This window comes from Staphylococcus durrellii, from assembly GCF_015594545.1.
Lineage (GTDB): Bacteria > Bacillota > Bacilli > Staphylococcales > Staphylococcaceae > Staphylococcus > Staphylococcus durrellii.
Genome location: NZ_JADIIO010000001.1, coordinates 519,043 through 576,713, shown reverse-complemented (window position 1 = coordinate 576,713; position 57,671 = coordinate 519,043). Strand labels below are relative to the sequence as shown.

Sequence of the window (57,671 nt, the reverse complement as noted above, 5' to 3'; positions counted from 1 at the left end):
TCCAGATTTCAAAAATGTATATTTAACTGGTAATGATATAATTCATGATGACATTAATAAAAGTGTAGAAAAAGGATTACAAGCTACTGAAATTATCACAGTTATCTTGATTTTAGTAATATTATTCGGAGTCTTCCGTTCTATTGTAACTCCTTTTGTACCATTAATATTTGTAGGTTTATCTTATGTATTTGCCCAAGGTGTACTTGCCTTGTTAGTAAAATATTTTGATTTTCCAGTTTCAATATACATTCAATCATTCTTAGTTGCCCTACTATTTGGTATAGGTACAGATTACTGTATATTACTACTTACTAGATACAAGGAAGAATTGGGCAAAGAACAATCTAACTTTGATGCTGTATTAAATACTTTTAAAAATGGCGGACGCACAATATTAATTTGTGCTATTACTGTTTTAGTTGGATTTGGTGCATTATTCTTCGTTAAATTTAGTTTATTTAAATCTGCAGTTGGTATTGCAGTCGGCGTCTTATGTTTAATGATTGTATTATTCACTTTATTACCAACACTTCTAGCACTTATTGGAGACAAAGTATTTTGGCCAAGTAAAAATGCAGCTGGTCATTCAGATAGTAAATTATGGGGCAAATTAGCTAATTTCACTACTAAACGTCCATTCTTAGCATTAATCATCGTATTCGTTATTATGGTACCTCTTATCTTTTTCTCACCTAATAACATCACTTACGATAATACTAATGAAATAAGCGATAAATATGATTCAATTAAAGCTATAAATGTTATTAAAGATGATTTCAGTGTCGGTGAAGCATTCCCAGTTCAAATAGCTATTAAATCTGATAGCAAATTAACCGATAGTAAAGGTGTTAACGACCTTGAAGCGCTATCTCAATCTATTAATAAAATTAAAGGCGTTGATTCAGTTAATACCATTACACGTCCGACGGGTACACCTATTAAACAATTAGGTTCCACTTACCAATTAAACGAAATGCAAAAACAACTTGGTAAAGCTAATAGTGGTTTGAGCGATGTAAATAATGGGTTGAACGATATGAACTCACAAGTTGCTCCATTAAAAGATAGCAAACAAGTTCAAGGTTTAATGCAACAAGGTAGCCAAGACCCACAAGGTTCAAATCAAAAAGTTACACAACAAGCCGGACAGTTATCTCAAGGACTTGAAAAATCTCAAAACGGTGTATCTCAAGTACAGGATGGTCAATCAAAAATTCAACAACGCATGAAAGACATGTCTAATGATGATGGTGTTAAAAAATCAGGTATGTACATTACCAATGACATGCTAAAAAATGGCGAGCTAAAAAAATCAGTTGATCAATACAGTGAAGAGAATGGGAAAATTGTATTATTAAACATCGATTTGAAAGACGATCCATTCTCTAATAAAGCGATGAATACTGTTGATACGATACACAAAACAGTAGACAACCAAGTAAAAGGTACATCATTTAAAGATAGTACTATTGAATATGGTGGCATGTCTTCTCAAAACAATGACTTACAAGACACTATAGATCACGATATGAATAAAGCAATCATATTAATTTCAATATTCTTGTTCATAGTATTGTTAATATTCCAACGCTCAATCATTATGCCTATATATATGATAGCTTCTATATTAATTACGTACTACGCTTCAATAGGTATTAGTAATTTAATCTTTGGCAATCTATTAAACATGGGCGGTTTATTGCTCGTCGTACCATTCTTTAGTTTCGTAGTGCTAATGGCTCTCGGTGTCGATTATGCAATATTTTTAGTTAACCGTTTTAGTGAAGAAGCTGGTTTAGGAATAGACGAAGCATTGCAAATTGCCATGCGTAAAATGGGTAAAGTGATAATGACTGCATGTATCATTCTTATAGGTACAGTGGCCGCATTATATGCATCCGGTGCAATGACTTTAATAGAAATTGCAACAGTCGTTATACTTGGTTTAATCATTTATAATGTATTGATGTTACCACTATTTGTCCCTGCAGTTGCTAAATCATTTGGTAAAGGTAACTGGTGGCCATTCAAATATAAAGGTAACAAATAATATTTTAATTAACGCTTAGTAAAAACAATAGATACAAATAAGCACCCGTTTATTCATGTATAATGAATAAACGGGTGCTTTTCAATGAAAAATAAACTCAACGATTTGTGAGTTAAACTCATCTTTTTATTTATATTATATTACGTTCACTATTATAATTATTAGCTATTAATATTAAAGTTTTTCAATCTGTCATCTATTATTTCTAATACATAACGTGCTTGTTCGATTTGCTCTTCTGATAGATCGTAAAGCATATCACTTACAATATCACTAATAATAGATTTACATTCATTGCTAAATTGCTTGCCTTTTTCTGTCAACTTAATATACTTTAATCTTTGATCCAAATGAGCTTCTGTCTTGTCCCACTCAACTAATCCAGATTGTATTAGTTTTTTTATTCTACGACTCACTGCTGCTTTATTAACGTCTTGTCGTTCTGTAATTTCAGTCAATGTTAAAGCTTTGTCTTTTTCCAACATCATAATAACATTTTCTTGTTCTTTTGAAATATTATATTCTTCCCTTAAATCTTTGAGTAATTTAGCTAACAAAGTATTAATATCATCTAAAAAACCGCCCATGAACTCTATATGACTTCTTATATTTTTAACCATAAACCTCGCACCCCAAACTAGCTTTGTCCTTTTATACTGGCCTACCTTCACCTAATTACGTTAATTATATAATATCAATAAATATGGTTGTAATAAAGCATAACAATAATAATGGTTAAGATATAAAATTTATTTATTATTTATAATACACTGTAAATAATTTTAAATATAAACAAATAAGGACTTCTAGTTGCTTATTTCTAAGGAATACTCTACATTTATTATAAATTAACCAATCGAGGTGCAAGATGTATTTACCAATGATTATACTTCCTGTTGTTATTGTTTTAGTTTTTATTAGTTTGACTTTGGGTCAGCGATTATTTTTATCTTTAAATGCATACATTACTGTCGTCATTTTGGGATTTGCGAATATTGCTTATCATATTTGGACTAATACTTTACCTTTAGACTTAATCTTAGTCATCATTATAGGCGGCATCTTATTACACATTAAACACCGCCATCTTTTAAAAATTAGTAGCAGTAAAATATTTCTAAGTCGAATATATATTGTAGTTATTAAACTTTGTACATTTATAATAGCTTGTACTTACATAAGCTTTATACCATTGTTTTTTAACTTTATATTTTTATGGCTAGCTGCCATAGGTTTTAGCGCACTTTTTGCTCTTACTTGTTTTAATATATGGTCGTCAGGTTACTCAAACACATCCGTGGAGCAACAGTGTGATGTCATTTTAATTTTAGGCGCAGGCATCTTTACAGAGGAAGTAACACCAATGTTGAAAGCTCGTCTAGATTGTGCACTCCAGTTGTATCAATCAAATCCGTCCGCTAATATCATCGTAAGTGGTGGTCAAGGTCCTGATGAACCTATTTCTGAAGCATTGGCAATGCAACGTTACTTGATTGCGCATCATGTACCTCAACAAAATATTATCATGGAAGATCGTTCTACGAGTACTTATGAAAATATTAAATATACAAAGTCATTACTCTTTAATCGTATTTCCAGAAATGCCAAAATGATTTGTGTAACAAGTCAATTTCACATATTACGTGCTCTTAAATTTGGACAAAAATTTAAATTAAAATACAAAGGTATAGGCAGTCATACACCATATCATTTCTTTGAAGTCGCATTGATTAGAGACTTCCTAGCTTTAATGTATCAATATAAAATGCTATTAACGATATATTTCGCTATCCTATTTATGATGAGTCTCATTACCATGTGGCTACTATAAAATAAGGGTGTCCTACATATAAATATCTCTGATTCACAAAGAAACGTCAATTGCTATCGACATTATATAGCACTTGATGTTTTCTTTGTTTTGCAGGATTTATAACTTGTTATATTACTCTTTTCTTATGCTCCATGACATTAAAACAAATCCTTGCTCACGTTTGTATTGATTCATCGCACCGACCTTCGAGTAAAATTTAAAACACTCTTTATATGACTATATATGGTGGATAGGCTCATGCCATGCTCATTGTAAGGAATTCAATCAAATAATTTTAATATTAGTAACGAAACTCCTAACAAATTAGAACGAGCTAAAGAATATACGGTAAGACCACCCGCTAGGAAAGTAAGCTATACAATACGTAGTTTTGAGTATAAAAGTAGCCTTTAAGTAATTTCAAATTAGAAATTACTTAAAGGCTATTTATTTAGTCTTTCAGACTCTGTAATATGCTATTAAATTTCAACTTGCGCTTTATTACTATCTACAATCTTGCCATTATCTAATTCTATAATTCTATCGGCATATTGGAACAAACGTTGGTCATGTGTAATCATAATACCAATCATGTTGTTATCTTGAATTTGTTGTTTAATCATATGGACTACATCAGTTGCTCTGCTTGCATCCAAACTCGCTGTTGGTTCATCAGCTAAAATTATTTTAGGGTCATTCATAAATGCTCTCATTATAGCTACACGTTGTTTTTCCCCTCCTGATAACATATGTGGGTATACATTTAAACGATGTGCTAAACCTATATTTTCCAATAGTCTTTGCGCTTTAGAGTTAGCATCTTTTTTAGACATTTTAGCTTCTCTGCCTAATGTTGTTAATTGATCCTGAACGGTTAAATAAGGAACTAAGTGTGCTGATTGAAAGATAAATCCTATTTCATTCAGACGTAAATCTGCAGGTTTATTACTTGCTGAGAATAAGGGTGCATCATTATAAATAATATCACCGTTATTAGGTGTTAATAGACCACCTAAAATAGTTAGTAACGTTGTTTTTCCTGAACCTGATGCACCGTTTAAAATAACAAACTCTCCATCGTTCACATTAAAATTAATACCTTTTAAAACTTCTGTTTCAGCTTGTCCTTTACCGAATGATTTTGTAATTTCTTTTACTGTTAAAGTCATTATTCTGCACCTCCAATGGCTTCTATAGGATCTACTTTAAATAATTTAACGAATGATAAGATTGCTCCAATAATCGCAACTAGAATAAATATTACTACTACGATTGCCAAGTTCATCGCTGTTATATGGAATGGCATTGATACTGGCATAATCATTGATAATCCGCTAATGATTCCGATAGCAATAATAACTCCTACCATCGTACTTAACACGATTTGCGTTACTAAAGCTAATAATAAATGTTTTGTCTTAATACCGATGGCTTTGAGTATGCCAATTTCTGATATTTTTTGAATTGTCATAACATAGAAAAAGGCACTTAATACTATGGCAGTTATAATATATAGACTCACTATCATCATGTTTAATGGTGCTTGTTCAGCTTGATAACTTGGAAGTTCATCAGTGATGTTTTTCTCACTATATGCTTTAACACCATCTATATCTTTAATTTGTTGTTGTTGATCTTTTGATAATTTATTGACTGGGAATACTACCGAACTTTGTTTGTTTAAGTTGTCGAAACCTTTATTGTCCATCATTACGACTGAACTGTGAGCATGCATCGTATCATTAAGAATACCTGATACAGTCAATTTTTCGCCGGATTTTGTTTTGACTTTATCTCCTACTGATAAGCCATCCGCAGTTAATTTATTGTTAATAGCGACTTCATTGCTGTTTTTAGGATAATGACCTTTTTCTAATTTTGGCTGTTTATCTTTTACGCTATTAATCATCATAACGTCTTCTTCATCTTTATTAATATTTAGCGTCTGAGGTGCTATTTTCATTGGTTGTTGTTTTGTAATATCTTTAATTTGTTGTTGTTGCTTTGTAGATAATACAGATTTTTCAATTTGCGGTTGTTTATTATCTTGCATTACATATTTTTGTGCATGCATATTGTTTAACATTGAAACATTTTCTCTTGCTAGTCCTTGCGCCAAACCACTTATAAATAACACCATTATACTTAATAATAAAATGATGAGCATAATTAAAATAAAACGGAATTTATAAAATTTCATCTCTTGTAGTGCTAGTTTCATAGTATATTCACTCCTCTGTTAACTTTATATTTATATAGTACGACTGTTATATGAACTGAATATGAACAAAATTCAAATTTGCTAAAAAAATTTAAAACGACTATATTTGAATTAAACTGACAGTCATAATTAACAATATAAATAGATAGGAGTTGCGAATCTTGACAACTTGTTTAATCGTAGATGACGATGCCAAAATATTAGATTTTGTGTCTTCATATTTAGAACGTGAAGGTATTCAAACAATCACACAATCAAGTGCTGAAAGAGCTTTAACTTATTTAGAAACTCATTCAGTTGATATTGGTATTGTTGATATAATGATGGAAGGCATGAATGGATTTGAACTTTGTAAGGTGTTAAAAGAAGACTATGAAATGCCAGTAATAATGTTAACAGCACGCGATGCACTTAGTGATAAAGAACGTGCTTATCTAACTGGAACCGATGATTATGTCACTAAACCATTTGAAATAAAAGAACTGATGTTTAGAATTAAGGCAGTATTACGACGCTATAACATCAATACAAATAATGAAATTACGCTTAATAATTTAACTATTAATCAAGCTTATTTAGAAATACAAGCCAATGGAAAGACCATGAATTTACCCAATAAAGAGTTTCAATTATTATTTTTGTTAGCTTCTAATTTTAAGCAAGTATTTAACCGAGATGATTTAATCGAAAAAATTTGGGGATTTGATTATGAAGGCGATGAGAGAACAGTCGATGTACATATCAAAAGATTACGTAAAAGATTAGAAAAATTAAATGCTGACGTAACGATAAAAACTGTTCGTGGATTAGGATATAAGGTGGATGATTATGTTTAAATCTTTATATATTAGAATTGCAGTATATACAATCATCGTGATGATATTTAGTGCAATAGTTAGTTTTTTAATTACTAACGTATATTATCACGTATATTTAAAAGAAAATAACGACGCTAAAATTATGCGCACATTGAAAGAAGCAAAGGCTTTTGAAACGAGTGATGGCCCTAATCATATTAACGATTACTTTAAACACTTAGGTGATATGAACTACCAAATTATGACAGTTAATAAACAAGGTCATAAACAGTTTTATGGCGAACCTTTTCGTAAGGACAATATTTCTCAAAGTGCTATTCATCAAGTGTTACATAACAATAGTTATCATGGCATCAAAAACCAACCTTATAAATTATTTGTAACAGGTTTTTTTGAAAATGTAACGTCCAATACTGTTGGAGTTAAATTCACTACAAACAAACAAGAATTCGCAGTTTTTATGCGCCCAGATATTGGAAAAACATTTAGTGAATTCAGAATCTTTTTAGCTGTATTAATTACGTTATTATTAATAATTTCAATCGTCTTAGTTATCCTGTCTACTTACGCTATTATTAAGCCAGTACAGCAATTAAAACGATCTACAGAACTTATGATGAGAGGCAATTTCTCAACACCGATTAAAATCACTCGTAAAGATGAATTAGGAACGCTTCAATATAGATTCGACACTATGCGTCAATCATTAAAAGAGTTAGATTCTATGCGTCAACATTTTGTACAAAACGTTTCTCATGAAATCAAGACGCCCCTAACGCATATTCATCAACTATTGGATAAGCTTACCTTTACTACAAGTAAACAGGAACAAGCTTATTACGTAGATGAAATTTATGATATTACTACACAATTAAGTGAACTTACTAAAGAACTATTGTTGTTATCTGAACTCGATAACGGATCACATTTATCTTTTAATGACAACATTAAATTAAACGCACTTATTACTGATATCGTACGTCATGAACGTTTTGCTGCCGAACAAAAAGATATTACTATTATGTCCGATTTAGCTTCTATTCGTTATATAGGTAATGAGCGATTGTTACATCAAGCTATTCAAAACTTGATCACCAATGGGATAAAGTATTCTGATGAATTTGGTACAATTGATATTTCATTATTTGAAAGTGAAAATGTTATTACTTTTATGATTAAAAATGAAGGCGCAGCTATAGACGAACAAACACAAGCACATATATTTGAAAGATTTTATAAAGTGAGCAATCATGATAATAGTAATGGACTCGGTTTAGCCATAGCTAAAACTATCATTGAGCTACACAAAGGTAATATTGCAATAAATAGCGAACAAAATCATACGATATTTACTGTTACATTACCCTTTACAAATTAAAAAGTAAGCCCATAATTCACACAAAAGTTGATTAACGCCTATGCGATATAAAAGCGTTAATCAACTTTTTATTGTTCACTTTCCTAGGCCCGCAAAATCATTTAGACCTATGTCCATGTGCGTCTTGTTAACATTACTCTTTAGTGCTCATTGATATATCACTAACCCCATGCATCTTAAGTTATCTATTGAACCTGACTAATATTAATTACTTTGGCTAGCAAACGATTTTAAAACATGCTATGACTACAAATTCATCTCTAACAATATATAGTTACATTTATTATTAATTATAAGAAAAGATGGTAATTTCTATCTTATTTCAATAGAAATTACCATCTTTGTATTAGTCAGAACTATTTATGTTACCAACTTTTATTAATCTACTTTTAAATTCTTTTTGATTTCTTCGTTTAATTTTTTATATAGCGCTTCGTTATCAGATAATCTATGACCGTAAGACGGGATCATTTCTTTAATTTTAGCTTCCCATTGGCTAAATTCATCTGTATAGCATTTTTTTAATAAATCGAGCATAATATCAACAGCAGTAGATGCGCCTGGTGAAGCACCTAATAACGCTGATAATGTACCATCTTGAGACGTAACAAGTTCAGTACCAAATTGTAAGTTACCTTTACCATCTTTAGTATCTTTAATAACTTGAACACGTTGTCCAGCTACGACTACATCCCAATCCTCACTTTTAGCACTAGGCATAAACTGTCTTAAATCTTCCATTCGTTCTTCATTAGATAGCATCAACTGTGATATTAAATATTTAGTTAAATTCATTTCTTTAATACCTGCAGATAACATCGTTACAATATTATTAGGTTTGACTGATTTAATTAAATCCATATTAGAACCTGTTTTTAAGAACTTAGGGGAGAAGCCTGCAAATGGTCCAAATAGTAATGTACGTTTCCCATCTATATAACGTGTATCTAGATGTGGTACTGACATTGGTGGCGCGCCCACAGCAGCTTTACCATAAACTTTGGCGTTATGTTTTTTAGTAATTTCTTCCTTCGTACACGCTAAGAATAAACCACTTACCGGGAATCCCCCGATATGCTTAGATTCTTTGATCCCAGTCTTTTGCAACAATGGTAAACTAGCGCCTCCTGCACCAATAAATACAAAGCTACTTTCAACGATTACTGTTTGATTTGTATTTAAGTTTGTAACTTTAACTTCCCATTTCCCGTCTTTACGTTGTTTAATATCTTGTACTTCATTTTTATAATTGAGTTCAACGTTTTTCTCTGCTAAATTATCAAATAGTTGACGTGTTAAACTACTAAAGTTGACGTCTGTACCTGTTTTATCATAAGTGATTGCCATAGGAATTTTAGAAGTACGCCCTTCCGTCATCAATGGCGCCCAAGACTTGATTTTTTCTTTGTCATCAGTAATTTCCATATTACTAAATAAGATATTTTCATTTAGGTATTGAACACGTTTGCGTAAAAATTCAACATTCTTCACGCCTTGTACAAAGCTCATATGTGGAACAGGTCTAATAAATGCTTTGGGATCCTTTAATTTACCTTGTTTAACTAAATAACTCCAAAATTGCTTAGAAATTTGGAATTGCTCATTAATCTTAACGGCTTTTTTAATATCTATACCGCCATATTTATCTTCATTAGTATAGTTTAGCTCACATAACGCTGAATGCCCTGTACCAGCATTATTCCATGCATTTGAACTTTCTTGCGCTGGTGAATCTAACCTTTCAAACATTTTAATTTCTTTGTTAGGTGCTAATTCTTTTAATATAGTACCTAATGTTGCACTCATAATTCCGCCACCAATTAAGATGACATCTGTTTTGCTATGTTGTGTAGTCATAACAAATACAGTCCCCCTTTTATAAATGTATATAGAAAAGTTTCATTCATAAATCGAATTCGAACTCGTCGTCTGATAATGAAATCAATAAAGCGCTTTCTATAAGTCTTAAATAAAAAATCATTATTTTTAGTTATTGTATCTTTGTCATTCATCTGCCTTCTAAACAATAACAATTTACATATATCAACTTCTTTAATTATATACATAAATCAGCAATGAAAAAAGCCCCAAAAACTAATCAATAATTTTTCAAAGATTAGTTTAAGCTTTTCATTATATTAATTATCCTATATTACTAATGTAAATGCTTATTTTACAATAATTGAAAGTTACAACGTCTTCTCATATAATTAATGATATTACCAAGTACTGATTAGAATATAATGCTTACAATAATAGTTTAAGTTCACGCTTATCTTTTTAGCATTATTATTTGGGGGATAATTTTATGAAATCGATCACTTTTTTCACACACAATATATACGCTATGGGCGGTACTGTAAAATCAATATCACAATTAGCTAATGTGCTAGCTCAAAAGGGACATGATGTAAAAATTATTTCTGTTTTTAAAGCTAGTAATAAACCTTATTTTGACCTTCATCCTAGTATTGAACTCGAAGCACTTACCAATTATCAGTTGCATCCTTCAAATGTTATAGATATATTTTATAATCGTTTAAGAAAACTTACACCATTTAATAAACCATGTATCTTATCCCAGCATGAACCTGGACTATACCAATTTTCTTCTTACATAGAAACTAAGATGATTCGTAGAATTCGATCAATTAATACTGACGTATTAATTGGCACACGTGCTAGCTTTAACATAATGATTGCACAATACGGGCCATCAAATATTGAAAAAATCGGTATGGAACATATGAATTTTGATGCTCACCCTACTGCATATCAAGATCAAATTATAAAAGCTTACGGTCAATTAGATAAAATTACTACGCTAACATCTAATGATAAAAAACGTTATGAATCAGTTATTACAACACCTACTTATGTCGTTCCTAATGTCTTAAACGAAGCACGACAATCGTTAAATAAGCGTAATTTAATCATTGCTGCAGGTCGTTTAGAATATGAAAAAGGATTCGATTTACTTATCGAAAGCATTAATCTCATTAAAAATATAATGCGTGAAGAGCAATATAAAGTTGAAATTTATGGTGATGGTCAAGAAAGAGGACATCTACAACAACAAATAAATCAATTTAATATAAGTGATATCGTTTCATTAAATTCTATTACAAAATCGTTGGCATCTAAATTAGCAGAAAGTAAATACACAGTGATGCCATCTAGGAACGAAGGCTTTGGCATGGTTATATTAGAAGCTATGAACCAAGGCAGTGTAGTAGTGAGTTTTGATGGTATTGTTGGCCCTACCTCTATTATTAATGATGCAGAAAATGGTTTTTTAGTTACTCATGGAGATATAAGAAAATTATCCAATAAACTAGCACATTTATTATCTACTAAGAATAGTAATTCAGCCATAATAGAAAATGGCTTTAATACTGTTAAAGCATACGAACCTTATGCCGTTTATACACAATTTATATCCATGTTAAATGATTAGTACATTAACTATTATTAACGTAAAACATAATTGAAAATTTTTAGAAAGATTGGTAGAGATAATTTATGATTAAACAATTAACTTTAGAAAGTTGGCAAGATTTATCACGTCAACTAAAACAAGCACTACAGGATAATTATTCTCATTTTGTACTGTTAACTGAAGATATTTCAGTATATTCAGATATGTTAGATGCTGTTGAATTACAACCATGTACTATCGTTACAGATTATACAGTTGACCAGTACTATAGAAACGATTGTTCTTATTTTGGAAAAGTATCTATTACCTTTAACGATTGGATAGATAATATCAACCATTATCCTAATGTGATTTATGATATTGAAACTACGTTGGAAATACTTAACAACCATGAAATTAATAATATTTTTGATTTAGCAGTAATGTTATTATTACAAGATGATATAGCTGTAGACCCACATGTTGTTTATAACTTCAAACAGCATATCACTACTTCTAACGTTTTATGGTCAACTATTAAAAATTGTTCACTGTTGAATACGACGAAGTTTAATCTAAATAAATTAGCTTATATTCACGGTCACAAAGCACCTTTTAAACATCATGAAATATTAGCACCCGCTTCATTGCGTTTCGTTGACAAAATATTGTTAAAAACAAAATTCAAACTCCCACAGTGGATTTTCAAAAGTGTACAACGCCACTTTGTAAAAAAACACGAACAAATTAGTTATATTTATGAAAAAAATCCAAATAAAATAAAAGACCATATCGTATTTTTAGGATTCGATTATGGCTTTAGAGGTAATTCTCGTTATTTATTCAATCACTTTGCTAAACATTTTAATAAGATACCTATTTATTTTATTACGAATGATATCAAAGGCCCTAATTTTATTAGGCCTGATGATCCTAAGGCTAAATCACTTATAGAAGAAGCGAGAGTTGTTATTTTAGAAAGCAACATACCAGACACACTTCATCCAAATGGTACAATTATTCAACTTTGGCATGGAACGCCTATAAAAAAATTATTTTTAGACAGTCACGAACCCCATCAAAACCTTAATATATATAATTATCGTGCACGTAAATATAATAAATGGTTGCATCAAGATTATTTAATTTGTGATTGTGAAGATATTGTTGATTATTTCAAAACTGCTTATCCATTACAAAATACGAGTATCATAAGCTGTGGTTATCCACGTGTTAAATATTTGTTAACAAAACAATTCGACGCACCCTATATTCAATTTATAAAACATGAAATGAAATTAGATTCAGAAAAACCGACTTTACTTTACGCGCCTACATGGAAATCAACAGCTGATGAAGAATCATTATTTCCAATTAGTGATGGTTTATTAAATAAATATAATGTTGTATATAAAGGGCATGTTGAAAGTAACCCAAACTATTTACCAGAAAATGCAATAATTGCACCACCTAATTTAGAAACACAAGATTTAATACTTATTGCAGATGTCATTTTAACTGATTATTCCTCATTAATTTTTGATGCACTTACTTTAAATAAAACTGTATGCCAATATACTCCTAATCATGAACAATATCTTGAAGAGCGTGGCGTATACGAAGATGTAATGCACTCATTAGCGACTGTTAGATATAGTGATTCTAAAGCATTATTAAACGACTTAGTTAGCTTCCAGATGACTTCTCTAACAAACAATGTATTTGTAAATGAAAATAATCACGCCTTTGAAACAATTTCAAATATTATTAACAAGCATATGACCTATCATAAATAATAAAAGACTGGTAATGGCCTAATCTTAGGCTTTACCAGTCTTTTATTATTTAATGCTGCTTATTATTGGCGATATGCTGGATCAACTATACGGACAGTTCCTTGTTGATCTACCGTTGCTATAGTATAAGATCCTGGTTGAGCATTGTTTTGGAAACTAAAGATATAACTATAATTACCATTGCTACCTTCTACCGCAAAATCATTATAAGGATTGCTTTGATCGTTAATACCATTAACTTCATTAGTAGCTTGATCTAACGAAGTTTGGAAATTAGGTAAATTGCGTAAAGCTTGCTGTGAATTATCATTAGATGATGCAATGTTTTGGGCTACAGGCACTGCATTTTGTCCCTGATAAGGGACTACATATTCACCATTGGCATCATGGTTATCTGATCTATTCTGCGAACCAGCATTGCCATCATTACTGCCACGCATATTCTCGTTGCTATTAGAATTATCATCACCATTGCTGTTCGAAGTCAGAGCATTACTATTACTACTTGACTCATTAGCAGATTGATCTTTATCTTTAGCTGATGCATTGTCAGCGCTATTACTGTCTTTTGATTTGCTGCCATTATCCTTGTCAGAGTTAGAGTTGCCATCATTACTTTTCTTATTGTCTTTGTTTGAATCTTTAGCTTTGTCTGTACGAGATGATTTATCTTTTTTAGAATCATCCTTACTACCACTACCATCGTCACCGTTAGAACATGCTGCAAGTGCCAAAGATAACGTTAAAATACCTGCTAAAAGCTTTTTCATAGAGCACAACCTCCTCATAATTATGCCTACTCGTGCGCCAAACATAATATGTGTTATCTCTCTTTACGTTTTGGCTAAGTGGTAAGCTTAGCTATTTTATACACTGAATGATTTTATATAAACCTAAATTCTAAAAATTTTAATAATTTTTAAATGAAGTTAAAAATGAAGTTAAAATTGTAAAAATAATTCAATATATTTACTAAATAATCATCTTCTATTTAAAGGTATAAAACATTGATTCAAAGACTATTAACTTATTATGTTCTTCTCCATAACTAAATCTAAATCAACTGTATCTCCAGTAACGAAACGATGTTCACCCGTCACTTGAAAACCATGTTTTTTATAAAAATTTAATGCTTGTTCATTATACTTCCATACTCCCAACCATATATGCGATTTATTCAGAGCTTTTGCACGCCATATAGCATAGTTAATTACATTGGCACCTTTGCCGCCACCTTGAGCTTCTTTTAAAAAGTAAATACGTTGTAGTTCTAAATATTGTTCACCCATTGGTTCAGTTTGCGCTGAATCAATATTTAATTTAAAATACCCAACTACATTATCGTCCACTATATAAAAATAAGTTTCTGAATTTTTTTCTTTTAGCTCTTGCGCCAATTTATCTATTGTAAAAGCCGAGTCAAAATACGTTTGAAAATCTTCATCCGAGTAACTATCACTAAAAGTGTCCAGAAATGTTTTAATCCCGATGCTTTTTAATAATTGTAATTCTGATGGCTCCACTTTTCTAATTTTATATGACATGTTCCTCACCTATTTCTATTAATAAATTTATAAATATAACAACATCTTATATATTTATAAATGTCATTTCAATGATTATTAAAATCATTTTTAATTTTCTTATTAATTTAAAATCTATCATTGTGAAACTTAGCTGTATATTTTATAATTAAACGGTTGTATAAATGATATTAATGTTCTTTAATATAAGCTTGTACATTTACTGTAAAAAAATAAAATTAGCCTTATTGTGAAGAGTATGTTTTCATGATATTGTAACGTTAGTTTTTTACTGTTCATAAATTTTATATTCATAAAGGAGTGCCATAGAGCAATGACTGAAACATTTAAAGCTTTTGTGGTCGATGAACAAGACGGCAAAGTAGACTCTCAATTTAAAAATTTAACTATAGAAAATTTACCTGAAGGTGAAGTATTAATAAAAGTTAAATATTCAGGCATTAATTACAAAGATGCTTTAGCTACTATAGATAACAATAAAATAGTCCGAGACTATCCTATGGTACCAGGCATTGATTTAGCTGGTGTTGTTGCTTCTTCAGACAGTCACGCTTTTGAAGAAGGTGATGAAGTTATAGTTACTGGTTTCGATCTAGGTATTTCTCATTATGGTGGTTTTAGTGAATATGCACGTGTAAAAGAAGATTGGATTGTTAGATTACCTAAAAATCTAACTTTAGAAGAAGCTATGATATACGGTACAGCAGGCTATACTGCTGGACTGGCAATCGAAACTTTAGAACATAACGGGCTATCTATTGAAGATGGAAAAGTACTTGTACGAGGCGCTTCAGGAGGCGTTGGTACATTAGCTGTAATGATGTTAAATTCAATAGGTTTTAAAGTTGTAGCGAGTTCAGGCAAAGCAGACGCTAAAGACAAATTGATTTCATTAGGTGCTAAGGAAGTTATTGATCGTATTAATGATAACGATAATAAAGCTTTAGGCCCTCGTACTTGGTCTGCGGCTATTGACCCTGTTGGCGGTGAAGGTTTAGCTTACGTACTTAAAAATATTGATTATAATGGTAGTGTAGCTACAATAGGTATGACTGGTGGCAACAAATTTACAAGCTCGGTATTTCCATTCATATTAAGAGGTATTAATATCTTTGGTATAGATTCAGTTTATACTAAAATGAAACGCCGTCAGTTAATATGGAGAAGACTTGCAACAGACTTAAAACCAAAACAATTACATGACATCAAACAAGTTATTAATTTTAAAGATTTAGAACACCACATACAGAATGTACTTAATCATACTAATCAAGGTAGAATCGTTATAGACTTTAATAACTAATTGATGAAGATGTTTCATCTTATAAACCATACTTACCTAAGACCAACTATAAAATGGCAATTTCTATGACAACAAAATAGAAATTGCCATTTTTTGATTTACATAAAAATTTGTAAAACAGTATACCTCATTATTTTCTTATATATTAATTTCATATAAATATAGCTTGATAATCAATTAACGATGTTACATGATACTTTTTAATTTATATTGGTCATGTAGAAGTATTTGAACAATGCAAAATACAATTATGTAATAACAATACTTTATATATATTTGTTAAGGTTTAAAACTATATAAAATTGTTATACTTTCATATTTACATCTATATTATGAAAGCGTATACTTTACTATGGTTGAAACATTTGAGAGGGGTTAAAATATGGGAATTAAAATAAACAAAAAATTGATTTTCTTTCTAGGCGCTCTAGGTGGTTTATTGTACGGATATGATATGGGAGTTATATCCGGCGCACTACTATTTATTAAAAATGATATTCCGCTCAATAGCTTTACTGAAGGTTTAGTCGTAGCTTCTATGTTAGTTGGGGCGATATTTGGTTCGGGTGCAAGTGGGCCAATGTCAGATAAATTAGGGCGTAGACGTGTCGTGTTTATCATTGCCATTATATATATTATTGGCGCTCTAATATTAGCATTAGCACCATCAATGCCAATATTAGTAATTGGACGCTTAGTGATAGGTTTAGCAGTTGGGGGTTCTACCGCTATCGTGCCTGTATACTTATCTGAAATGGCGCCGACAGAACAAAGGGGCTCACTAAGTTCTTTAAACCAATTAATGATCACTATTGGTATTTTATCTTCATACTTAATTAACTATGCATTTACACCAATCGATGGTTGGAGATGGATGTTAGGTTTAGCAGTCATTCCATCACTAATATTATTAATAGGTGTAGCATTTATGCCTGAAAGCCCGAGATGGTTATTAGAACATAAGAGTGAGCAGGCTGCTAGAGAAGTTATGAAAATGACATTTAAAGAACATGAAATCAATAAAGAAATTGCTGACATGAAAGAGATTAATCGAATTTCTGAAAGCACTTGGAATGTATTAAAGTCTCCATGGTTACGTCCAACATTAATTATTGGTTCATTTTTCGCCCTATTCCAACAAATAATTGGTATTAATGCCATTATTTATTACGCACCATCGATTTTTAGTAAAGCAGGATTAGGGGATGCAACTTCAATCTTAGGCACAGTTGGTATCGGTACTGTCAATGTACTTATTACTATAGTAGCTATATTCATTATCGATAAAATTGATCGTAAGAAACTTTTAGTTATTGGTAATATTGGTATGGTGGCTTCACTGTTGATTATGGCAATTTTAATTTGGATGATTGGTATTCAATCTTCTGCCTGGATTATTATTTTATGTTTAACATTATTCATTATTTTCTTTGGTTTTACTTGGGGACCAGTATTATGGGTTATGTTACCAGAACTATTCCCAATGCGCGCACGTGGCGCAGCAACTGGTTTTGCAGCATTGATATTGTCAATCGGAAGCTTGTTAGTCGCACAGTTATTCCCAATATTGACAGATATCTTACCAGTTGAACAAGTCTTCTTAATCTTCGCAGTTATCGGTATTGTCTCGCTAATATTTGTTATTAAATATTTACCTGAAACAAGAGGTCGTAGTTTAGAAGAAATAGAAGCAGATTTACGTTCTAGAACAAATGCAACTGAAGCTAACATAAAATAATTAAAAAAGTACGTTACAAGTGTTCGTAATTTGTAACGTACTTTTTTTTTGTCTTATATAAATTATTGTTTAGCAAATATAAGCAGTACCGCAGATGCTATTGGCAAAATAATCATAACTACTTTCAAAAATGCTTCGTTCACATATGCAGTGAATTTTGCTCCTAAATATGAACCAATAATCGTACCACATACGACTTTAATAAATAATCCTATATCTAAGTGACCAAGTATATAATATCCAAAACCACCTACAAAAGCTATAGGCAAAATAACTAACATTGTCGTACCAACTGCTTTTTTGGCTGTTAAACCAAATATAGTTAATAATCCAATTTGTATAAATGGGGCGGCTCCGATACCTAAAAAACCTGATAAAAATCCCGTTATAACACCTACGAATGCACCTTTTATTATTAGATTAGTACTTTCATCATTCTGTTTACTTGCGGATTTAGTTGCGGACTGACGCTTTACCATAAAAAGTCTACGCCATAATAAAAACGCCGAAAATACCATCATGGTCGCAGTACAGTATTTGAGTATATCTTCATCAATGAAACCTGCAATTTGAGCACCTATAAATGAGCCAATTGCACCGAAGATTCCCGTTATTGCACCTATTTTTAATACCACATTATGTGCTTTAAAATGACTTAACGTACCTGATAAAGACGTAAAAATCATCGAAGCTAATGAAGTTCCTAGTGCCGTATGTACCGAGATCCCAAACACTGCAGTTAACACGGCAATGATGGTTCCTGCACCTCCAGCTCCAGTAAAACCTATAAGTATTCCTATTAAGAACATTGTTACAAACAACAACATTTAATTCATCCCTCTACTAACAATTATGAATACGCAGAATTTTTTATCACATATATTCTACTAATTTTAGTTGTCCTTTTCCCTAGTCGAAAATTAATTTTTTATTTTTACTTTTTTTAATGCCACAGTTAATTACTTATGTTATAAAAATACATAGTATTATAATATTTTATCACGCGCAGTAACATCGAATGATTGTTTTATGCATCCAATGTCTTGCTCATCAAAAGGTCCCGATGACCTTTTTTTAGTCCTTAGTATAAAATATACATCCCTCCTGAATTTGGTTCAGTAGGTTGAAACCCAAATTGTTGATATAACTTATCTGCAGGATAATCAGCAATTAAACTAACATAACAAGAACTTTCAGCAACAGAATCTATGTATTTCTTTACATGTATCATAATCATTTTACCATATCCTAACCCTTGATACCGTGGATCAACTGCTATATCTATCACTTGAAAAGCTGTGCCACCATCACCAATAACTCTACCCATACCAATTGCACGATGATCATCATAAATTACCACATCAAAACATGCATTGCCTAATCCTTTCGCAGCTGCAGTCGGTGTTTTTTCACTCATCCCAGCAACTTTTCTTAAGTTACAATAGTCTTCAACTGAAGGTGCTTCATGTCTTACCTTAATCATTGTATTATCACTCCTAAAAAATAAGACAAATCCTCTGTGACTATACCATGGCACACATACTAATTTGTCTTACAATTTTAATATTTAGCTTTATATTATAAATATTTTTTCATTACCATTTTATTTGATTCTTTAAACACATCATTATGACTTGATACGTAACCTTCTGACGGTGCATCCGGTTCTATATAACTTTTAGCTAAATTAGCAGCATTACCAGCATCACTAAATGCACTAGCGATAAGATGCACTTTAGCATCATGGTGGACAATATCTCCACATGCGAATAATCCATCAATACTTGTCGTTGTATTACCAAAGCCTTTAATTTGGTACTCATTAAACATATCTACCTTAGCTGAAGATTGTTCTAACAGTGGACTTTCTCTATCAAAACCATGACTCACAATTACTTCATCAAAGTTTTGTTGATATGTTTCTCCGGTTTCAATATTTTGCAGAATTACTTGAGCAATACATTCGCCTTTGTCATCACCTATTAATTGATTGATACGACTGTTTGGTAATTTCTTAACATTTAATTCATCTAAAATTGTTTTCAGTGCTTCATAGCCTGAAATGTCTGCTTTTCTATATACTAAAGTAACACTTTTAGCATAGCCACTTAAATCTCGCGCCCAATCTAAAGCCGAGTTACCTGCACCAGATATAAGCACGTCTTTATCTTTAAATTTTTTCAGTGATTGCACTACATAATGCAAATTAGTTAATTTATAACGTTCTGCGTCTTTTATATCTAATTGTTTAGGATTAATAATGCCACCGCCTATAGCAATAATCACTGCTTTAGAACTATATATATTGCCCTTTTGTGTTTCAATTTCAAAATGGCGCTCACTAATTTTTCTAATATCTATTACTGTTTCCCCAAGATATACATCAGGATTAAAATGGAGCCCTTGAGCAACTGTATCCTCTATAACCTGATAACATGGTTTAGGCGCTAAACCGCCGATATCCCAAATGATCTTTTCTGGATATACGTGCATTTTACCACCTAGCTCATCTTGTGCATCGACTATACTGACGTCCATACCTCGTAACCCAGCATAAAAACTGGCAAATAACCCGGCAGGTCCACCACCTATAATTGTAACGTCCTTCATAATAATCCTCCCAATCTACTAACTCTATTTATAGTTCATTATCCTATAAATGATAATCATTATCAATATAAACGTTTACATATTTTCATTGCCTTATGCTATTCGTATGGAAAACTCATGATTTTATCATCTTAATTGTCCTTTCTAAATTAAAAAGCCCGACAAGATGTCAGACTTTCTCTTATAACATATAATAGTTAATCTCTTGGATCTTTTATTATTGCGCTCCTTAATAAAAAGAATAATAAAACAAATCCTGCTGTTAATACTGTGTGTCCAATACCAGCATAACCGGCAAATGAATCCGGAACGGTTTTACCAATAACTTGATAAGTACCTTTCGTAAACATCATGCCTACCGTAAGTATCACGCCAATATTATAGATGATAAAGAACCAATTAAATATATAATAACTAGATAATTTAAATATTTTTTCGAATGGTAATAAAATCAAATGCATAAACATACCTAACATTAACGTATGAGTATGTAACACTTTTAATTGTGTATCACCGGTAAAATGATGTGCCACTGTTAACTCTCTGTAATAAAACCCACTTATTAAACCGACTATCGTATAGATTAAAAATGCATACAAAATTCTACGCATCGCTGCCCCTCCTAGTTTGATTAACCACCAAACGGTTTATCTCATTCATAACTTAAGATATCACTTTTTGTTATGATTGACGAGATTTTTTGAAAATAGCAATTAATGATAAAAGTATAGCGACAATTGAAACGATCCATAAAGCTACATTGCTATTTGAAGTGTCATTTTTTTCATCACTTTGATCACTACTTATAGATTTACTTACAGTTGTGACTGGTGCAGGTGTTTCTGATTTTTCATTGCCTGTCCATTTTACAACATCACCGTTTTTATAAGTTTGGTAGGCGTCCCATTTAAATTTACCTTCCTTATTAGGATTTGCTACTTGAATAGGAAAATCTATAAATTCATTCGGTTTTATACCACCATGAGTTGCTTCCCATGTTATTTTAGTAATATTACCTTTTTTGTCTTTAGTAAATTGATGATTAAATCCGTTTACAGGTTCCACTCCTACTACATTTAAACCTTTTGGTACTTTTAGTTCAACCTTTGTAGTATTTTGTTCTTTTTCAACTGGAACCCTTACATCATATTTGTCATATGAACCAGGTTTGCTTGAATTAGGATTTAATGTCACGTGTGCATCAGCAACTTTAGACATACTTAAAACAACAATAAAAGCAACGAGACTAACTACAATTTTTTTCATATTATTCTCCTTTAAGTCGGTATATTAATTTGACTCATAATAACGCCTACAACAATGAGTACTATACCTATAATTATTTCTATCAATAATGCTGATTTATTTGTATATTGTTGGCTTAAAGCGCGTGCCGTTTGATAACCTCCAAGGCACATCATTAATATGACACCTATGATTTTGACAATGACTAATACCGACCATGTTTGTAAATGATTAACTATATTTAATATGCTTGATTCATCAATAACCATTAACACACCCGATACAACTATCATTAGCACAGCTAAACTATTAATTTTCAGTAAAAAGTTTTTAATGTATAGCATTTGTTCACCTTTATTATTCGTTGCTACACAGAATAAATAAACAAGTGCACCTAACCAAATAGCCATACCTAATAGATGAATTGTACGAATAATAATTGACCATAATGGTATTTGTTGTGCAAAAGCATGCCCTGACATACTTAACACGATCAAAATAACAAGTGCTATAGTGACGTACCAGCTCTCTAACATGTTTTTCAAACTAAATAATATAAGCAAGACAATTATGGCCAATAATGATAACAGTAATGGTACTTGAAGTAATGCTTCAGTATTTAAGGCAAGAATTTGACTACTTACATCGGAAGTCAGTGACATTAGGTAAACTAAACAAGTCATAAAAGTTACTCCGATAATCATCCAAATTGCCGAACGATATTTAGGAATCACATTAAATTCTGCTAATCCTTTGCGATTAGCCATTTTATTTACTAAAAATAAACCTATTAAAATTATGATGGATCCTTCAGCTAAAAATCGTAAAAAGCCAAACCAAAACGATGCTGTTTCAAAAAACGGTGGTGTTGTATCTACATTATTAGCTGTTTTCTTCCCTATAGAAAATTCAAACTGACTTCCTACCTCATGACCGTCTGCTGACATGGCATGCCATTTTACTTTATGAGTCCCTTTTTTTAATTTACTAATATCAAACTCTAAATTTTGGTTATGGCCCGACGAGTTGGGTTTTACTTTGTCGATTTTATTACCACTATCATCATAAATTATAATACTAGAGTATTTAGCATTCACAGGTTCATTAAACTGTAATGATATATGTTTAGGCTGAGATTTAACAACGCTATTTTCTTGAGGCGTAACTTTTTCAAGTGTTGCATGAGCAGATGCGCTTTGTGTCGAAAACACTATTACACACAATAGTGCTACAAAAATTACCACATATAACTTCGTATAAAAGTTATTATATAAAGACACTTTTGAGCCCCCATTCCCTTGTTGATTACATACAATTTAATAATATATAAGAACACTTTGATGGACAATACTTTTTAAAATTTGTCATGTTTTGGACATAAAAATTTTTTTGCAATTTTAAGCTTGATATAATTAAAAAAGAGACAAAATCCATATTTGGTTTTGTCTCTTTTTAAACAGTTTAATTTTTAGTACATACTGATACTTTTTCATTACCATTGGTTGTTACTATTCGGCTTCAGAAGATTCAATATCTACGATTTTATCAACTTTACGTTGAGATCCGCCTTCCCATGCCACATTCAAATAAGCTTCTACATTTTTCTTAGCTACTTCTACGCCGATAATTTGCGCACCCATAGTTAAAATCTGTGCATTGTTACTTAATTGTGCACGTTCTGCAGAATATACATCATGTGCCATAGCTGCTCTAATACCTTTAACTTTATTTGCAGCAATTGCAACGCCAATACCAGTGCCACAAATTAATATGCCACGTTCATTATTTCCTTGTTGAATACTTTTACCCACTTCTGCAGCAACATCAGGGTAATCTGTTTCTGCGCAATGGTGACAACCAAAGTCTTCAACTTCATGGCCCATATCTTCGACTTGTTTTTTTACGGCTTCTTTTAAATCATATCCATTGTGATCTGCACCTATAGCAATTTTCATTATCTACTTCCTCCTTATATTTATTACTTATTTATTATTCAGTAAAAGACTTAAATGTTTCTAACATTAAATATGCTGACATCGCTCCTGGGTCAACGTGCCCTTGAGAACGATAACCTAAACGTTTAGAACGTCCTTTATTTGAAACAATATCTTTTGTACTTTCCATTCCTTTTTTCGCATGTTCTAAAGCATTATCAAATGCCTCAGAGAAAGACAGACCTTTCGAGCGCTGTTCATCTAATGAACTGTAAAATGGTTCTAACGTATCTATCATTGTTTTGTCACCGATTTCTGCTTTACCTCTGTCTTTAATGCCTTTGCTAAATGAAATCCAAAAATCGAATAAATCATCATCATCTAGTTCAGTTTTGTTTTTTACAGCTACTGCAGCTTTAAGATAACCTGATGCATACAATGGCCCTACAGATGAACCAACCGCATCCAAGAAACTTTTACCAACTGCAACGCTAATTTTGGCAATATCATCTTGGTCTTGCAGTTCTTGTTCTACAGTTTCTTTAACTGCTTGGTAACCAATGTTCATCGTTACACCATGGTCACCGTCACCAATTTTTCTATCTAATTCACATAAATAATCTTTTTTTGTCGCGAACAATTCCGTTAAAGCTAAAATATAATCTTTATAAGCATTACTAGTTAATGTCATCATTCCACCTACACTTCTTTAAAATTAGGACAATCTACAGGATGCGCTAAGCAGGATTTCAATGTATCATCCAATTTCATCAATGTTACTGAGAAACCACCCATTTCCATTGATGTAATAAAATTACCTACGTAGGATTTGTAAGTAATAATATTTTTATCTTCTAATATTTCATTTACTTCTTTGTTAATAATATAAAGTTCCATTTGTGACGTAGCACCTAGGCCATTTACTAATACTGCTACTTCGTCACCACTTTCATATAGTCCTTCCTTCAGAATGTTTTTCATGATAACGTTAACTGTCTCTTTAGCCGTGCGAATAGTCGTTTTTTCAATTCCTGGTTCCCCGTGATGACCAAGCCCAATTTCCATTTCATTGTCTTCTAAATCGAAGCTTGGTTTACCAGTTTGAGGTAAATAACAAGGACTTAGTCCAATACCCATAGAACGAGTATTATCGTTAGCTAATTGTGCAATACGTTTTACTTCTGACAAATCATGACCAAAGTCTGCCGCTGCACCCGCAGCTTTAAATACTAATAATTCACCTGCGATACCACGTCTATCACTAATGTCTTTAGAAGATGCAACGTCATCATTGCCTATGACAACTTCTGTTTGGATATCGTCTTCTACTTCAGTCATTTCACTAGCCATTTCAAAATTCATTAAGTCACCAGCATAATTACCATAAATATACAATACGCCGCTACCTTGATCTATTTCTCTTGTAACTGCTTGAATTGGAATAGGTGAAGGTGAGGCAAAGATATTGCCTACCGCAACACCATCAGCCATACCTTTACCAACATAACCTAAAAATCCAGGCTCATGACCAGAACCGCCACCAATTAACACACTTACTTTTCTCTTTTCGTGTCTCTTAGTACCAATTAGTGCTCGTTGATGTAGCGATGAACGTCTAATATATTCTGGATAGGCTGCTAGATAACCTGTCATTAATTCATCAATTACGCTGTCTGGATTATTCATCATTTTCTTCATTTATTGCTCTCTCCTTTATTGAAGCTATATTCTATTATGATGTTTATGGTTCAAGTACTATTTTTAGTGACTTGTCCCCTTTTTTCATTAACTCGAATCCTTCTTCAAATTTTTCGAGAGGTAATTTATGTGTTACGACACCTTCTGTAGGGAAATCACCGTTTTGAATACCATTAATTACAAGAGGATAACAATAAGGTCCTAAATGACTGCCCATTAAATCTAATTCTTTACGGTCAGATATAATACTCCAATCGACTGTTACTGGATCTCCAAATACTGAGAATTCAACAAATCTACCTAATTTACGAATCGCACTTAAACCTTGCTCTACTGATTTAGGATGACCTGTCGCTTCAATATATGTGTCACATCCATAACCTTCCGTCATATCTTTAATCTCTTTAACAACATCAACTTTAGCTGGGTTCATTACAATATCTGCACCGAATTCTTTAGCTAATTCCAAACGATCGTCTTTCATGTCTAAGACGACTAAAGTTTCAGCACCAGCTTTTTTAGCTGCACCTACCATTCCTAAGCCTAATGTACCTGCCCCAGAAAGAACTACAAAATCACCTAATTTAATATTGGCACGTTGAACAGCATGCAAACTACATGCATATGGTTCAATTAATGCTGCTTTTTCAATGGGTAAATCTTCAGGAACTTTATAGTTAATAGCTTCTTTCGTAAATTTCATATATTCAGCCATGCCACCGTTAACGTTATTCTGGAAACCGTATAAATCATGTTTTTCACACATCCAATATTCTCCGCGATTACAGAATCTACAATTCCAACAAGGTACAATTTGTTCAGAAATAACTCTGTCTCCAATTTCATAGTCTGTTACTTCATCACCTTTATCTACTATACGTGCGATAAATTCATGACCGGGAATCATAGGCGCTTTAATGTATGACGGTTGTGTTTCATCTCCCCAGAAACTTGGCGCTCCACCGTATGCTTTGATGTCACCAGCACAAATACCACACGCTTCAACTTTAACGATAATCTCTTTGCCATTCTCAATTATTGGTGTTTCGACTGTTTCATATCTATAATCTTCAGGCGCATATGCTACTACCGCATTCATAGTGTCAGGATAATTTTTCTTTGTCATAATATACAACTCCCTTTCAAATTTAGGAAACGCTTTCATTTACAATTAATATTTTAATATATATTTTCGTTTTCTTCAAATATTTTTTCGTTTATTTTCATTTTAGTTTGTTTATATTTACATATTGAGTAATAATATAAAATGGATTAAGATAAAATTAAGGATGTGACACAGATGAAAATGTATGCAGATGAACGACGAGAAAATATTTATATCTATATAAAGTCTCATAAGAGAGCAACTGTAAAACAACTATCAAACTATTTAAGCGTAACTGAGGCAACAGTGAGAAGTGATCTACGTCGGTTAGAAAGTGAAAATAAATTAGTACGTACACACGGTGGAGCGAAAATAAATGAAGATATGGGATCCAAACTCAACTTTTCCTATCGTTTAACACAAAGACACGACGAGAAACATCATATTAGTCAACACGCTATAAATAAAATACAACCCCAACAGTGCATCATGATTGATGCAAGTTCAACTACATATGAGTTAGCAAAGTTACTTGCCGAATCGACAATGGAATTAACTATTATAACTAATGGGCTTGAGAATGCTGTTTTACTAAAAGAAAATCCACATTTAACCGTTCTTATCGTAGGTGGTTTTGTGTCAAAAGATTCAAATGCAATTACTGGTAATATTGATTCTCAAATTTTAGAAATGTATCATATTGATTATTTCTTCTTATCTGCTAATGGCTTAACGTTACAAAACGGCCTTACAGATTTTTCATTACCAGAGGTACAATTAAAAAAGCAAATGGTCCAACAAAGTGATAAGGTTGTGGCACTTATCGACCATAGTAAATTTGATGTTTCTTCAACATTATCTTTCGCTAAATTAAGTGACATTAATGAAATTATCACGAATAAACAACCTGACAGCAAATGGTTGTCTGATCTTCCTTTTCACATAACCATTGCTGATTAATATTTCGGCAAATAAAAAAGCTCAAAGCCTCTAAAATTATATAAGGCTTGAGCTTTTTATCTAGCTATTTAATTAAAGTGCTGTATAACCGCCATCAATTGTTACAATACTGCCAGTCACAAATGATGAAGCATCAGACGCTAGGTATAATGCAGCACCCTGTAGTTCTTCTGGTACGCCTGGTCTGCCCAGTGGTGTAAATTTCATCCACGTATCTATCATGTCTCCACCCTGTGCAAAATAATCTTTAGTTAATTCAGTTTTCATATAACCAGGTGCTATAGTATTCACTCTTATATTATGTTCCGCCCATTCATTAGCCAAACTCTTAGTGAACATAATTACCGCACCTTTAGAGGTATTATATGCCGCTTGTGGTTGAGGTGTATTGACGATAATGCCTGACATTGAAGACGTATTGACGATAGACCCTCTTTTTTGTTCGATCATTACTTCGCCCACCGCTTGAGATACTAATACCATACTGTTAATATTTACATCCATATTTTTAACCCATCTGTCATATGGCATATCTTCAAATTTGACGTGCTCATTAATTCCGGCATTATTAAATAAAATATCAATTCTACCAAATTCATTTTTTACATCTTCAACCATTTGATAAACATCGTCGACATTCGTTACATCTACTTTGCAGGCAATAGCCTTATTGCCTGTATCATTTGTAAACTCATCAGCAGTAGCTTGGGCTTGTTCCAAATTAATATCTGCTATAACTAAATGCGCACCAGCTTCTGCTAAACCTTTACCCATAGCTTTACCTAATCCAGAAGCACCTCCTGTAACGATAGCAACTTGATTATCTAATTTAAACTTATCTAAAATTGACATATTTATACCTCCAAAAATATTTATAAAATGATTGTAAGATAAATAATTCATACATTGCAATGGAAACGTTTTCTTCTTAATTTGAAATTGACGATATTTGAGTTTTAAATAGTTGTTTTATAAAAAAAGTACAAACCCATTATTAAGATTCGTACTTTTGTTTTTGCATTATTTAATGAAATATTATCATTATTAATACGCCTTTAAAACGTATGTGTATATATATGGAGTATAAGTGTGTTATTCATAACGCTTTAAATTTTAATTAAGTTGTTTCAGGTTCAAAGTTATTCACTTGGTTATAATCTGTATTTGCCAGATGATTATAATTGATCAGGCCTTCAGAGATATTTCTAGCATGGTATCCTATACGTTCTAATACTGAGATCATATCTAAATATAATATTGCGCCTTCAGGAGAACAGTCACCTGAACTTAATCGCTGAATATGTTGTTTTCTCAATTCATGCTCTAACCCATAAGAATCTTTACTACGCTCTACGATTTCTTCTTTTGTTAAGTCATCGTAAACGTTAAAGTTATTTATTGTTTTATTAAAAGAAATCGTGACATAATCATATAACTGATTAATACTATTTTGGGCTTCTGTAGAAATATGAATATTTTCTACGTATTGTTGTTCTTTTATTTTAAAATATTGCTGCGACAATGATGCTACTTTTAACATTGCCCTATTAACATCAAATAATACTGACATACGTTCAGCGTCTTTTGCTGATAATTTTTTTTCAGAAATTTTCGTTAAATATTGTCGAATATTATCATACATATTTTCTACTACAACTTGCTTTTGATCAATATCTTTTTTTAATTTATCATCATAATATTTTACATTTTCTAACATAGCATATGACATATGTCCCAAGTTTTGTATTTCATCCTGTGCTTCTTGAAGGGCAAAGCTTGGTGCTCTGTTGATTAAATTTTTGTCTAAACTACGTGGTTGAAATTTTTCATGTATATCATCACCAGGTATCACTTTAGTTACAATCCAAGCTAAAACAAATATAAACGGTAATTGAATTAATGTATTTGTCACATTGAAAGAGCCATGTGCAAATGCTATGACCATTTCCGGTTTTAAACTTAGTACCTTCTGAATCCATACTATAGCACTTTGGTATAGAGGTAATATTACAATAAAGATTGTCGCACCTATTAAGTTAAATAATACATGTACTAACGCGACACGTTTAGCTGCAATGGATCCTGCTAAACTAGCTAACACTGCTGTAATCGTCGTACCGATGTTATCACCTAACAATACTGGTAATGCTCCATGTAATGAAATTAAATCATTTGCATAAAATCCTTGCAAGATACCAATTGTGGCACTTGAGCTCTGAATTACTACTGTCAAAAACGTTCCTGCTAATAAGCCTAAAATAGGATTCGATGACATATCTAACATAATTTTATTAAAGCCATCTAAATTAGCTAAAGGTTTAACGGCTGAACTCATTAATTCGAGTCCATAAAATAAAGCACCGAAACCAAATAAAATCATACCTATATTTTTAACTTTTCTCTTATGAATAAAGAATATTAAGAACGCGCCAATGGCAAGTATAGGAAGTGCATAAGCACCAATATCAATACCTATTATAAATGCTGTAACCGTTGTACCTATGTTAGCTCCCATTATGACACCTATGGCTTGTCTCATAGTCATAAATCCTGCAGTAACTAGACCAATAGTAATTACCGTGGTACCAGAACTACTTTGAATTAAGATTGTAACGACCATACCGGCAATAACACCCATTACAGGATTGCTCGTAACTCGATTTAAAATACTTCTCAGTCTATCGCCCGCTGAAGCTTGTAGACCATCGCCCATTTGCTTAATTCCATATAGAAATATTCCAAGTCCTCCGATAAAGGTAAATAGAATTTCCATTGCAAAAGAATTCATTGCCCCACCTCTTTAAAGTATTTGTTAACTACTTAAATTATATCTAACTTTTGTAAAGCTAATGTTAAGATAACATAAAGATTGTGTAGCATATAGCTCAATTATTCTGTAATAATATTACAAAAAAGCTCTGATATAGAGAAAATCATTCTACATCAAAGCTTAATTAATTATTATGATGGAATTTCTGTTGTTTTGTCACTATGTTTTCTCACTATAGTAGCTAAAAGTGAAGAAATTAATCCAAAAATCATAAAACCAACAAACATCCACATTGTGCTATTCATTGTTATAGGTTGGTGCATGTAAATTAATTCTCTTAGTGAGTTAGCATAATGTGTAAATGGATTCCAGTCGACAATATAATCTTGATAAAATTTAGGCAATAACTGTTTTGGTAATGTTACTAATTGCATACTAAAGAACATCGCGATAAAGAAGATAGGTATTGATTTCATTCCTAACCAAGTCATAACACCAATGATTAACCCCATAAAACTTAATATCGCAATTGATACATAAAATGCAATTTTATTAATGTCGTTAAAGTCAAATCCTTGGATACCTGACATAAAGTAAACGTATCCAAATCCACCAACAAAAGCAGTTACAATTGCACCTACACATTGTATTAATGTAGCTGATACACGTTGCACAATTGATATATTTTTACTAGATCTAAATGCATAGAATAATAAAATTGAACCAACAATTGAACTTATCCAAACTGGCATAAACATTAAGAATGGTGCATTACCACTAGCTTGATGGTCTTTTACTTCGTTAACTTTTTTATTATTAACTTTAACCGGATTAGTAATACCATTGATATCATTTGCGCTAACTTTGATATTTTGTTTTTCTAAGGTACCTATACTTTGTTTAGTAATTTGTTTATTGATATTACTTCCAATGCCTTTTAGTACATTTGAAGCAATTTGAGACGCTTGCATATTCGCGCCACCATTAGCTAATGTTTTAAGATGTGCTTGTTTAACAGTTACATCATTTTTAGGCGCAGCCTGTTGTAATTTTTTAGCTTGTTCGGGAGGAATGTCTCCAGAGTTAATTTTGTCTTTCATTTCGGCTTTTTTGCTATCCATTACAATTTTTTGCGTTTTACTCATCGCATTTTTTGAGAAATCTTTTTCTAAAACTGCAGCACCAAAATATTTTTGTTTATCTAAACCTTTTTGTGCTTCTTTTTCACTATCTACTTCAACCCATTTAATAGATTTAGAATCACTGTCTTTAAATTTGTCTACTAAATTTCCACCAATATCTACGTTTTTACCTTGAATAGAAGTACCCTTATCATGATTTACAATCGCAATAGGTATAGATTTAGGTTTAGGGTTATAAGCTGGAGAAAATGCAATTGAAAAGATTGCTAATATAATTACGATTACTATTGGTGAAATCCATAGTAATTTACTTTTTAAAATATTCATAGTTTTTTACCTCCTTGTTTGCAATAACATTTTTGAACATCATGTTGAATATCTATCACGTTGTTTATTATAATAGTTTTAACAACATAGACAATAATCAATGTTATTCATAATGTCTATAAATCAACAATATGATATAAATTGTTCAATAAGTGGAGGTAATCTTATGGAAGACCGTAGAATTAAAAAATCTAAACAAGCTATTAAACATGCCTTTATTTCTTTATTACAAGAAAAAGAACTCGATAAAATTACAATAAAAGATATTACAACTTTGGCTGATATAAATAGAGGGACGTTTTATTTACACTACGTAGATAAGTACGAGTTGCTATCTTCGATGGAAGATGAATATATTAAAAATCTATCCGAGAAATTACATTTTGATTATTTTTATATTCAATATACGAACACTGAAGACTTTGCTAAAGCGTTTACGACGAATATATTAAAAAATATTATGTCATATATTGCTAATAATATCGATTTCTATAAAGTGATATTAAATCTAGAGCGCAAAAGCCAAATAGAAAGCAAAATTAGTCAATTGATGTTTAATAATATGCAAACCCTTATTACTAGTTCAAATCAAATTGAGGGTATTCCATTAGACTATTTTCATAGCTATGTTTCAGGTGCCACAATTTCGTTTATAAAACATTGGGTTCAAGATGACAATAGAATGAGTGTAGACGATTTGGCCGATATTTTATTCAAAATAATATTCAATGGCCCACTTAGATTATTGGCTAACCAGCAATATGACCAACATTAATTACAAAATTTGTTGTAACATACTAAGTTATTAGCTAATATAAAAAAGTATTAAGTTTGAAAGGGGGCATTAGAAAATGATTAAAGCTTACAAGCACAATCAAAATCAAAAGGTTATTGAGTGTATTGCAGATACAACAGCTTCTTGGATAAATATAATAGAACCCGATAGGGATGAGATAGAAAAAATAATAACTCAATATAATATTCCCGAAGATTTTATCAAGGACCCACTCGATAGTGAAGAAAGTGCACGTATAGAATATGATGATGAAACAGGCTATTCTTTAATTATTATCGATTTGCCTGTCGTCAATAAAACAAATAATAACGTCCTCTCCTTTATAACAATTCCATTGGGTATTATTATTGGCAATAAAAGAATAGTTACAATATGTAATGAAGAAAATGAGTTTTTAGAGAATTTTACGCGTCAGCGCATTAACTTAAAGTTCCACAGTCGGTTTGCATTAAATATTTTATTAACGATTGCCAATCACTATAACAGAAACTTAAGGTTATTAAACAAGACGAGATTACGCATTGAACGTAATTTAAAAAACAATGTGAGTAATAAACAGCTTTATAATTTAATGGAAGTTGAAAAGAGTTTAGTTTATTTTTTAGCGGCACTCAAAGGCAACGACAATATAATTAAAAAACTATTCAGGCTACCTGCAATTAAAAGATTTGAAGAAGATGAAGAATTACTTGAAGATTTAGTTATTGAAAATAAACAAGCTGTCGAAACAACAGAACTATATACTAAAATATTAGAAAGTATTACGACTTCATATGCCTCTTTATTATCAAATGAACTGAACAACACGATGAAAACTTTAACTTTATTTACAGTCTTCCTAACATTACCAACTCTAGTATTTAGTTTCTTTGGTATGAATGTACCATTGCCAATTAATAGTCATAGTTATATTTCATGGATTGTCGTTATTATTATTTCGCTCATATTAGTATCACTTGTTGGTGCATTTTTATGGCGTAAACAAAAATTATAATTTTATACTGCTTTTAAAAATAAAACAGCTATACTACCGTAATGCACGCATTATCGTAGTATAGCTGTTTTATCAATTTTAACTTGATTATAATATGTTTGGATACGGCTAATAAAGTAATCTTTTAATCGCTCTCTATTTACTTCCGAATCTTCACTATTATTAACATGAATTTGCCATGCTCTAGCAGGACAAGCCGTCTCAAAAAATTCTCTATGCAATCTAACAGTATCTCTATTTACAGGCAAATTTTGTTCTTTTAATATTTTAGCCGCAATTTTAAAACTCGCTTCTTCAATTTCTTCAAATTGTCTATCAGATAAGACTCCGTTAATCTTTGACTGGCACCTTTCAATACCTACATAATGTTCATTAGCAAATTGATTGCCACAATGCCATTCAATATAATCTATCGGATGAAACCAATAGCATGTGTCCTTATCAATATATATGCTAGCCCATCCTTTATATAAACAACCCTCTCGTGCTCTATCTTTAAGCCAATCTATATAATCTTTTGCCGCCATATTTTCTGCATCATCATGTAAGACGATGCCTAAAATTTGTGTTCTTTTTTCAGTGATTTTTGACTTATCTCTAAAGTAATCAGAATATATGTGTTCCATCTATACTCACCTTATTTATGATTTTCTATGTGCTTAACTTATTTTAACAAGTCATAACTTTGCTATTAACCTTTGTAAATTAAAAATTTGTAGTAAAAATTATTTACATTAACTGTTGTATAATCAAAGGTATTAGACAAACAACACCTTTTTTAGGAGTTGATATAATGTACTGTTCAATTCGTTACTATGAAAGTTACGAGACCAATACACAACGCTGTATTAATCATCTTATTTTATATTTTTCGCTAAGCAATAATTTAACAGTGTTATTAAATGGTAAGAAGGTCAATATAAATGATAGCGTAGTCATTATTAACCATTGCGATTTATATAAAGTGATTTCAGGTGACAAAATCATTGCCATCATCATACCTATGTTTTACTTGTCACACAATCACAAGAGTTTATTTATCAGCCATTACGACTATAAAAAGCTTAGTTCAATCTCCACCTTTAAGTTGTTCATCTTTCAATTTATATATGATTATATTTATCAAAATAACATTAATACACCTTATTTTTATAGCTTATTACATATACTAAATAAAGAAGCACGTGTTACTCATAGCAAAATTTACAAGCCTATTATTAGTAGTAACAGTAAACCACTAAACGATATTACGACTTATATTAACAACCATAGTCAAAACGTACTCACTACAAATGACTTGGGACAGCATTTATTTTTTTCTCCTAGTTATATATCTATACTATTTATTAGACACTTAGATATTTATTATAAAAACTATATTATAAGTTTGAAAATTACATTATCAATTCCAGAATTATTATTAACCAATAGTTCTATAACTTCTATTGCCCACTGTTTTGGTTTTAATAGTTATTATAACTATTTAACTAATTTCAAAAAACATTTAAATACTACACCTATAGTCTTCAAACGACAATATTATCATTTTTGTACATGTCTTAAAGTTAATATTAAAATATCTTCGAATTATCTTATAAATTATCTAATTCAATTCCTAAATAAATAATGAAATATGAACAAATACGACAATTTTGTTAAATCATACATATTTTGACGATTTAATTTTGTATTAATCTATATTATTATTATAATGAGGTTATATTCATAATACATGAGTTAAAGGAGCCAAGAGATAATATGAATAAAAAAGTATTTAGTATCGGCTTAATCGCAGTAATGTTAATCGTCAGTATCGTATTAGTTATTATCATGTTAAATACAGGAGAAAAAGAAACTTATTATGGTTACATGAAAGACAAACATACTGCCGAAAAAGTTGTTAATGAGAAGGATCATAAGGTAGAAAAAGATGTTAAAATCCCTTCAAAAGATGGTTTCTCACCTAAAAAAGGCGATTTTGTTAAATTAGTTAAGTCAAAAGGTTCTGACAAATATACTTCTATGAAAATCGTTAAACACGACGATATTCCACACGGTCTAATGATGAAAATACATGACATGGGTAATATGCAAATGTAATGGTCATAATATCACAAGAGGAACAAATCAATAATTGATTTGTTCCTCTTTGTTTATATAGATTTATAATATTCTTGGCCTTTTTCTTTATTGTACACGCCTTCCCATTTAGAAATAACGATTGTTGATAAAGAGTTACCCATTACGTTAACTGCAGTTCTAACCATATCAAGTAATCTATCGATACCGATAATTAATGCTAGACCTTGTGCCGGTAAGCCCATTGCGCCTAACGTAGTTACAAGAACAACGATAGATACGCCTGGAACACCTGCCATACCTTTTGATGCTATCATTAACGTTACCATTAACATAATTTGTTGACCTAAAGACATGTCAATACCATACATTTGTGCTACGAAAAGTGCCGCTATTGATTGATACAATGCAGAACCATCTAAGTTAAATGTGTAACCTATTGGTACTACAAATGATGTAATATCTCTTGGTGCACCAAAGTTTTCCATTTTCTTCATAATGATTGGAAGCACTGACTCTGAACTTGACGTTGAAAATGCTAATATCAATTCGTTCTTTAATATTTTCATTATGTGGAAAATATTAATGCCACATATTTTAGCAACGATACCTAGCACGACCACTACAAAGAATACCATTGCGCCGATAACGACTAGTAATAATTTTAAAAGTGGCAATAATGCAGAAGCGCCGAAGGTCATAACTGTTGTACTAATAAATGCGAAAACACCAATTGGTGCTAATTTAAGTATTTTATTAATCATCCAAAATACTGCTTCTAAAACTCCACCTAAAACGTTTCTTACCGGTTCTGCTTTGTTACCAATTGCTGATAAAGCAATACCGAAGAATGCGGCGAAGAATATAATTGGTAATAAATCACCTTTATTTAATGCCTCAAAAAAGTTTGTTGGCACAATATTTACAAGTGTATCGATAAAGTGATTGCCATATGTAGAATGTTCAGCTGCTTTTGCTGATGATTCATATGATGAGATGTCACCTTTTGGTAATTTATGGGGGTCTAGTCCAGAACCCGGTTTAAAGATATTCGCAAAGATCATTCCCAATGCGATTGCTATTGTTGTAATTAACTCAAAATATACAATTGTTTTAAGACCATAACGTCCAACTGTTTTTGATTCACCAACATTAGAAATAGATAACGTTAGCGCACAGAATACGACTGGTATAACAATCATTTTAATTAAATTTAAAAACACATCTCCAAATGGTTTAATGTAATTTACCCATTCATCGTGTCCATATAATAGTAAACCAACAATAATACCAAGTACTAGAGCGATAATTACCTGAGTTGGCAAACTAATTTTTTTCAAATATGCCATGTTGACACTCCCCTTCTTCTGACATTTCTAAATTATATCAAATAAATTAAAAAAAGAATATATAACTTTCAACGAAAATGTAACTTATTACATTAATTAAATATTTATGCACTTAAAAATTATAAATAAGTAACATCATTAATATTTTGCAAAATTAAGTATAATAAATCCTAATTATTAATTTAAATGCGTATATTTCAATATAATTTTATATTTTATATGTTCACTAATTATATAACGCTACTTTTTTAAGTTATTTTCATAAATGAGTAACATGATGTGTAAGCGTTTACTTAATAATATTTTATATTCTTTCTATTACAATAAATAAAGTCATGGAAATAAAATATTTCCATGACTTTATTACTTTAAGCTATTTACTTGTTAGGTTTATAATCTTGATCGAACTTACGATATTTCGCATCTTTAACTCTTTTTTTCGTTTCATCATCAAAACCTTGTACAACTATACCTTTAAATGTACTTATTGGTTGTACGTCATAAGTTAAATGTGGATCTGTTTTAAATTTAACCTCTTTATAATATAGTCCTTTTTTACCACTATATTTCGTTTTTTCAGATTGAACCTTATCAGTTAAATGGTGTTCAGCGATATATTTATCTACTAGTTCAAGGTTTTTATGACCTTGATAAGTTCTCATTCCAAAAAAGAAGACAACGGCCAAGATAAATGAAATAACTAATATTCCTAGTATTTTGAAAAACGTCTTCATTGTGAATCTCCTTTAACCCAGTTAGTTTATACGTATCTTATTTATTATGACTTAAATATATTTAATTATAAAGAGTTAAACAAACTTTGTAACAAAATGTTCTTAATATCTTCATATTAATAAACTTCATACATAAAAAATCGTATTGATTACAATTTGTATTGACATTATGCCTTTATAATATTATTGTTAGATTGCAAAAGGAGCGATAAATTAGATGGATAAAGATAGTTATTTAGAACGTCAGTTGTGTTTTTTATTTTATGTTTCTTCTAAAGAAATAATAAAAAGGTATACTTCATATTTAAAAGAGTATGATTTAACATACACAGGATATATCGTATTACTTGCAATAGAACCAGATGAAAAGATTAATATTAAATCATTGGGGCAACGCGTTTTCCTTGATTCTGGTACATTAACGCCTTTACTAAAAAAACTTGAAAAGAAAGACTATGTTAAGCGTATGCGTGAACAAAGCGATGAACGTAACCTACAAGTCTCACTTACTACCGAAGGTAAAGATGTTCGCGAACAATTACTTGATGTATCAAAAAAAGTATTTAATGAATTCGATATGGATATTGAAGAGTCTAAAGAGTTAAAAGCAACGCTACAAAATTTTGTAAATAAAAATTTCGACTCAAATTTATAATATTTGACGATGTATTTCATATATAAACCGCATTTTTAGCATATAAGTTTAAGCTTCCATAGTTTATTCATCTAAAATTCATGCTAATGGATGTGGTTTATTTTGCTTTTTTGCAATTACCTTTTACAATATAAGTAGTCTATCTTTTAGACTACTTTAAAGGAGCTGATCATTTTGGCATTTGAAAAAAGATCTTTCAATAGTAATTTATTCGACGTTGATCCTGGTGAATTTTTTAAAGATGTTGGTCGACAAATTTATGACCAATCCCCTTTCAAAAAGGATATCAAAACAGATATCATAGAATATAACGATCATTATGTAGTCGCATCTGAAATAGCTGGTTTTAATAAAGCTGACATCCAATTAAAATTCGATAATGACACATTAACGATTCAAGCTAAACAATCAGAGTCGAATATTACAGATGAAGGTAAAATTATTCATAAAGAACGCGCTACGAACGATTTATATCGGCAATTTACATTTAAAAATATAATACAAGAACAAATTTCAGCAAAATTTGATAATGGCGTATTATATGTGACATTACCAAAAGAGCAAGACGCTACTGTTAATGTTGCAAGTAACATTGAGATTAACTAACGTAAAAAACCCTTTCGCAGTACTTACTTTTTAAGTGTATTGCAAAGGGTTTCTTTTATTAAAACGGCGGTTTTTCTAATACTTCTTCGTCGAAACGTTCAGGTATTAAAACTTTTCTCATGATAACGCCTAAGTCACCATCATCACTCTCATGTTCATCATAAATTTCGTAACCCCGTTTTTCGTAAATACTTAATAACCATGGGTGTTTTCTAGCAGAAGTGCCTAATGTTACAGCGGGAGCTTTTAAAGTATCTCTTAAAAATGTTTCTTCAACATATGTGAGTAATTTACTTCCTAAACCTTGACCGTCGTATTCAGGTTTTGTAGCAAACCACCATACAAAAGGATATATAGAAATTCTGCGTTTACCTTGCCATGGGTAACGAACAGTAATGGTAGAAATGATTTCATCATCATTTTCCAATACAAATGTTGTACTTTCTATTAAATTTCTTTTAACTGATTCGATATCGGCATTAACAGAAGGCCAATCGATGCCGAGATCTCTTAGCGGTGTAAATGCTTCATACATTAATTTTTGTAGTTCTTTAGCATCTTTTTGTTCAGCTATACGTATATTATGTGCAGTCATTCAAAAAATCTCCCTTCATTCATTTGTCTACAAGACGTGCCTTATACACTGATCTTTATATTTTAATCAGGTTCAATAACAATAAAATATATTACATGTTCCATGGTTAGCTAACAAATAAAATGACTTAAACAAAGTGAAATTATCTACTCAAGCCGACTTCCATGATTTATTATTTCAAACTATCACGGTGGCCATTTAAGTAAGCATAAAGTAATCCTACGAAAACGCCTCCCCCTATAAAGTTGCCTATAAATGCAAATACGATATTTTTCAAAACATCTAACCAAGCAACTGCATCAAAATTATAAAACAGCATACCTGCATATAATCCTGCATTAAATACAACATGCTCGTACCCCATAAACACGAAAACAATTACGCCGCATGCGATAAAGAATGCTTTAGTTAACCCTTCTTTAAATTGCAATGATATGTATATGCCTATATTAATAAAGAAATTACAGAAAATAGCTTTCACTAAAATTGCATACCATGTAGATTCTATTGTTTTTGAATCTACTAACGTGGTTAAAGCTTTAATCGTGTCAGGCGTCATAATGTGCGTAAACTTCATTAAAGCAAATAAAATAATCCCACCAATAATATTGAAAATAAAGCAAACGCTAAAAATGGCAACTACTTTATTCATTTTTAAAGCTTTATAATACCAACCGACAGTTAAATACATAAAATTACTCGTTAATAACTCAGAATTTGTTAATACAATTAATACTAACGCTAAACTAAATGCAATAGCACCTATCAAGTTAACAACACCTTCAAGTGCTCCAGAAAATTGTATCTTTATGGCTAGCATAAATACGGTAACTATTGCTAGCAAAAATCCAGACATTATGGATTTTAGAGCGTATCTCGACGGTGTTTGGTCATACATAACTTCCTTCATTTGCGCCTGGCTAACGATACCCTCGATCGTCTCCCGAGACGTATAAGTTTCTTTAACCGATTTATTGTTTTCTAACATTATCCCCACTCACCCCTAATATCTAATTTCTTACATAATATAATAAATATTTATAACTTCATACAATAAGAGGCGAAAAAATTTGTAAAATAATGCTCCACCAAGTAAACTTTACTTGTATTTTAAATAAACACAAGTAACATTTTAAGGATGACCATATTAATGAACTCACAATTTTCAATAGCTGTACATATACTTAGTCTACTAACACTTGAAAAAGAACCAGTATCTAGTCAATACATTGCATCTAGTGTCAATAGCAACCCGAGTTTAGTACGTAAAATTTGTCGTTACTTAAAAGAAGGACAATTTATAACAAGTACTCAAGGTGTTACGGGTTACAGTTTAACTAAATCAGCAAGCCACATATTATTAGGTGAGGTTTTTCGCTATACCACGGACATTGATAGCCACTTTGTTAAAATTCACGAAGATACAAATACACATTGCCCCGTAGGAAAAAATATCACACCCGCTTTAAACGATATTTATACCGAGGTGGATACCTCAATTATTAGTAAATTAAATACATACACAATTGAGGACGTAATTAATCGCTTTGAATAGATAAAAACACACGACTCAAGTTGCTATATTATAGTTTGAGTCGTGTGTTTTTTATGAAGATAGTAACTGTTCTAAATTATCAAATGTGCTATGCATACCTTGTTCTACGCCCATGTCTATTAAACGTTGGGCTGATGCAGCATCAGGTAATTCTGAAGTAGCAATTACTTTTACATACCCTTCGCCTTCATCCTCTATTTGAATTATGTTGTGCATACCAGCCATCGATTTATTAATTTCACCTTTTGCATTAGCAAAAAAGTCATTGTAATCAATATAATAAGGTTCTGTAACCTTATTATATTGCGTAACTGTATAACTCGTTCCTTGTGGTGTATGAATTGCAAAGAACGCTTTGCCACCTTCACGTACATTAAATTTAAAAACTTCTGTAGTTGCACCTTTAGGATGGAACCATTGTGCAAATAATGATTTATCTGTATAGGCTTTGTATACAGCTTTTGTAGTTGCCTTAAATACTCTTGTAAAAATTATTTTATTATTATTAACTTCTAAACCCATTTAAGTATCTCCTTGGTTCATAATGACATAGGATGTAACTTTTTTTATTTTAGCATCTTTTTTATGACTATCAAATTCCACAAAATCAGCGAAATATACTTTACTTCCGTCGCTCATCTCTTGATAACCGTTTATCGCTCCAGTTTTGCCGTGACTAATATTATAAGTTATTGTCAACGACTCTATCGGTGAAGCATGCTCAATTAGTTCTGTGAAAAATTTTTCTTTATCGTTAATCGTAAATGCACCTGGTACAGTCCAAACAAAATCGTTACAAATAATATCGTTTAGTAAGTTATTATTAAGTGATGCTGTCGCAATTAAAAAGTCTAACATTATACGGCGTTTGGGTGCATTATCACATTTAAGGTCCCCTAATAGTTTAAATGGCAATTGTCGTTCTTGCTGATTCGCAAAAGTTAATTTATGTGCTTCTAAATTATCCTCTAATATTTTTATAGCTTTAGGTCCCACTCCATGAAATGATGCTAATGTTTGTTTATCATACATAGCAACATCTTCCAAGGTAACAATATCATTATTCATTAATGTATTGATTGCTGATTTCCCTATTTTAGGTAACGCTGTACTCATGAAATCCCCTCCCATTTTTAAATTGTTTGTCTCAATGATTATCCTATTTCAATTATAGATAAAAAAAGGGAGTGGAACAAAAATCATAATGATTCTTAGTTCCACTCTCACGAAGTGTCTAGTAAATATTAAATAAATACTTTAATCATATTTAGTATGGTCCAACCACCTAACATTTGTTAAAAGGCTGCTCAATATAGACACACAGTACAGCTTATTAATATTATTTATTAATCTTCTAAGGCAAATTCTAAGCTAACTTGGAAATTAACTTCTTTGCCTAACAACATGCCACCTGTTTCAAGCGCTTGATTAAATGTAATTCCATATTTTTCACGATTAATTTTACCATCAACTACAAATCCAGCGGTATCAGAACCATTCATAGGGTTTTTACTAATGCCAAGTAATTTAGCATCAAAAGTTTCTTCATGTGTTTCGCCTTTTATTGTCACGTCACCAGTTACTGATTTATCAGTTACTGATTTAATATTAAATTGAATTTCTGGATAGTTCTCTACATCAAAAAAATCACTACCTTGTAAATGTTGATCGCGGTCTTCTATGCCAGTATTAACTGAACTAGCTTTGATCACAACATTACCTTTAATAGAATTTAAATCATTAATATCACCTGATAAATTAGCTTCAAAATCTGTAAAACGACCTTTAATGTTAGAGATCGCTAAGTGTTTAATAGAGAATTCTACTGATGAATGTGCTATATCAAAATTAAATTGTGTCATTATGTCATTCCTCCAAATATCTTTAATATATTTATTATACCAAATACAATTAATATATCAATAGTAAAGTTCTACTTTTTATATTTACCACTAATTATCAATACGCAATCAAAAAAACCTCAAATACAAGGATTAACCTTACAATTTGAGGTGATTTCTTTAATTATTAACTTGTGATGTAGTAATTTAAGAGCTTTGCAATGCCTTTTCTAAACTCTCAATATTTTTTTTCATGATTGATTGATAAGTTATATCTTTTTCCTTTAATTGTTTAGAAGATAAACTTTCCATATTATTAAATTTTACAGGTTTAGCCTCCGTTTCTTTACGGACAGTGTCTGTAACTTTTGTTGAAACGTTGTCTTCCAATAAAATATATTTAACTTTATGAGATTTAATATCTTGAACGATCTTAGTAAGATCTTTTTGAGAAGGATCTTCAGCATTCATATTTTGTACGCCTTTTTGTTTAAAGCCATATCTCTTAGCTAAATAGCCTATTGAATCATGAGAAATATAAGCTACGTGATTTTGTTTATCCTTTGTAATAGCAGTTAGTTTTTCATCTATTTTAGTTAAATCTTCAGCTAATTTTTTATAATTTTGCTCATATTCTTTTTTATGTTTAGGGTCTTGGGCGATGAGTTTGTCTTTAATATTTTTACTGAATTGCTTGTCCAACACTGGATCTAGCCATATGTGAGGATCGTATTTACCATGGTGATGTTCTTCTCCATCATGTTCATGATCGTGTTCATCTTCATCATGCTCAGTAATTAAATCACTTTGCTTCAAATGGCTTTGTAAAGATAATTTTTTATCTTTATCTTTAATTGTACTAGCAACTTTTTTAGCTACCGGATCTAAGTCTTTACCCGTATATACAAAAAAGTCAGCTTTAGAAGCTTTTAAAATATCTTTTTGTGTCGGTTCATAGTTATGTAAATCTGTTCCTGCAGGGTATATTGATTTCACTTCAACATGTTTCCCACCTATTTGTTCTACAAATGAAGTTAATGGATAAACTGTAGTATAAACTTTAACCTTTTTATTTTCTTTATCATCGCTACTATTACTACAAGCAGCAACTGCAACACCAATCATTAAAACTAACAGCGTCAATAATGTTATTTTTTTCATGAAATTCTCCTTAAATAGTAATGTTTACGATTTAAAATTATAACTGTTTTATTAACAAAACACAACACTCTATTCGTAACAATTTCGATTTAATCATATAAATTGCTTAACTGAGCTTTTATTAGCAAAGTTAAGCAATGTTGCTCTTTATGGATTAGATTTTTTCAATTTTTTATCAATCAATTTTTTATAGTTACTATACTTATATGGATCTTCTACTTTATCGCCACCAATATAAACTGTTGGGGCCGTTTTAATTTTATTTTTCTTATAAAGTTTTTGATCCTTTTTAGCCGCTTCCCATGACTTACTATTGCGTGTTTTATAATCTTTTTTAATTTTCTCTTTAGTTGAATCATCTAGTGATAATCGATCAATTTGCTTGTCCACTTTAGCAGTTGTAATCCATTCTTTTTCATTGTTCGGTTGTTGTTCAAACATAAGTTGTTGATAATGAAAATATTGTGCTGGTGCATAATTTTGAACTGCATGCCCTGCACGTGAACCAATGATTGAATCTTTTCCTAAAAATGCCATATTTACAAATCGATAATCAACTTTACCAGTTTTAATGTATTGTTGTTGTAATTTAGGTAATACCTTGCTATCTACTTTTTTACAATATGGGCATTTGAAATCACCATAAATAATTAGTTTAACCTTGCCATCTTTAGTGTATTTATCACCTTTGTGTGCTTGTTGCTGATTTGTACAAGCTGATAACACAATACATATAAAGCCTATTACTGCAAACATCCATATTTTTTTCATGTGTCCTCCGAAATAATGAATGACCTAATTTTTGTTCATATTCTCTTCTTTATAGTCTGCTTTATGTTGTTGAACATAGCCTTTAGAATTGAAGTTTTCAATTAATTTAGCCTTATTATTGTTAAATTTATATGTGTAATAATGTGCTTCTGCATCACCTTTTAACGGTTTATATGCAAGTGTAACGTACTTACCTTTTTTATATACATATATGTTGGAATCTTTTTTATCAAATTTCTTTTTTACGTCACCTTTTTGACCTTTTGCTAAATTCGTTTGATATTTCTCTTGAGCTTTGACGGCTTTGTCTATTTTATCGGCATACTTGCCACTACTACACCCTGCCAATACAACAGCTATAGCAACCAATCCAACTAATAACTTTTTCATTTTAATCTCTCCCACATACTTTTGCTAAAAATAAATTCACTTTATAGCTGACCTTAAAATTAAATATATCAATATTTCTATCAAATTATAGCATATTACTTTTCGATTATAACGCTGTAAACTTAATTTATAAGCTAGTTTTTATTTTTATAATTATGGATTTAAGTTACTAAATTAATATGAAAATGAAGGGCAATTGCTTTGCACAATTAAACCCTTCAATCATAAACATATTTACTTTATTTGATTAATCTAATGCTAATAGCAAGCACACCATAATTCAATTCATCTCTTTGAGTATATATATTATATAGTGAGGCAAGATTTTGTGATAACTGAGTATCGTCAGCTGCACCGATTTCTTCGTTGGTATATTGTTTTAACAAAGCTTGAAATGAAGGGAACTCAACCGTTTCTTTTACTTTAACTTTAATTGTTTTATTTTCATCTTCTAAATGCTTAAAAATAATAATGTCATTTGCACGCACTTGTTGTCTTTTTTCGTCATGTAATCTTATTTCAATTGTTTTGGTGCCATCTTTAATCTTTTGATATGGTTCATTTTTTAACTTCATATGATGCTCCATCAAATTCCTCCAAAGTTAATTTTTTGCTAGCTTATCCTTTTTCTGCTACTTGTTTACGTTTGCTTTTTAACATGAATACACATAATAAGCTAATAACTGATATTGAAACAGCAAACCAAAATGCACCATGATAACCACTAAGTAATGCATCATGCTGTATTTTAATACCCATTTCTTTTTGATTCATTCCTTTATAATCACTCATGTCTGGTTTAAATGCTTTGGCAACTTGGCTCATAATTGTGATTAATGCTGCAGTACCGATTGAAGCAGAAATTTGTTGAACAGTATTTGTCATCGATGAACCGTGCGCATTCATTTCACGAGTTAGCTGATTCATTGTATGTGTCATTAATGGCATTAATCCTAATGCAATACCGATCATTCGTACTGCGTAAATAGTAGCTAATAAACCACTTGACGTTTCGCCACTCATGACTACAAAAAAGCTAGTCGTTATTACAACTATAAACATACCAATGACACCAAGGATTTTAGCACCAAATTTTTCATATAAAAAGCCTGATATTATGGACATAATAGCCATAACGATTGCACCAGGTAATAAGATTAATCCTGATTGTAAAGCTGATTCCTTCATAATATTCTGTACAAACATTGGTAATATCGTTTCTGAACCAATCATAGATATCATAGTGAAGGCCATGATAATAATGCCTACTGCAAATTCTTTATTTTTAAATACTCTAAAATCTAATAAAGGCATAGGTAATTTTGTTTGTCTAATAATAAATAAAGCAACTAACACTACACCACCGATTACTGTAGTTAAAACAACTGGGTCGCTCCAACCATCACGTGAAATTGAACTTGTGCCATACAATAATCCACCAAAACCAAGAATGGATAATGTTACAGACAACATATCAATTGGTGTTTTTCGATTCGTACCTACGTTTTTCACAAATTTTAATGCTGCAATAAACGTTAAAGCCGCGATGGGTGCAACTACATGGAATAACGATCTCCACTCAAAATACTCTACTAAATAACCTGATAAAGTAGGTCCTATTGCAGGTGCTAAACCAATCACTAAGCCAAAAGTCCCCATATATTTACCACGTTCGTGTGGTTCAAATATATCTAATATTGTAGTCATCATTAAAGGCATCATAATACCAGAACCTAAAGCCTGTACAATTCTGCCTATTAAAAGAACAGTAAAGTTAGGGCTAAAGCCTGCAATGATAGTACCAATAAAGAATATTACTATTGCACTCATAAATACTTGTCTTGTTGTATAACGTTGAATGATCATTGCTGATAACGGAATTACTATACCATTCATTAATAAAAATGCCGTAGTCAACCACTGCACTTGCGTGTATTCTATATTAAAGTCTCTCATAATGCTAGGTAACGCTGTTGTAAGTAGAGTTTCATTTAATAAACCAAAGAAACCACCAAACAACATAGTTATAACCATGAATAATTTATTTTTATGTGACATGTTACCTCCTAGTGCCGTTTTTTGTAGTTTATACTATTTCAATTTTTTGACTGCAACGTAACATTATACATAATTTTTATTTTTTTAGAAATAAAAACATTTTAACTTACAAAAATTTTTATAACTCCAATACAAATCGTAATCTTTCCTATTTACAAACTGAAGAAGATATAGCATAATGATAATAATATTTTTAAGGAGGTCATTAATGTGAAACAAGATTTACAGACAGCACGACGTAATTTAAAAAGCCCAAACATTAAAACACGAAAGAGAGCTCTAAAGGTTATTAAACAACACAAACGTAATAAAAAAGCTGTTTAAAGCTTTCTTAATGTTAAGTAACATTAAAGTTTCCATCATTACATACACTAGTTATATTCTAAAAAAGGATGATATCCTTAATTTGGATATCATCCTTTTTTTTATAAATAATATTTATTTGTTACTTTTAAGTCATCAGTTAGTTCGTAAATTAGCGGCGCCCCTGTTTTAATTTCATAACTTACTATATCTTCATCTGATACATCTTCTAAATATTTAATTAGTGCGCGTAAAGAGTTTCCATGTGCAGACACAAGCACAGTTTTACCATCTAATAATTGTTGAGAAATTTGGTCGTTCCAATATGGAATAACTCTCTCTAGCGTGTCTTTTAAACTTTCTGACTCAGGCATTACTCTTCTATCTATATGTTCATATTTTCTATCATTTAAATATTCTTGTCTTTGTTCTTCACTTTGATTTGGAGGCGCAATATCATATGAGCGACGCCATAAATGAACTTGTTCTTCACCAAATTCTTTACGTGCACTATCTTTATTCAGACCTTGTAAGCCGCCATAATGTCGTTCGTTAAGTCGCCATGTTTTGTGTACGGGGATAAACAATTGATCAGATTGTGATAGTAAATGATAAGTCGTATTAATAGCTCTTCTTAATAATGAAGTAAATACAATATCTATATCAATGTGTTGTTCCTTAAGCTTTTTCCCCGAAGTTATCGCTTCTTTTTTACCTTGATCTGATAAATCAACGTCTGCCCATCCTGTAAATAGGTTTTCGGCATTCCAGTCACTTTGTCCATGTCTACATAATATAAGTTTAGGCATAATTATCCTTCTTTCTTTTACAATATTTGTTATTACAAAATTATTTCAATAATGTAATACTTATATTCGTTCTCCTATACTTACTAGTATGTAATGTTGACTCAAAATATACAATTATTCCACTTTTTTTATTACAAATTACACTATAAATTGCAATATTTGTCTTGATAAAGTCATAAATATTGTTCTTTTTTTATCTAGCTGTAACCTACGCAAAAATTTTTGATGTTATAGTAGTCTACGTTAATTCATAAAAGACATTAACAACCAACGAGTAACTATTTATATAGCGAATTAAAAAACAATTATTTATGCTTTCACTAAAACTACGTGAAAGGAATTAATAGGAGGATTTTTATAATGAAGAAATTTTTATTAGCATCTTTCGCAACTTTATCAATAACTGCTGCTGGCGTAGGTATTAGCACTAATTCATCTGAAGCACATGCAGCTGAAACAACTCAAGCTAGTCAATCAACTGAATCAGTACATCAACAATTTTTAAATGCTGGCGGTACTGAAGAATTATGGCAAAAAATCGTATTACCAGAATCGGGCGGCAACCCTGATGCAGTTAACGAATTAGGTTACCAAGGTTTAGGTCAAACTAAAGAATCATGGGGTACAGGTTCTGTAGAAGAACAAACTAAAGGTATGGTTCAATATGCCAAAGAGCGTTATGGTTCAATCGACGCAGCTATCTCATTCCGTGAAGCTAACGGTTGGTGGTAAGCTTTATAATTCAAACTTTCAAAAACAGGTAAATTTTAGGCTGTCGGCAAAGTCTCTGACTTTGTTGACAGCTTTTTTGTACATTTCTAGCAATCCGTGCCATAAACGTAAACCTTTAGCTAGTGGATTCTATAGTAATAATTTAATCTTTCTTTTATTAATTATCACTGATTTAACACTTATAATGAAAACCTTATTAAACATTATGCAAATTTAAATTACATAATCACAGTATATATACAAAAAACAAACCCAATGCTATTAACGCATTAGGCTTGCTTATTGTTATAATTATCATTTCAATTATTGAATAGAATAAGGTTCAGGGTGCACGTATACTGACGAGATACCTTTAAAATGCATATGCTGTTCAACTGCATCACAGATTTTATGTGCTTCTTCCAAAGTTAAATCAGAGGCAACTATAATCGTCACATCTACGAATACACTACTCCCGTAATATCTTCCTTTAATCGATTGCACGTCTATAACATCTTCAACCTCTAATACATAGTTTTTATAATTTTCTAATTCGTGTTCATTAAAACCATCACTCAAAGCAAATATAGATTCTTTGAATATGCCAAATCCTGTATAAATGATTAAAAATCCTAATAACGTGGCTAATATGATATCGACTATAGGTAAACCAAATTGTGTAAATACTAACCCTATTGCGGTACCAATACTGACAAGCGCGTCAGACAAATTGTCCTTTGCAGCCGAATTTAATGAACTGCTAAAAGTTTTTTGCGCTAATTTATGATTAATAAAGTAGACACCAAGCATAATTAATCCACTAATGATACTGACATAAATCGTAATTACATTCGGTGTGTCATTTTCATTTGTAAATATGCGTGGCAAGTTTTCAAAAACAACTTGAATACCAACAAACATTATAATAAATGATACTAATAACGTGGAAATATTTTCCGATTTTAAATGTCCATAGGGGTGATTACTATCGGCGGGTTTAATTGAAATCTTCAATCCTACAATTACAGCTAAAGATACAATAATATCCGTCATATTATTTAAACTATCTGCTCTTACTGCAGCCGAATGATAAAGCGTCCCTATTACGTATTTAACTATAGATAAGACAATATATACTATTAAACTTAAATAAGCACCTCTTTGTGCTAACTTTAATTTATTGCTTTGATTCATAGCGTTAAACCACCTTAAACCAGACTGAAATATTATTATGCCCGATTCAAGTATCATTTACAACGTTTTTAATATAAAAATTATTTAATACAAATATTGTAATAACTAATTTAGCTTAACCTAAAACGTTTTTATAAACTGGTAATAAATTAACTTAGCTTTTCTCATGTTATTCAGTAAATTAGAAAATGCTATGTTAATCATCTTTTAAAATATATTTAGATAAAACAAAAGTTATTGGTATAGTAATAATTAATCCTATAAAAGGTGCAATGACAGAAGAAATATGCAACCAATGGACAAATACATAGAGCAATCCAGTTTGCATACCCATATTTATAACTTGCGTTATAGGGAATTGAATAAATTTCTTCCATGTAGGTTGCACTTTGTAGACGAAATAACAATTTAGGTAATAAGAAATGACGAAAGCCACGATAAAACCAGTAATATGACTGACTAAATAGTTAACGCCTAATATTTTTAACAGTAACAAATATACAATATAGTAATTTAACGTGTTTATACCACCCACTATTATAAATTTAATGACTTCATATTGTGTTTGAGTTATTTTCATTTTATGCTCCTTTAAGTTCATAACATTTCAACTTTATAAATTACTCAAGCCGCGAGTAGTTTATTTATAATAATATATTTGCTGCATTGTCATTAAATATTTTTACTTTGTCACTATCATGAAATTGTTGAGATTCGTTTATATTGTTTTTCATGGTAGTAATCCAACTATTTGGCGCATAGTGTGCGTCTGAACCAAACAATATGTGCGAAGTGTCTGTTATTTCTTTTAATGATGCAAAAGCCGACTCTCCTGTTGATAAAGCTGTATCATAGTAAAATCTACTAATATAATAAGCTGCAGTTTCATTTAACGTAGACCAACGTTTTAAACCTTTGCGATATTTCTTGAACATACTTATATTATGAAACGGATGTTTGATGACTTCTTTCACAAACGTACTTTTACTACTACTTACAAATTCATTTAGTCGATTTTTGGGATCATCCATAATATATTTTTGTGTATTTAATGTTTCATTAATTCTCCAAGTTAAGTAAGGTAATGTACCCCCAGCATGTGCCAAAATAAAGTTAATATTTTTATAGCGCTCTACTGCGCCACTAAAGATTAAATTGGAAGCAGCTCTCGTTGTATTAAAAGTAAATTCTTCTATAAAATCTGCAATAACATATTCTGGCGCTTTAAAATTTTGTGCTGCTGAACTCGGATGAATAAAGACATTAGCCTGATGTTGTTCTAAAGCTTGCATAACTTTATCAAACTTATCATTTCCAAGGAAATCATCACCATAGTTTGATAGCAAACCTACTCCATCAAGTTGCAATACATTAAGCGCATATTCTATCTCCTTCAATGTTTCTTTCACATGTGGCATAGGCAGTAATGCAAAACTTTTAAATCTATGCGGATAAGCTTTCTTTAATTGCGCTTGATATTCATTAACTTGTCGAGCAACTTTGGCAGCTTTAGTTTTTTTAAAAGGCAACGTAGCAGGTTCTGAAATAGACGTCACACCCATATTGATATTTAATGCATTCATCATATCTATACTATCCTGTGGTTTCCAATTTTTAATAGGAAAACCTCCAGAAGTAGTTATCCCCAAATCGTTTAATGCATCTTTGTATACTTTAGGAATAATATGATGATGGATATCTATTATTTTATTTGAACTTGTCATAATTATACCTTCTTTCATAAAACGATATAGCATTGCTGTCTTAAGACGTAAACTATAATACTCTGTACCCATTTTCATTATTATATGTATTATCTCGTAGAAAATGTTGTTAATTACGAAAATTTAAAAATTCAACATTACTAACTATTAATTCTATTGTTACATTAAACTTTCTTTAATTACTTCGCAAAAGTTTAGATATCCCTATTTTGCATTGTAAACCTTTTCATATTAAGATAATTATATTCATTACTTAGCAACGATGGAGGCTAAAATCATGAAAAAGATCAATAAAATAGTTATTGCACCTGATTCATTTAAGGAAAGTATGTCTGCAATCGAAGTCGCGGAAGCGATTGAACAAGGTTTGGCTCGTGTATTACCTGACACTACAGTATTCGATAAGATTCCTATGGCTGATGGTGGTGAAGGTACAACAGAAGCTTTAGTAAATACTTTAAATGCAGGGTATCAAACAATTACTGTACAAAATCCTTTAGCTCAAAATATAAATGCTTCATATGGCTTCTCACATGAAACAAACACTGCAATCATTGATATGGCAAGTGCTTCAGGTCTCGATTTAATTGCTGAAAAAGATAAAAACCCACTAATCACAACAAGTTATGGTACAGGGCAACTCATCAACGATGCAGTAAAACACGGCGCTAAACATATCATTTTAGGTATTGGGGGTAGCGCGACAAATGATGGTGGCATGGGGATGTTAAACGCATTAGGTTGTCAGTTTTTAGATAGTAATCATAACCCGTTGCCTGCTGGTGGTGCTGCATTAGCCCAATTAGCATATATTGATATAGATAAATTAAACCCTAAACTCGCCAATACTACTATTGAAGTTGCATGTGACGTGACAAATCCTTTATTAGGTGAGTATGGTGCAAGTGAAATATACGGTAGACAAAAAGGTGCTACAGAAAATATGGTAAAACGACTAGACGCTGCATTGACACGTTACCATGATGTGATTGAACAACAATTTAATATTTCTGTAAAAGATATAGAAGGCGCTGGCGCTGCAGGTGGATTAGGCGCTGGTTTATTAGCATTTTTAGGTGCTAAACTATCTAAAGGAATTGATATCGTTTTAAAAGAAACACAATTTAATAAACGTATTAGAGATGCTGATTTAGTAATAACTGGTGAAGGTAAAATAGATCATCAAACTATTTACGGTAAGACCCCTATTGGTGTGTCCCACTCTTCACAAAAATTAAATATTCCGGTCATCGCAATTGCTGGTAGTCTTGGAGAAGGATATCAAGCAGTTTATGAACATGGAATTACATCCGTATTTAGCATTTTACAACAACCTTGCACATTATCTGATGCATTACAAAACGGGCCTTATTATATGGCATTAACAGCCGAAAATATCGCACGTTTATTGTTAATAAAATGAAAATCATAATAACTAGTTACAAAATAATAGACTCACGTTATAATTAACTATTGACTGTTAAATAAAGGAGAACATCGAATGGACACTCAGAATAAAAGTCCCTTACCTTTAATGATTATTATTGTATTAGGTATTATGACCACTTTCGGTCCCTTAACTATAGATATGTATGCCTCTTCTTTGCCACATGTGCTAAAAGACTTTGACTCAACAACATCGCACGTTCAACTTACGATGTCATTTGCAATGATAGGGTTAGCCTTAGGTCAGTTTATTTTTGGACCATTATCCGATGCATTTGGTCGCAAAAAGATTGCGCTTGTTATTATATCTATATATACATTAGCTTCATTCATAGCCATTTTCACTACGACGCTACCGTTTTTCTTAGTGTTACGTTTTATACAAGGTTTCACTGGTGGTGGAGCCATCGTAATTGCTAAAGCATCTGTAGGCGATAACTATGAAGGGGCTTCACTTGCTAAAGCACTTGCCTCTTTATTAGTAGTTAACGGTATAATTACAATTTTAGCTCCTCCTCTTGGTGGCTATGCATTAAGTTTAGCTGGATGGAGAGCAGTCTTTGTTGCCTTAACAATTATAAGTCTTATCATTTTGTTATTAGCGATAATGAAAATGAAAGAAACACATACACATGATACAGCGCAATTAAATTTCATTGAAATTTTTAAAGATTTTGCCGCATTATTAAAACAAAAGACATTTATAATACCTATGTTGTTACAAGGTTTAACTTATGTCATGTTATTTAGTTTTGCTTCGGCTGGCCCTTTTATTACTCAAAAAATTTATAGCTTATCACCACAAGAATTAGGTATTATCTTCTCAATAAATAGTATTGGGCTAATTATCATGAGTCAGGTCACAGCGAAACTAGTAGAATATATCAGCAGATTTAGTTTATTAATTTTACTAACATTAATCCAAATAGTAGGAGTAATTGTTATCTTTATTGGATTATCTTTACATCTTCCTATTTGGGTGCTAATAGTCGGTTTTTTCTTAAATGTATGTCCTGTTACAGGCATTGGCCCTTTGAGCTTTGCGCTTGCGATGGAATCACGTACAGGTGGAAGTGGTAATGCTTCGAGCTTATTAGGACTTTTTCAATTTATACTTGGCGGTGTAATGTCACCTTTAGTTGGTATCCAAGGGCAATACAGCTTTATACCTTATGTTAGTGTACTCATTATAACGACTATTATTATCATTATTTTAGTAATTTCCCTAAGGTATAATTTACGTTCTTCTACTAAAATTAAATCAAATTAAAAAACGCCGAATGTAACTTTATGTTTATATTCGGCGCTTTAAATTTATTCAATTGGAAACCATTACTCTGTTGCGTAGTTATCGGGGCTCTTGAATCTTATCCATTACTCGGTGTATCGAATCCAAGACTTTTCTTGGTGCCTCAAACACTATACTCATAACTTGAGCCCAATCGTCTCGAATTCGTTTGTCGCTTTATCTACTGATAGCCCTTTCAAATAAAACATTTCCCATTATGATGAGGTACAAATAATCCTGTAAGGTCATTTAATTGATTATTTTTTAATGACATTAATATTGGTCTTTGTTTTCATTATTAAAATCTAGTCAAAAGCGATATATTTTCTTGCGCTTGCCTAATTCATAATTACGTACATAACTAGATATTTTATTGATTTTATTATGCTATATCATCTATTTCCTTAATATAAGAATATAATGTGATTCATACTGCTAAGCATTTTATAGTAAATTTTTTATTATAAGCGCTATAATAATAACAAGAAATTATTTACACAATTTGGAGTGCCTTAATTATGATAAAAATGCTTAATGTTAAACCACTTAGTCAACTATTTCCTATACCTACAATTATGGGCTGTGAAGGCGTATGTGCGACGATGATTTTAAGACATAATCATACAGACATCACGCCTTTAAAATTAATGCGCCATTGGCCGAAACATGATAATAATCCCAACAAAGGTTACGTAGGCCATCATTTTTCTATCAAATTGGGCCATCACCAAACCATTTTCCCGAATGCTATAGTACCGTACTTAAACAATTATAACGCTAACATAGTAGATGGTACGGGTAAATCTCTCACTGAGCTAACTAAAATCATTGATGATGGTCAACCCGTAGTCATTTATCATACTGTACTAGGTCAGAAACCTGTATCTCAAACTTTTACTTTTGATAATGCGCCTACAAAATTGGTCTCAAATATTCATACAACTGTACTCATAGGTTACGATGAAGATTATTACTATTATATCGATCCATTATGGTTAAGCTTTATTCGTAAAATTTATCTTCCTGCAATTATTCCTTCCCGTAGACAAATATTAAGATTGCGTAAAGACAAAATGGAAACAAGTTATAATGCGCCTGGCAAGATGAACTTTTATATAAGCAATCATTAATTTGAATGTTTTAAACCGTTATTGTAACTAATGTGTTTTTGAGTTCAACCGCTAAATCTTTTGTACGCCATTGTCGTTCATAACCCAGACAAGGACAAATATAAGTAATTCCCGCTTCTTCTATACTTTTACGAAAGTGCACATGACCCATAATGCTATATTTTATAGGGAATGTTTCATATAACTTATTAAATTTCGAAGTACCTATAAACGCATTAAAATAATCAAATATACGATGAGGCGTTGGCACTACAAATTGTTTATGTGTAACAATGTGTGTCATTAAGATTATGTTTTTGTTATCAACTTTAGATAAATCTTTTACAGTTTGTTTTAATGCTAGCTCTGACATCGATTGATCCGTCAATGGCCAATCTATCTTCTCTTTATCTTGCCATGTTGCACCATAGTATTTACGTTGGGCTAATCGTTCTTCGGAAAATTTATCATCTCCATAACTGTAATCGTACCATGCCGTATTACCAACGATAGCCCATTCGTTATTAATAATGAACGGTGAATCTATTAAACACTCTTCCATGCTTATATAATAATCAACTATATTCAAAGAGGATATGTCAGTTTCATTAGTCCAAAAATCATGATTACCCGGAATAAATAATACAGGAATATTTAGAGCATACTTAATCTTCTTTATAAATTGTGCTGTCATTTTATAATTGTTGGATATATCTCCTGCGATTAGTAACAATTCAAGTTGCTTATTTTTTGCGGTCTCTATTAAATAGAACTCAAAATCTGCCGGTGTATACTTATTACCTCTATCTATATGCAAATCAGCAATTACACCTATTTTCATTTATATCCCTCTTCTAATGTTTATATCTTTTTCATTATGACATACTATGACTGTTTTTATTATTCATTCGCCCATTATTATATGATAACTACATTATTTTTTAAATCATATAATATTGAAATCTAATTCGTTTACTCTTTCGAACATAATGATAAAATAAATAATACTAACACTATAAAGGGAGTTTTTATGTTATTATTTGAAGCTTTTTTAATTTTTATAATGGCAGTTATTGTCAGTTCAGTTATACATAATAAATTCGAAAAAATTCCAATGGCCTTTATTCAAATCGCATTAGGTGTTTGTTTATTCGTCTTACCGATTCCTGTACATTTCGAATTTAATTCAGAAGTATTTATGATGGCCGTGATTGCACCTTTATTATTCGTCGAAGGCACTCACGTATCGCGTACAAAATTACTAGAATATCGCAAACCAATTATTTTAATGGCGATGGCACTAGTGTTTGCTACAGTTATCGGGGTGGGTTTTTTCATTCATTGGATTTGGCCAAATTTACCTATGCCTGCCGCCTTTGCAATCGCAGCAATATTATGCCCTACCGATGCAGTTGCTGTACAAGCAATTACTAAAGGAAAAATATTACCTAAAGGTTCAATGACTATATTAGAAGGCGAATCATTATTAAATGACGCTGCAGGTATTATTTCATTTAAAATAGCGGTCACAGCGTTAGTTACAGGCGCATTTTCTGCAATTCATGCCGTCGAACAATTTGTTATTTCAACAATATTAGGTGTGTTGATAGGATTAATTGTTGGTTTCGCT

General features: G+C 31.3%; 57 protein-coding genes and 1 pseudogene (2 of these 58 only partly in view). 21 read left to right on the top strand and 37 right to left on the bottom strand.

What is annotated here, in order from left to right:
- A protein-coding gene (locus tag ISP02_RS02545; RefSeq protein ID WP_195720109.1) for an MMPL family transporter crosses the window boundary here: on the top strand, positions 1-2,053 show its 3' portion. It extends 428 nt beyond the left edge of the window; only the last 2,053 of its 2,481 coding nucleotides appear in the window; its start codon lies off the left edge, out of view; the stop codon is at positions 2,051-2,053.
- A 161-nt stretch (positions 2,054-2,214) separates the two neighbouring features.
- Here the strand turns inward: ISP02_RS02545 and ISP02_RS02540 are convergent, their stop codons facing one another.
- Positions 2,215-2,673, bottom strand: a complete 459-nt coding sequence (locus tag ISP02_RS02540) for a MarR family winged helix-turn-helix transcriptional regulator (RefSeq protein WP_195720108.1) — start codon at positions 2,671-2,673, stop codon at positions 2,215-2,217.
- Positions 2,674-2,921: 248 nt separating this feature from the next.
- On the opposite strand from ISP02_RS02540, the gene ISP02_RS02535 reads away from it, so the two are divergent.
- The gene (locus ISP02_RS02535) at positions 2,922-3,884 is read left to right on the top strand and encodes a YdcF family protein (RefSeq protein ID WP_195720107.1); all 963 of its coding nucleotides are present in this window, start codon (positions 2,922-2,924) and stop codon (positions 3,882-3,884) included.
- 461 nt (positions 3,885-4,345) lie between these two features.
- Here ISP02_RS02535 and ISP02_RS02530 read toward each other — a convergent pair whose 3' ends face one another.
- Together ISP02_RS02530 and ISP02_RS02525 are read right to left on the bottom strand one after the other, a co-directional pair.
- Positions 4,346-5,035, bottom strand: a complete 690-nt coding sequence (locus ISP02_RS02530; protein ID WP_195720106.1) for an ABC transporter ATP-binding protein — start codon at positions 5,033-5,035, stop codon at positions 4,346-4,348.
- Positions 5,035-6,087 (bottom strand): ABC transporter permease, encoded by a 1,053-nt coding sequence (locus ISP02_RS02525; RefSeq protein ID WP_195720105.1) that lies wholly within the window; start codon positions 6,085-6,087, stop codon positions 5,035-5,037. The genes ISP02_RS02530 and ISP02_RS02525 overlap by 1 nt, the downstream gene beginning before the upstream one ends.
- Positions 6,088-6,248: 161 nt before the next feature.
- Between ISP02_RS02525 and ISP02_RS02520 the strand changes: the two genes are divergently transcribed.
- Positions 6,249-6,923: a response regulator transcription factor gene (locus tag ISP02_RS02520; RefSeq protein ID WP_195720104.1), complete on the top strand. Its 675-nt coding sequence runs from the start codon at positions 6,249-6,251 to the stop codon at positions 6,921-6,923.
- A complete protein-coding gene (locus tag ISP02_RS02515) occupies positions 6,916-8,283 on the top strand; it encodes a HAMP domain-containing sensor histidine kinase (protein WP_195720103.1) in 1,368 nt (455 codons plus the stop codon). Before ISP02_RS02520 ends, ISP02_RS02515 begins: the two co-directional genes overlap by 8 nt.
- Positions 8,284-8,661: 378 nt before the next feature.
- Here ISP02_RS02515 and mqo read toward each other — a convergent pair whose 3' ends face one another.
- Positions 8,662-10,140: a malate dehydrogenase (quinone) gene (gene mqo / locus ISP02_RS02510; RefSeq protein ID WP_195720102.1), complete on the bottom strand. Its 1,479-nt coding sequence runs from the start codon at positions 10,138-10,140 to the stop codon at positions 8,662-8,664.
- A gap of 451 nt (positions 10,141-10,591) precedes the next feature.
- Between mqo and ISP02_RS02505 the strand changes: the two genes are divergently transcribed.
- Together ISP02_RS02505 and ISP02_RS02500 are read left to right on the top strand one after the other, a co-directional pair.
- Positions 10,592-11,740, top strand: coding sequence for a glycosyltransferase family 4 protein (locus tag ISP02_RS02505; RefSeq protein ID WP_195720101.1), 1,149 nt, complete (start codon positions 10,592-10,594; stop codon positions 11,738-11,740).
- A 65-nt stretch (positions 11,741-11,805) separates the two neighbouring features.
- Positions 11,806-13,497 (top strand): CDP-glycerol glycerophosphotransferase family protein, encoded by a 1,692-nt coding sequence (locus ISP02_RS02500; RefSeq protein ID WP_195720100.1) that lies wholly within the window; start codon positions 11,806-11,808, stop codon positions 13,495-13,497.
- A 62-nt stretch (positions 13,498-13,559) separates the two neighbouring features.
- Here ISP02_RS02500 and ISP02_RS02495 read toward each other — a convergent pair whose 3' ends face one another.
- Positions 13,560-14,267 (bottom strand): hypothetical protein, encoded by a 708-nt coding sequence (locus tag ISP02_RS02495; RefSeq protein WP_195720099.1) that lies wholly within the window; start codon positions 14,265-14,267, stop codon positions 13,560-13,562.
- 252 nt (positions 14,268-14,519) lie between these two features.
- Positions 14,520-15,041, bottom strand: coding sequence for a GNAT family N-acetyltransferase (locus tag ISP02_RS02490; RefSeq protein ID WP_195720098.1), 522 nt, complete (start codon positions 15,039-15,041; stop codon positions 14,520-14,522).
- Positions 15,042-15,354: 313 nt separating this feature from the next.
- Between ISP02_RS02490 and ISP02_RS02485 the strand changes: the two genes are divergently transcribed.
- Together ISP02_RS02485 and glcP are read left to right on the top strand one after the other, a co-directional pair.
- Positions 15,355-16,344, top strand: coding sequence for an acrylyl-CoA reductase family protein (locus tag ISP02_RS02485; protein ID WP_195720097.1), 990 nt, complete (start codon positions 15,355-15,357; stop codon positions 16,342-16,344).
- Positions 16,345-16,726: 382 nt separating this feature from the next.
- Entirely contained in the window at positions 16,727-18,082 is a 1,356-nt protein-coding gene (glcP, locus tag ISP02_RS02480) for a glucose transporter GlcP (RefSeq protein ID WP_195720096.1), read from the top strand.
- A gap of 62 nt (positions 18,083-18,144) precedes the next feature.
- On the opposite strand, the gene ISP02_RS02475 is transcribed toward glcP, so the two are convergent.
- The 10 genes from ISP02_RS02475 to ISP02_RS02430 form a co-directional block, all read right to left on the bottom strand.
- On the bottom strand, positions 18,145-18,909 hold the full coding sequence (locus tag ISP02_RS02475; RefSeq protein ID WP_195720095.1) for a sulfite exporter TauE/SafE family protein: 765 nt from the start codon (positions 18,907-18,909) through the stop codon (positions 18,145-18,147).
- Positions 18,910-19,163: 254 nt separating this feature from the next.
- Positions 19,164-19,565 carry a GNAT family N-acetyltransferase gene (locus ISP02_RS02470; protein WP_195720094.1) on the bottom strand — a complete coding sequence of 134 codons (402 nt, stop codon included), beginning with the start codon at positions 19,563-19,565 and terminating at the stop codon, positions 19,164-19,166.
- A gap of 95 nt (positions 19,566-19,660) precedes the next feature.
- Positions 19,661-20,692 carry an NAD(P)/FAD-dependent oxidoreductase gene (locus tag ISP02_RS02465; protein ID WP_195720093.1) on the bottom strand — a complete coding sequence of 344 codons (1,032 nt, stop codon included), beginning with the start codon at positions 20,690-20,692 and terminating at the stop codon, positions 19,661-19,663.
- Between the two features lie 197 nt (positions 20,693-20,889).
- Positions 20,890-21,303, bottom strand: coding sequence for a DUF2871 domain-containing protein (locus ISP02_RS02460; RefSeq protein ID WP_195720092.1), 414 nt, complete (start codon positions 21,301-21,303; stop codon positions 20,890-20,892).
- 70 nt (positions 21,304-21,373) lie between these two features.
- Positions 21,374-21,958 (bottom strand): YcnI family protein, encoded by a 585-nt coding sequence (locus ISP02_RS02455; RefSeq protein ID WP_195720091.1) that lies wholly within the window; start codon positions 21,956-21,958, stop codon positions 21,374-21,376.
- 11 nt (positions 21,959-21,969) lie between these two features.
- A complete protein-coding gene (locus ISP02_RS02450; RefSeq protein ID WP_195720090.1) occupies positions 21,970-23,217 on the bottom strand; it encodes a copper resistance CopC/CopD family protein in 1,248 nt (415 codons plus the stop codon).
- A 228-nt stretch (positions 23,218-23,445) separates the two neighbouring features.
- Positions 23,446-23,892: a ribose 5-phosphate isomerase B gene (rpiB, locus tag ISP02_RS02445; protein ID WP_195720089.1), complete on the bottom strand. Its 447-nt coding sequence runs from the start codon at positions 23,890-23,892 to the stop codon at positions 23,446-23,448.
- Positions 23,893-23,926: 34 nt separating this feature from the next.
- Positions 23,927-24,562, bottom strand: coding sequence for a dihydroxyacetone kinase subunit DhaL (gene dhaL / locus ISP02_RS02440; protein ID WP_195721808.1), 636 nt, complete (start codon positions 24,560-24,562; stop codon positions 23,927-23,929).
- Between the two features lie 8 nt (positions 24,563-24,570).
- Positions 24,571-25,569: a dihydroxyacetone kinase subunit DhaK gene (locus tag ISP02_RS02435; protein ID WP_195720088.1), complete on the bottom strand. Its 999-nt coding sequence runs from the start codon at positions 25,567-25,569 to the stop codon at positions 24,571-24,573.
- 43 nt (positions 25,570-25,612) lie between these two features.
- Positions 25,613-26,695, bottom strand: a complete 1,083-nt coding sequence (locus ISP02_RS02430; protein ID WP_195720087.1) for an MDR/zinc-dependent alcohol dehydrogenase-like family protein — start codon at positions 26,693-26,695, stop codon at positions 25,613-25,615.
- A 174-nt stretch (positions 26,696-26,869) separates the two neighbouring features.
- Between ISP02_RS02430 and ISP02_RS02425 the strand changes: the two genes are divergently transcribed.
- The gene (locus tag ISP02_RS02425; RefSeq protein WP_195720086.1) at positions 26,870-27,634 is read left to right on the top strand and encodes a DeoR/GlpR family DNA-binding transcription regulator; all 765 of its coding nucleotides are present in this window, start codon (positions 26,870-26,872) and stop codon (positions 27,632-27,634) included.
- 72 nt (positions 27,635-27,706) lie between these two features.
- Here ISP02_RS02425 and ISP02_RS02420 read toward each other — a convergent pair whose 3' ends face one another.
- From ISP02_RS02420 to ISP02_RS02410, 3 genes are all read right to left on the bottom strand, one after another.
- Positions 27,707-28,486, bottom strand: a complete 780-nt coding sequence (locus tag ISP02_RS02420; protein ID WP_195720085.1) for an SDR family NAD(P)-dependent oxidoreductase — start codon at positions 28,484-28,486, stop codon at positions 27,707-27,709.
- Positions 28,487-28,751: 265 nt separating this feature from the next.
- On the bottom strand, positions 28,752-30,422 hold the full coding sequence (locus ISP02_RS02415; protein ID WP_195720084.1) for a Na/Pi cotransporter family protein: 1,671 nt from the start codon (positions 30,420-30,422) through the stop codon (positions 28,752-28,754).
- 173 nt (positions 30,423-30,595) lie between these two features.
- The gene (locus ISP02_RS02410) at positions 30,596-31,873 is read right to left on the bottom strand and encodes a YhgE/Pip domain-containing protein (protein ID WP_195720083.1); all 1,278 of its coding nucleotides are present in this window, start codon (positions 31,871-31,873) and stop codon (positions 30,596-30,598) included.
- A 166-nt stretch (positions 31,874-32,039) separates the two neighbouring features.
- Here ISP02_RS02410 and ISP02_RS02405 point away from each other — a divergent pair, with 166 nt between their 5' ends.
- Together ISP02_RS02405 and ISP02_RS02400 are read left to right on the top strand one after the other, a co-directional pair.
- Positions 32,040-32,648, top strand: a complete 609-nt coding sequence (locus ISP02_RS02405) for a TetR/AcrR family transcriptional regulator (protein WP_235980488.1) — start codon at positions 32,040-32,042, stop codon at positions 32,646-32,648.
- Positions 32,649-32,724: 76 nt separating this feature from the next.
- A complete protein-coding gene (locus ISP02_RS02400) occupies positions 32,725-33,663 on the top strand; it encodes a magnesium transporter CorA family protein (protein WP_195720081.1) in 939 nt (312 codons plus the stop codon).
- 50 nt (positions 33,664-33,713) lie between these two features.
- Here ISP02_RS02400 and ISP02_RS02395 read toward each other — a convergent pair whose 3' ends face one another.
- Complete coding sequence (locus ISP02_RS02395; RefSeq protein WP_195720080.1) at positions 33,714-34,289, bottom strand: peptidoglycan recognition protein family protein; 576 nt, start codon at positions 34,287-34,289, stop codon at positions 33,714-33,716.
- Between the two features lie 1,132 nt (positions 34,290-35,421).
- On the opposite strand from ISP02_RS02395, the gene ISP02_RS02385 reads away from it, so the two are divergent.
- Complete coding sequence (locus ISP02_RS02385) at positions 35,422-35,763, top strand: DUF4889 domain-containing protein (protein WP_195720078.1); 342 nt, start codon at positions 35,422-35,424, stop codon at positions 35,761-35,763.
- A 53-nt stretch (positions 35,764-35,816) separates the two neighbouring features.
- On the opposite strand, the gene ISP02_RS02380 is transcribed toward ISP02_RS02385, so the two are convergent.
- Positions 35,817-37,091, bottom strand: a complete 1,275-nt coding sequence (locus ISP02_RS02380; RefSeq protein ID WP_195720077.1) for a cation:dicarboxylate symporter family transporter — start codon at positions 37,089-37,091, stop codon at positions 35,817-35,819.
- A gap of 377 nt (positions 37,092-37,468) precedes the next feature.
- Positions 37,469-37,825, bottom strand: a complete 357-nt coding sequence (locus tag ISP02_RS02375; protein ID WP_195720076.1) for a DUF3139 domain-containing protein — start codon at positions 37,823-37,825, stop codon at positions 37,469-37,471.
- Between the two features lie 217 nt (positions 37,826-38,042).
- Here ISP02_RS02375 and ISP02_RS02370 point away from each other — a divergent pair, with 217 nt between their 5' ends.
- Together ISP02_RS02370 and ISP02_RS02365 are read left to right on the top strand one after the other, a co-directional pair.
- Positions 38,043-38,480: a MarR family winged helix-turn-helix transcriptional regulator gene (locus ISP02_RS02370; RefSeq protein WP_195720075.1), complete on the top strand. Its 438-nt coding sequence runs from the start codon at positions 38,043-38,045 to the stop codon at positions 38,478-38,480.
- 174 nt (positions 38,481-38,654) lie between these two features.
- Entirely contained in the window at positions 38,655-39,086 is a 432-nt protein-coding gene (locus tag ISP02_RS02365; RefSeq protein ID WP_195720074.1) for an Hsp20 family protein, read from the top strand.
- A 58-nt stretch (positions 39,087-39,144) separates the two neighbouring features.
- Here the strand turns inward: ISP02_RS02365 and ISP02_RS02360 are convergent, their stop codons facing one another.
- Complete coding sequence (locus tag ISP02_RS02360) at positions 39,145-39,681, bottom strand: GNAT family N-acetyltransferase (RefSeq protein ID WP_195720073.1); 537 nt, start codon at positions 39,679-39,681, stop codon at positions 39,145-39,147.
- Positions 39,682-39,853: 172 nt separating this feature from the next.
- Positions 39,854-40,669, bottom strand: a complete 816-nt coding sequence (locus ISP02_RS02355; protein WP_195720072.1) for a formate/nitrite transporter family protein — start codon at positions 40,667-40,669, stop codon at positions 39,854-39,856.
- 162 nt (positions 40,670-40,831) lie between these two features.
- On the opposite strand from ISP02_RS02355, the gene ISP02_RS02350 reads away from it, so the two are divergent.
- On the top strand, positions 40,832-41,236 hold the full coding sequence (locus ISP02_RS02350) for an Rrf2 family transcriptional regulator (RefSeq protein WP_195720071.1): 405 nt from the start codon (positions 40,832-40,834) through the stop codon (positions 41,234-41,236).
- Positions 41,237-41,287: 51 nt separating this feature from the next.
- Here ISP02_RS02350 and ISP02_RS02345 read toward each other — a convergent pair whose 3' ends face one another.
- From ISP02_RS02345 to ISP02_RS02310, 8 genes and pseudogenes are all read right to left on the bottom strand, one after another.
- Positions 41,288-41,758, bottom strand: coding sequence for an SRPBCC family protein (locus ISP02_RS02345; protein WP_195720070.1), 471 nt, complete (start codon positions 41,756-41,758; stop codon positions 41,288-41,290).
- Complete coding sequence (locus ISP02_RS02340; protein WP_195720069.1) at positions 41,759-42,352, bottom strand: helix-hairpin-helix domain-containing protein; 594 nt, start codon at positions 42,350-42,352, stop codon at positions 41,759-41,761. It lies immediately after the preceding gene.
- 230 nt (positions 42,353-42,582) lie between these two features.
- Complete coding sequence (locus ISP02_RS02335) at positions 42,583-43,098, bottom strand: YceI family protein (RefSeq protein WP_195720068.1); 516 nt, start codon at positions 43,096-43,098, stop codon at positions 42,583-42,585.
- A gap of 192 nt (positions 43,099-43,290) precedes the next feature.
- Positions 43,291-44,238, bottom strand: a pseudogene (locus ISP02_RS02330) (metal ABC transporter solute-binding protein, Zn/Mn family); the annotation flags it as partial.
- Between the two features lie 147 nt (positions 44,239-44,385).
- Complete coding sequence (locus ISP02_RS02325; RefSeq protein ID WP_195720066.1) at positions 44,386-45,009, bottom strand: DsbA family protein; 624 nt, start codon at positions 45,007-45,009, stop codon at positions 44,386-44,388.
- A 24-nt stretch (positions 45,010-45,033) separates the two neighbouring features.
- Positions 45,034-45,399 carry a cystatin-like fold lipoprotein gene (locus ISP02_RS02320; RefSeq protein ID WP_195720065.1) on the bottom strand — a complete coding sequence of 122 codons (366 nt, stop codon included), beginning with the start codon at positions 45,397-45,399 and terminating at the stop codon, positions 45,034-45,036.
- Between the two features lie 239 nt (positions 45,400-45,638).
- Entirely contained in the window at positions 45,639-45,986 is a 348-nt protein-coding gene (locus ISP02_RS02315; RefSeq protein WP_195720064.1) for an ASCH domain-containing protein, read from the bottom strand.
- A gap of 31 nt (positions 45,987-46,017) precedes the next feature.
- Entirely contained in the window at positions 46,018-47,457 is a 1,440-nt protein-coding gene (locus tag ISP02_RS02310; RefSeq protein WP_195720063.1) for an MDR family MFS transporter, read from the bottom strand.
- Between the two features lie 210 nt (positions 47,458-47,667).
- Here ISP02_RS02310 and ISP02_RS02305 point away from each other — a divergent pair, with 210 nt between their 5' ends.
- Positions 47,668-47,781, top strand: coding sequence for a putative metal homeostasis protein (locus tag ISP02_RS02305; protein ID WP_195720062.1), 114 nt, complete (start codon positions 47,668-47,670; stop codon positions 47,779-47,781).
- A 101-nt stretch (positions 47,782-47,882) separates the two neighbouring features.
- Here ISP02_RS02305 and ISP02_RS02300 read toward each other — a convergent pair whose 3' ends face one another.
- Positions 47,883-48,569: a 2,3-diphosphoglycerate-dependent phosphoglycerate mutase gene (locus ISP02_RS02300; RefSeq protein WP_195720061.1), complete on the bottom strand. Its 687-nt coding sequence runs from the start codon at positions 48,567-48,569 to the stop codon at positions 47,883-47,885.
- A 360-nt stretch (positions 48,570-48,929) separates the two neighbouring features.
- On the opposite strand from ISP02_RS02300, the gene ISP02_RS02295 reads away from it, so the two are divergent.
- Positions 48,930-49,301, top strand: a complete 372-nt coding sequence (locus ISP02_RS02295; protein WP_195720060.1) for an aggregation-promoting factor C-terminal-like domain-containing protein — start codon at positions 48,930-48,932, stop codon at positions 49,299-49,301.
- 303 nt (positions 49,302-49,604) lie between these two features.
- Here the strand turns inward: ISP02_RS02295 and ISP02_RS02290 are convergent, their stop codons facing one another.
- The 3 genes from ISP02_RS02290 to ISP02_RS02280 all read right to left on the bottom strand — a co-directional run bounded on the left by ISP02_RS02290 (position 49,605) and on the right by ISP02_RS02280 (position 52,198).
- Positions 49,605-50,474 (bottom strand): cation diffusion facilitator family transporter, encoded by an 870-nt coding sequence (locus tag ISP02_RS02290; protein WP_195720059.1) that lies wholly within the window; start codon positions 50,472-50,474, stop codon positions 49,605-49,607.
- A 196-nt stretch (positions 50,475-50,670) separates the two neighbouring features.
- A complete protein-coding gene (locus ISP02_RS02285; protein WP_195720058.1) occupies positions 50,671-51,054 on the bottom strand; it encodes a GtrA family protein in 384 nt (127 codons plus the stop codon).
- A gap of 64 nt (positions 51,055-51,118) precedes the next feature.
- Positions 51,119-52,198: an amidohydrolase family protein gene (locus ISP02_RS02280; protein ID WP_195720057.1), complete on the bottom strand. Its 1,080-nt coding sequence runs from the start codon at positions 52,196-52,198 to the stop codon at positions 51,119-51,121.
- 277 nt (positions 52,199-52,475) lie between these two features.
- Here ISP02_RS02280 and ISP02_RS02275 point away from each other — a divergent pair, with 277 nt between their 5' ends.
- The 3 genes from ISP02_RS02275 (at position 52,476) to ISP02_RS02265 (ending at position 56,062) form a co-directional block, all read left to right on the top strand.
- Positions 52,476-53,621, top strand: a complete 1,146-nt coding sequence (locus ISP02_RS02275; protein ID WP_195720056.1) for a glycerate kinase family protein — start codon at positions 52,476-52,478, stop codon at positions 53,619-53,621.
- A gap of 78 nt (positions 53,622-53,699) precedes the next feature.
- The gene (locus tag ISP02_RS02270; RefSeq protein ID WP_195720055.1) at positions 53,700-54,914 is read left to right on the top strand and encodes a multidrug effflux MFS transporter; all 1,215 of its coding nucleotides are present in this window, start codon (positions 53,700-53,702) and stop codon (positions 54,912-54,914) included.
- A gap of 533 nt (positions 54,915-55,447) precedes the next feature.
- On the top strand, positions 55,448-56,062 hold the full coding sequence (locus ISP02_RS02265) for a C39 family peptidase (protein WP_195721807.1): 615 nt from the start codon (positions 55,448-55,450) through the stop codon (positions 56,060-56,062).
- 10 nt (positions 56,063-56,072) lie between these two features.
- Here the strand turns inward: ISP02_RS02265 and ISP02_RS02260 are convergent, their stop codons facing one another.
- A complete protein-coding gene (locus ISP02_RS02260) occupies positions 56,073-56,882 on the bottom strand; it encodes a metallophosphoesterase (RefSeq protein WP_195720054.1) in 810 nt (269 codons plus the stop codon).
- Between the two features lie 189 nt (positions 56,883-57,071).
- On the opposite strand from ISP02_RS02260, the gene ISP02_RS02255 reads away from it, so the two are divergent.
- On the top strand, positions 57,072-57,671 hold the beginning of the coding sequence (locus ISP02_RS02255) for a cation:proton antiporter (protein ID WP_195720053.1). The gene runs 1,422 nt beyond the window's last position; 600 of the gene's 2,022 nt are visible here — the first part of the coding sequence; its start codon is at positions 57,072-57,074; its stop codon lies beyond the right edge, outside the window.

What these genes read in the sequence shown, in the direction of transcription:
- ISP02_RS02540 (WP_195720108.1), bottom strand. Translation starts at nt 2,673, where the DNA reads ATGGTTAAAAATATAAGAAGTCATATAGAGTTCATGGGCGGTTTTTTA.
- ISP02_RS02535 (WP_195720107.1), top strand. Translation starts at nt 2,922, where the DNA reads ATGTATTTACCAATGATTATACTTCCTGTTGTTATTGTTTTAGTTTTT.
- ISP02_RS02530 (WP_195720106.1), bottom strand. Translation starts at nt 5,035, where the DNA reads ATGACTTTAACAGTAAAAGAAATTACAAAATCATTCGGTAAAGGACAA.
- ISP02_RS02525 (WP_195720105.1), bottom strand. Translation starts at nt 6,087, where the DNA reads ATGAAACTAGCACTACAAGAGATGAAATTTTATAAATTCCGTTTTATT.
- ISP02_RS02515 (WP_195720103.1), top strand. Translation starts at nt 6,916, where the DNA reads ATGTTTAAATCTTTATATATTAGAATTGCAGTATATACAATCATCGTG.
- mqo (WP_195720102.1), bottom strand. Translation starts at nt 10,140, where the DNA reads ATGACTACACAACATAGCAAAACAGATGTCATCTTAATTGGTGGCGGA.
- ISP02_RS02505 (WP_195720101.1), top strand. Translation starts at nt 10,592, where the DNA reads ATGAAATCGATCACTTTTTTCACACACAATATATACGCTATGGGCGGT.
- ISP02_RS02500 (WP_195720100.1), top strand. Translation starts at nt 11,806, where the DNA reads ATGATTAAACAATTAACTTTAGAAAGTTGGCAAGATTTATCACGTCAA.
- ISP02_RS02495 (WP_195720099.1), bottom strand. Translation starts at nt 14,267, where the DNA reads ATGAAAAAGCTTTTAGCAGGTATTTTAACGTTATCTTTGGCACTTGCA.
- ISP02_RS02490 (WP_195720098.1), bottom strand. Translation starts at nt 15,041, where the DNA reads ATGTCATATAAAATTAGAAAAGTGGAGCCATCAGAATTACAATTATTA.
- ISP02_RS02485 (WP_195720097.1), top strand. Translation starts at nt 15,355, where the DNA reads ATGACTGAAACATTTAAAGCTTTTGTGGTCGATGAACAAGACGGCAAA.
- glcP (WP_195720096.1), top strand. Translation starts at nt 16,727, where the DNA reads ATGGGAATTAAAATAAACAAAAAATTGATTTTCTTTCTAGGCGCTCTA.
- ISP02_RS02475 (WP_195720095.1), bottom strand. Translation starts at nt 18,909, where the DNA reads ATGTTGTTGTTTGTAACAATGTTCTTAATAGGAATACTTATAGGTTTT.
- ISP02_RS02470 (WP_195720094.1), bottom strand. Translation starts at nt 19,565, where the DNA reads ATGATTAAGGTAAGACATGAAGCACCTTCAGTTGAAGACTATTGTAAC.
- ISP02_RS02465 (WP_195720093.1), bottom strand. Translation starts at nt 20,692, where the DNA reads ATGAAGGACGTTACAATTATAGGTGGTGGACCTGCCGGGTTATTTGCC.
- ISP02_RS02460 (WP_195720092.1), bottom strand. Translation starts at nt 21,303, where the DNA reads ATGCGTAGAATTTTGTATGCATTTTTAATCTATACGATAGTCGGTTTA.
- ISP02_RS02455 (WP_195720091.1), bottom strand. Translation starts at nt 21,958, where the DNA reads ATGAAAAAAATTGTAGTTAGTCTCGTTGCTTTTATTGTTGTTTTAAGT.
- rpiB (WP_195720089.1), bottom strand. Translation starts at nt 23,892, where the DNA reads ATGAAAATTGCTATAGGTGCAGATCACAATGGATATGATTTAAAAGAA.
- dhaL (WP_195721808.1), bottom strand. Translation starts at nt 24,562, where the DNA reads ATGACATTAACTAGTAATGCTTATAAAGATTATATTTTAGCTTTAACG.
- ISP02_RS02435 (WP_195720088.1), bottom strand. Translation starts at nt 25,569, where the DNA reads ATGAAGAAAATGATGAATAATCCAGACAGCGTAATTGATGAATTAATG.
- ISP02_RS02430 (WP_195720087.1), bottom strand. Translation starts at nt 26,695, where the DNA reads ATGACAAAGAAAAATTATCCTGACACTATGAATGCGGTAGTAGCATAT.
- ISP02_RS02425 (WP_195720086.1), top strand. Translation starts at nt 26,870, where the DNA reads ATGAAAATGTATGCAGATGAACGACGAGAAAATATTTATATCTATATA.
- ISP02_RS02420 (WP_195720085.1), bottom strand. Translation starts at nt 28,486, where the DNA reads ATGTCAATTTTAGATAAGTTTAAATTAGATAATCAAGTTGCTATCGTT.
- ISP02_RS02415 (WP_195720084.1), bottom strand. Translation starts at nt 30,422, where the DNA reads ATGAATTCTTTTGCAATGGAAATTCTATTTACCTTTATCGGAGGACTT.
- ISP02_RS02410 (WP_195720083.1), bottom strand. Translation starts at nt 31,873, where the DNA reads ATGAATATTTTAAAAAGTAAATTACTATGGATTTCACCAATAGTAATC.
- ISP02_RS02405 (WP_235980488.1), top strand. Translation starts at nt 32,040, where the DNA reads ATGGAAGACCGTAGAATTAAAAAATCTAAACAAGCTATTAAACATGCC.
- ISP02_RS02400 (WP_195720081.1), top strand. Translation starts at nt 32,725, where the DNA reads ATGATTAAAGCTTACAAGCACAATCAAAATCAAAAGGTTATTGAGTGT.
- ISP02_RS02395 (WP_195720080.1), bottom strand. Translation starts at nt 34,289, where the DNA reads ATGGAACACATATATTCTGATTACTTTAGAGATAAGTCAAAAATCACT.
- ISP02_RS02385 (WP_195720078.1), top strand. Translation starts at nt 35,422, where the DNA reads ATGAATAAAAAAGTATTTAGTATCGGCTTAATCGCAGTAATGTTAATC.
- ISP02_RS02380 (WP_195720077.1), bottom strand. Translation starts at nt 37,091, where the DNA reads ATGGCATATTTGAAAAAAATTAGTTTGCCAACTCAGGTAATTATCGCT.
- ISP02_RS02375 (WP_195720076.1), bottom strand. Translation starts at nt 37,825, where the DNA reads ATGAAGACGTTTTTCAAAATACTAGGAATATTAGTTATTTCATTTATC.
- ISP02_RS02370 (WP_195720075.1), top strand. Translation starts at nt 38,043, where the DNA reads ATGGATAAAGATAGTTATTTAGAACGTCAGTTGTGTTTTTTATTTTAT.
- ISP02_RS02360 (WP_195720073.1), bottom strand. Translation starts at nt 39,681, where the DNA reads ATGACTGCACATAATATACGTATAGCTGAACAAAAAGATGCTAAAGAA.
- ISP02_RS02355 (WP_195720072.1), bottom strand. Translation starts at nt 40,669, where the DNA reads ATGTTAGAAAACAATAAATCGGTTAAAGAAACTTATACGTCTCGGGAG.
- ISP02_RS02350 (WP_195720071.1), top strand. Translation starts at nt 40,832, where the DNA reads ATGAACTCACAATTTTCAATAGCTGTACATATACTTAGTCTACTAACA.
- ISP02_RS02345 (WP_195720070.1), bottom strand. Translation starts at nt 41,758, where the DNA reads ATGGGTTTAGAAGTTAATAATAATAAAATAATTTTTACAAGAGTATTT.
- ISP02_RS02340 (WP_195720069.1), bottom strand. Translation starts at nt 42,352, where the DNA reads ATGAGTACAGCGTTACCTAAAATAGGGAAATCAGCAATCAATACATTA.
- ISP02_RS02335 (WP_195720068.1), bottom strand. Translation starts at nt 43,098, where the DNA reads ATGACACAATTTAATTTTGATATAGCACATTCATCAGTAGAATTCTCT.
- ISP02_RS02325 (WP_195720066.1), bottom strand. Translation starts at nt 45,009, where the DNA reads ATGAAAAAAATATGGATGTTTGCAGTAATAGGCTTTATATGTATTGTG.
- ISP02_RS02320 (WP_195720065.1), bottom strand. Translation starts at nt 45,399, where the DNA reads ATGAAAAAGTTATTAGTTGGATTGGTTGCTATAGCTGTTGTATTGGCA.
- ISP02_RS02315 (WP_195720064.1), bottom strand. Translation starts at nt 45,986, where the DNA reads ATGGAGCATCATATGAAGTTAAAAAATGAACCATATCAAAAGATTAAA.
- ISP02_RS02310 (WP_195720063.1), bottom strand. Translation starts at nt 47,457, where the DNA reads ATGTCACATAAAAATAAATTATTCATGGTTATAACTATGTTGTTTGGT.
- ISP02_RS02300 (WP_195720061.1), bottom strand. Translation starts at nt 48,569, where the DNA reads ATGCCTAAACTTATATTATGTAGACATGGACAAAGTGACTGGAATGCC.
- ISP02_RS02295 (WP_195720060.1), top strand. Translation starts at nt 48,930, where the DNA reads ATGAAGAAATTTTTATTAGCATCTTTCGCAACTTTATCAATAACTGCT.
- ISP02_RS02290 (WP_195720059.1), bottom strand. Translation starts at nt 50,474, where the DNA reads ATGAATCAAAGCAATAAATTAAAGTTAGCACAAAGAGGTGCTTATTTA.
- ISP02_RS02285 (WP_195720058.1), bottom strand. Translation starts at nt 51,054, where the DNA reads ATGAAAATAACTCAAACACAATATGAAGTCATTAAATTTATAATAGTG.
- ISP02_RS02280 (WP_195720057.1), bottom strand. Translation starts at nt 52,198, where the DNA reads ATGACAAGTTCAAATAAAATAATAGATATCCATCATCATATTATTCCT.
- ISP02_RS02275 (WP_195720056.1), top strand. Translation starts at nt 52,476, where the DNA reads ATGAAAAAGATCAATAAAATAGTTATTGCACCTGATTCATTTAAGGAA.
- ISP02_RS02270 (WP_195720055.1), top strand. Translation starts at nt 53,700, where the DNA reads ATGGACACTCAGAATAAAAGTCCCTTACCTTTAATGATTATTATTGTA.
- ISP02_RS02260 (WP_195720054.1), bottom strand. Translation starts at nt 56,882, where the DNA reads ATGAAAATAGGTGTAATTGCTGATTTGCATATAGATAGAGGTAATAAG.